This window comes from Streptomyces sp. NPDC015532 (assembly GCF_043078065.1).
Taxonomy (GTDB): domain Bacteria; phylum Actinomycetota; class Actinomycetes; order Streptomycetales; family Streptomycetaceae; genus Streptomyces.
In genome coordinates, this window is sequence record NZ_JBIBSY010000003.1 from 500,197 (window position 1) to 557,034 (window position 56,838).

Sequence of the window (56,838 nt, forward strand, 5' to 3'; positions counted from 1 at the left end):
GAGCGCGGTATCCGCTTCTGCCCCGGCACGTACACACACGTGCCGGTCGTGTCGTAGGTGAACCCGTGGTAGCCGCACACGATCCGGTCACCGTCGAGCCGGCTCTCCGAGAGCGGGAACCGCCGGTGCACACACCGGTCGGACAGCGCGACGGCCGCCCCGTCCTCCTCGGTGCGGTAGAGCACCAGCGGCTCACCGAGGACGGTCCGTCCGACGAGCTCGCGTCCGATCTCATAGGTGTAGGCGACGACGTACCACTGGTTCCTGGCGAAGGCCCTCGTGTGCGGCATGGGGGCTGGCTCCCGTCTCTGATGGTGGTGGCATCGTTCGGGCAGACATCACCGGGCCGCAATACGACTTCCGTCTCACGGAAGATGTCCGATGAAAGCCACGTCAGCGGGGTGAGGGGTTCTGTGGCGAATCTGATGCCGGATCCTGGGGGTACAGGAGCAAAAGTTGCATCGTCGGAGAGACGGTCGTCGACAGGCCGTTCGTCTCCCGGTGGCACGCATGGGACGCCTGCTCCGGCCCTATGGCTGGGACCGGGAAGTCGGCGGTGGCGCAGGGCGGCAGACTCGTGATCCGTTGGTTGTGGGTTCGAGCCGCGCACAGCCCACGGGGCCGGTACGACGCCGTTCAGCAGAATCGCCCCCTACCGAATCCCGCCTCCCTATGACGGATCTGTGGCCGCTTGGTCCAGCCGATATGCAAGGCTCGCAAGGGTTCCGCGAGTTGTGGGGTGAGCGGGCCCCAGGACACGAAGCCGATCGGCCAGAAGTTGATCGAACATGGCGGCTGCTCCTGCCGCGTCTCCCGCATCCCCTACCCAGCCGGCGAGATTGTCGCGGGTGGCGAGAGTTTCGGGTGGTCGGGTCCAAGAAACGCGGACTTGGTCGGCCGGCAGCTCTTCATAGGCGGCGGCCGCAGCGGCGGGATCCCCCCGTTGCCCAGGGGCGACCGCATGAAGGGGCCAGATGCTGGCCGGCGGCGGGCAGATAGACCGTCGACACGTCCTCGTCGGAGTCCTGGGCGTTGATCACCGCAGGGCGTGGAGGCGAGCGCCAGCGCGGCCACGGGGGCGAGGACCGAACCGAATGTCAGCACCGTCTGCGGTCCACGCCGGTCCAGGATGCGGCCGGATGGGTATCCCGGCAACCGCCGAGACCAGCAGGGCGGCGGAGAACGCGCCCGTGGTTGCGGTCGTCGACCAGTTGATGTCGGCGGTGATGTTTCGTCGATCGGACCGAGCTGGGCGGACGTGTCGCCTCAGGCACGGGCCCTCGACAGGTTGCGTACTGACCGCGTTCGGTAGGCACCGGGGGTCGCACCGGTCCACCGGCGGAACGCGCGGATGAATGCCGCCGCGTCGGCGTACCCGAGACGTGCGGCGATCTGGTCGACGCCGAGTCCGAGGTCGGACAGCATCTCGACAGCACGAGCGTGCCGCGCTGCGTCGACCAGACGCCGGTAGGACGTGTCCTCCACCGCCAGACGCCGGTGCAGAGTACGGGTGGAGAGGTGCAGCGCGGCTGCGGCGGCGCCCATGTCGGGGATGCCGTCCGGCCACTGCATGAGCAGTTCCCGTACCCGCACTGCGAATCCCGTGTCGGTGGTGCGCCGGGCCAGCAGGAGCCTGCACTCGCGTTCGCACACCTGCATCGTGTGCTGGTCGGCCTGCGGCAGCGACTGCTCCAGTACCGCCGCGAGGGTGACGATCGCGTTGCGCGGCGCCCCGAAGGCGATCGGCACGTCGTCAAACACCTCGTACGGCGCCGACTCCTCAGGCCGTGGAAAGCGCAGATCCAGCCGGAGAGGGGTGAAGGGCCGGCCCACGATGGTGTCCAGGATGGCCCGGATATTGGCTATTTCCCGCTCGACGAAGAAGTGCCGGACGGGCGGGGGCACCAGCCCGTCGTCCAGGACGAGACGCACCTCGTTCCCGTCCTCCTGAAGGTGGATCCCGACCATGGCGAAGGTGAGTTCCAGGTAGCGAAGTCCCACAGCCGCGGCCTCGCGCAGCGTCGGGCTGGCGAGCAGCGCGAAGCCCAACACGCTGTACGTACGCAGCGGAATCCGGCTGCCGACCTCGAGCCCCAGGCCGGGAGCGTCGCCCGTGGCGCGGACCAGGTTCTGCGCCACCGTGAGCTCCTGCCAGGCCCGGACATGTGCGGCATCGTCGGCAAGAGCGTTCTCGTCCACACCACTGCCGTCGAGGCATGCCGGTACGACCACTCCGCGCTCGACGCCCACGTCCACCATTGCGCGCACGCCTGCGATGCCTCGGTTGAACAGCCCTGGAGCTGTGGAGATTTCGTCGGTCGCCGCCCTGTGTCCGGAACGGCCAACAGTATGGCCGCCATTGCCTGGAACCAGCACTGCCAATCCCCCTAGCATCGGAAGGGATCGATGCGGCGTATCCCGCCGTAGGCTGCCATTCAGCCTAGTCGGGATGTGTGTGCGGACCAGAGGGCGTACGCGTTATCAGCCACCGCTGTCTGTAGCGCTCGGCGCGCCCCCACGGTCATCACGTGCGCAACCGCTCCACCGGAAAGCATTCTCGAGCACAGCCAGTGAAACGCACAGTGCCGGTTGCTGGTCACTGAAGGAAACGGACCAATTCCGAATCGCACGGGCGGAGCGAATGATGGACGAATTCAGCACCTTGGAAGTAATGCTGGTCGACAATGAGGATCTCGTGCGCCGCGGATTCCGGCATGCCCTCGGGGAGGCGCCGGATATCGCGGTGGTCGCCGATACGAGGGTCGGCGAGGAAGCATTGCGCGTGGCCGAGCTGCGGCGACCGCAGGTCGTCCTCGTGGATGCCGAATGCGAATTCATCCGGAAACTGGCCCAGCTTTCGGAGACGGCAGTACCTGGGGTCGCGCCGGGGATAGTTGTTCTGACCAGCAACGCCCTTGACAGCCATCTCCTCGGGTCGCTGAAGGCGGGCGCACGTGGGTTTCTGCTCAAGAGTGCCAGCCAGGACGAGCTGGTCTCAGCCGTCCGTGCGGTTGCCGACGGCGCGGCCTTCTTGTGCCCCACGATGACCCGACGACTGATCGATCGGTTCGAGATCCTGCCGCCGCCACATGAGCGGTCTCACGCCGTCGCCCTGGCGAGCCTGAGCAGTCGCGAGACCCAGGTTCTCTGCGGTATAGCCATGGGCAGCTCGAACCAGGAGATCGCCCACGAACTGCATGTCACGCTCGCCACCGTGAAGTCCCACGTCTCCCGCATCCTCGCCAAACTCGAGTTGCCGAACCGGATGCACGCGGCACTGATGGCCCAGCGGAGCGGCCTCGCGCACCTGCCCCAGCCTCCGCGGGCCAAACAGGCCGCGGCGGCCCCCTGTCCTCCGGCCGCCCGTCCCGAGCCCGCGGTCAGGCGGGCTTGGTGAACGCGAGGACCACGTTGTGACCGCCGAAACCGAAGGAGTTCGAGATGGCCGCGGTGACGCTGACGCGCCGCTCGGTTTCCGTGACGATCTCCACCTTCACCTCCGGGTCTTTGTCGTCGAGGTTCCTGGTCGCCGGAATCACGTCGGTGAAGACGCTGAGGACCGTGAAGATGGCCTCGATCGCGCCGGCCCCGCCTATGAGATGGCCGGTGATCGACTTGGTCGCCGTCACGAGAGCATGCGGGCCGAGCGATTCCAGCAATGCCGCCGCCTCGATACGGTCACCGACGGGCGTACCGGGAGCGTGGGCGTTGACGTGAACGATGTCCTGCGGGCCGAGGCCGCCGGAGCGCAAGGCCTCGCGGATCGCACTGATCTGACCGTCCGCTGACGGAGACGTCATGGTGTGCGCGTCGGAACTCATCCCCGCACCGGCGAGCGTGGCATACATCCGCGCGCCACGAGCTTGCGCGAACTGGGTTCGCTCCAGCACGACGGCGCCGCCGCCCTCGGACATGACGAACCCGTCACGGGCGCTGTCGAACGGCCGCGACGCGTTCTGAGGGTCATCATGACGGCCGGACAGGGCTCCCATGCGGGCGAAAGCCGCCATGGACAGCCGGCCGATGCATGCCTCGGTGCCGCCGGCGACAACGACATCGGCCCGCCCGGCACGCAGTATGGCAAGCCCCATGGCTATTGCCTCCGCTCCGGAGGCGCAGGCGCTGGTCGGCGCGTGGGCGCCGGCCCGGGCGTCGAGAGCCAGACTGACGGCGGCGGCCGAACCGTTGGGCATCAGCATGGTCACCGCGAAAGGCGAGACGCGGCCCGGCCCCTTGGCCAACGACAGGTCGTGCTGGTCGACCAGCGTCCCCCCACCGCCGAGGCCGGTACCGATCACCACGGCCAGTCGCTCCGGCGCCACCTCGGGCGCGCCGGCGTCGGCCCACGCCTGCCGGGCAGCCACCATCGCGATCTGCTGGCAGCGATCCATTCGCCGGGCCTCGACCCGGTCCAGTACCTCGGTCGGTTCCTGACTCAGCCGGCCTGCCAGTCGTACGGGCAGATCGCGAGCCCACGGTTCGTCGAGCACGGTGATCGGGGATGCGCCGGCGAGCAGCGCCTCCCAGGTGGAGTGGACGTCGCCGCCCAGCGGCGTGGTCATTCCCTGACCGGTGACCACAACGCCGGTCGTACCCAGGACCTCCCCGTCCGGGCGACCAGGGAGATCGGGGAGATCGGGGAGCTTCGGATAACCCAAGAAGTAATCGTCAGACGCGTCGTACGACATCAAGGTTCCCTTTCTGAATCCTTCTGGGGAATGATCTCGGATGCGGGCCATTCGTCGTCCACTGGCCTTTGTCATGAACTTAGCCAGTGCGAGGTGCTTTCCGTAACGGCCGGCAGACCGAACCGTGACGGCGACCTGAGGATGGCTTTCATCCGTCTTCCGGCTTAATCGAAGCTCGCCTCCGGTAGGAGGTCGGACACCATCCCGCGGCGGATACCCGATATCTCTCCGCCGAATTAGCATCTCTTCGAGTGGAACCACCACGACGCACACGCACAGCAATGGCTGGATACGTAGACAAGTCCCCTCGGGTCAGTGGGCAAAGGGCAGGGGCAATGCCCATGGCCGAGTCGCAAAGGAGGACCACGATGTCAGAGGATGCCGTCACAGAATCCCGACCGGAGCCGACGACCTTGGTCGAGCTCTGCAGGTATCGCGCGTCCAGGGATCCGGATCGACGGATGTTCGCCTTCCTGGAGAACGGCCTCGAAGAGTCCGACTCGCTCACCCTCGCCCAACTGGACGCCCGGGCAAGGGCAATCGGGGCGCGTTTGAGCAGGCAAGCTCCGCCGGGCGCCCGCGCCGTGCTGAGTTACCCGCCTGGCCTGGACTTCGTGTCCGCCTTCTTCGGCTGCCTGTACGCCGGCCTGATCGCGGTGCCGGCTCCTCCGGTGCTGCGCGTCGGCGTCGACGACCGGTATGCGCGCTTCCGGGCCATCGTCAACAGCTGCCAGCCGGATGTGCTGCTGTCGATCGGGTCACGGCTGAACCGTGTCGACGCGTTGCTGAAGGACATCTCCACACCACGCCGGCCGACCGCTGTGGCGACCGACGAGATCAGTGAGACGGACGCGTACGGCTGGAATGACCCCGGCATCGGCCCGGACACCATCGCGTACCTGCAGTACACCTCCGGCACAACCGGTCCGCCCCGGGGTGTGGAGCTCACCCATGGCAACGTTCTCCACAACCTCTCACTGATCTTGGCCAACGGTAGCCGTGCCACGGACGACCTCGACCGGCTGCCCCCGGTTGTGTCCTGGCTGCCCGTGTTCCACGACATGGGACTCATCACCGGGGTCCTCCAGCCGATCTACGTCGGGTACGACGCCGTACTGATGCCGCCCTCGGCGTTCACCCAGCACCCGGTCAACTGGCTCCGCGCGATATCGGACCGCGGGGCGGGCATCAGTTCAGCACCCGGTTTCGGATACGAGTTGTGCCTGCGGCGCGTCGCCGAGGAGCAGTTGCGTTCCCTGGATCTCAGTGCCTGGCGGATCGCGGTGGTCGGCGACGAACCGGTGCGTGCGGAGATGATTGACCAGTTCAGTGCCATGCTCGCCCCGTTCGGCTTCCGCCGCGAGGCGTTCTTCCCGAGTTACGGCATCGCCGAGTCCACCGTCATGCTCAGCGGCGGGCCGGTTGAGCCCGAACCGGTGATCCGCCGGTTCGACGCGGTGGCGCTGGCGAAAGGCAAGGTGCAGCGAGCCGGTCGCGAGGACGAGGTCCGCCGACTGGTCGGCCTGGGCCAGGTGCATCCGTCCATGACCATCGCGGTGGCCGACCCGGCCACCGGCGAACCGTGCGCCTCGGACGAGACAGGGGAGATCCTGGCTTCCGGACCGAGTATCGGTGCCGCGTACTGGAATGCCCCGAAGGAGACAGCGCGTACGTTCGGCGCCACCGTGGGCGGCCACGAGGGCCGTCGGTTCCTGCGCACCGGCAGTCTTGGCTTTCTGGACGGCGGTCAGCTCTTCGTCACCTGCCGGGTGGACGACCTCATCGTCGTGGAGGGCGTGCAGCACTACCCGTACGACATCGAGGCGACCGCGGCGGCAAGCCATCCCGCCATACGGGAGGGCTGCTGCTGCGCCTTCACCGTCGAGGACGGCGGACGCACACGCCTCGTCGTTCTGGCTGAGATCAACAGCCGGTTCCGCGTCATGGCCGCCCCCGTCCCGGACACCCCGTCAGGTGCCCGCGCGATCATCGCGGCGGACGAGGTCGAAGAGGCCGTCCAGGAGGCCGTCTTCGCCGGGCACGGCCTCCGGGCCGACGATCTCCTCCTGGTCAAGGCCGGTGCGCTGCCGTTCACCACCAGCGGCAAGTTGCAGCGCGCACAGTGCCGGTCCAAGTACCGGGCGCGGGCATTCGCGACAGTCTGAACCCCGCTCCGTGCGGGGGGCGCCCGAACTGTGCGCCGCCTTCCTCCTCTTCCTCCGTTTGGAGTGGTCACATGCGAACCCATCACGAGCACGGTGTCCGATTGCCCGAGACGGTGGCCGGCGAGCACAGCGCACTGCCGACGCTGATCGACCTGTGCCGCACTCGTGCGGCAGCAGAGCCCGACCGGAAGAGCTTTGTGTTCCTGGGCGACGGTGTCGAGGAAACCGAATCACTGACCCTGGCCGAACTCGACCGCCGGGCACGAGCGGTCGCCGTGAGGCTACGACAGCGGGTTCCTGCCGCGCGCGCACGCGCGCTGCTCAGTTACCCGCCGGGACTGGATTTCCACGTCGCCTTCCTGGGCTGCATCTATGCGGGTCTGATCCCGGTGCCGGTGGCCCCCCTCGACGGGACGCGGAGCAATGCCAAATGGACTCGGGTGGAGTCGATCGCCGCGAGTTCCGAGCCCTCGCTGTTCCTGTCCACCGGCCCGGTGCTTGCCGCCGCGGAGCACGTCCTCACCGAAACCGACGGGCTCGCCCGACTCATCCGGGTGGCGACCGACGAGGTACACCTGGACCTGGCGCAGGAGTGGAGCCCACCGGTGGCCGAGGCTGAGATGGTCGCCTATCTGCAGTACTCATCGGGATCGACCGGCGTGCCCAAGGGCGTCGCGATCACTCACGGCAATGTGCTGCACAACCTGTCGTTGATATACGACAACACGCGTCGGTCTGCCGACGACGCCGGGCTGCCCCGCCCGTCGTCGGTGTCGTGGCTGCCGCCCCACCACAACATGGGCCTCATCTGCAATGTCCTCGACCCCCTCTTCACCGGCCGGGACGTCACCTTGCTGCCGACGATGACCTTCGTACAGCGTCCGCTCACGTGGCTGCGGGCCATCGCCCGGCTCGGACGCGCCGACAGCTGCGCGCCGAACTTCGCCTACGACCTGTGCGTCCGCCGGGTGACGGACGCTCAGCGCCGGGAACTCGACCTCAGCCGCTGGGAGATGGCCATGGTCGGAGGTGAGCCCGTCCGCTCCGACACGCTCGACCGCTTCAGCGCGGCATTCGCGGAGGCCGGGTTCCGGCGCGAGGCGCTGTCCCCCGCGTACGGCCTCGCCGAGGCGACCGTGATGGTCACGGCCGTGCCGATCGGCCAGGCCCCGGAAGTCCTGCGGCTCGACTCCGAGTCGCTCGCCGCCGGAAAGGTGCGCCCAGCCGCGTCGGCACAGGACAGCCGAGCGTTGGTCGGCTGCGGTCCGATCCATCCGCTGAGCACGGCCATAGCCGTAGACCTGGAGACAGGCAAGCCCTGCGGAGAGGACGAGGTGGGTGAGATCTTCGTATGCGGCCCGAGCGTCGCGACGGGGTATCTGAACGCTCCCAAGGAGACCGCCGAGACCTTCATGGGGTCCCTTCCCGGCCAGCCGGGGGAGCGCTTCCTCCGTACTGGTGACCTCGGATTTGTGCAGAACGGGGAGCTGTTCATCACCGGCCGGGCCAAGGATGTCATCATCATCGCCGGCGCCAACCACTACCCGCAGGACATCGAGGCCACCGTCGAGGCCAGCCACCCGGCAGTCCGCGAGTTCGGTACCTGCGCCGTATCGGTCGATGACGGCGCACACGAACAGCTCATCGTCCTCGCCGAGACGACGGCGGCCGTGGGCGAGATTGGTGATCAGGTGACCGCCCAGGAGATCAAGCGGGAGATCAGGCGCGCTGTCCACGCGGGACACCGCATTCAGGTACACGACGTCGTCCTTCTCAAGCCGGGGACGCTGCCGCTCACGACGACCGGCAAGCTGCAACGGCGCGACAGCCGGGACCGATACCTCGGGGGTTCCTTCGAGGCAGCCCTCATCGAATGACAGGGCGCGCCCTCTGCGCATGAGGTGCCCTGGCGGTGCCTTGCCGGCCAAGGTGTCGGTCTGAGCCACCGCAGGCGACCGATCCGGTGATCGGCGTGTTGCTTCCCTTCGTGTGGCGTCGGTTCAGTGCCCACGGGGCGTGGCCGTTGTCGTCGGGGGACGGCGGACGGTGCTGGTCGACGTCGCCGGCCTGTTCGGTGACCAGCCTCTCGAAGAGGCTTCGGGCCTCGACCATGGCCTCCCGCATTTCCTCGGTGTCGCCCTGGCCGTGTGCCGCTGTGTGCACGCTGCGGTAGCCGTGGACATGGGTGGCGTGGTGGACGGAGAGGGCGGCGATCTGGTCGTCGAACTGTTCGCCGTCGGGGAAGCCGCGATCCCTCGCCAGGCCGGCAAGGAGCGCGTCGGCCGCGGTGACGGCCTTCCGGGGTGATTCGACGAACTGTTCCTGAACGTCGGCCCACTGGGCCCTGTACCGCGCGAGGTCCTCAGGCGACAGCGGCCGCTCTTCGAGGGAGCCGTGCTGCTTGACGCGCTCGCCGAGTTCCTGCTGGGCCGCTTTGGTGTCGCCGTTGTGGCCGGCGACGGCACGGTCGTACTCGGGTCCGAAGGGGTGCTTCAGCCCGCGCCCACCGTCGGCCCGGATACGTCCGCGTTCGACGATGAACAAGATGACCGCCGCGATGACGATCACGGCGATGATCACGATGGTGAGCATGGCTGCCTTCTCTGGCTCTCGGCTCGTAGGCTGCTTTGCTGCATTGCTGTTCCCGTCAATTCCTGTGGGCTGATTCCGCGTTGGCCTGCCGGGCGGCGTCCACGCGATCCGGGCGCCACCCGGGACTGTGCTGGTCAGTGCTTGAAGGCGTCCTTGGCCTTGTCGCCGGACTGCTTCAGGTTCCCGGAGATCTGGTCCGCCACCGCGCCCGCGCATGGCGAGGCCGGCGATCCAGAGGACCAGGAGGACGGCGGCGACCCACCAAAGGGCCTGCATGGTGAAGCCGAACCCGAACACCACCAGGATCAGCAGAAGGAGAAGAATCCAAAGGATCATGGCCGGCTTCCAGATCGCGGGAAGTTCCTGAGTCCGCGGGGACTGGGCGAAGCGGCAAGCTGGGATGCGTCGACCGAGTGATCCGGAGTGGCATGGCCCTACGCCGTGCTGTCAGTCAACGCCTGGCGACTTCCCGTGTCAACGCGGCGTCGACACGGGGGAGTTCTGCGAGCTGGGCAGAGGCTGCTGGGGCAGAAGGATTCGCGATGAGGGCTTCGGCCGGCTCGGTCGGCGGCGATGGCAGGATGCGGTCCTCCCACCACGACAGGCCCAGCACGATGGCGAGCAGGACGAAGGGGGTCGAAACTGGAACGATCAGTACGTACATGTGTATCGCCTGCAATGGGATGCGTGCGACGCGGCGGGCAGTGGATCGTCGCCCGCTTGGAGCGCATCGAGGCCGCGCCGGGATCGCGTGGCGACGGCGAGTGCGGGAGCGGCCCGTTGGTGGCGGGGCAGGTTCCGGCACTGATGCGCGAGGTGCGCCCCCGAAGGAGCGCGAGAGGTGATCGACGCTGCCGGGGGCCGGGGCCGTACTGCGCACGCTAGCTCTCGCAGCACTCCCTGAACAGACGGCAAGTGGCCATCTGCACCGGGCGGAAGACCGGTACATGGGGCGCTATCGGCAATCTCTGGGCAGGGCTACGCTGTTCGCCCAGGCCCCGGCCCCCGGCAGTGATGCCTTGTTCCGCTCCGGGGAGGCCCGCCGTGTTCGTTCTGCTTCTCATCCTGATCATGGTCCTGTTCGGCCTCGGCTTCCTCAACCCTCCCTGGTGGGTGCCCGCGGCCGTGCTGATCTTCGGTGTCACCGGCTACGGTCGCGATCGCCATGGCGGGGGCTGGATCCGTGGTGACGGTTCCGATCTCGGGGAGTACCGGGACTACGAGAGCCGCCGGGATCGTCAGGACCGCTGGGACGGCCGCTACAGCCGTCGGTACCGGGCGCGCCGGAGGCGCGAGGACCGCCGGGACCACGAACTCCGCAGGTGAGCAATGAAGTTGTCCGGCATCCAGAAGTTCCGGGGCGGCGTCGGCCGCACCGGACGCGCCGAAATCATCGAGAGAGGCACGTGCCATGCATCGCACAACCATGCTCCCGAAGGACTGGTGGGATCTGACGGTCGAGACCTTGGCGGAGAACCCGGCGGGTCAGGATGTCGTGGCGCTGCGCGCCGAGATCGATCAGCTGCGGCGGGCGCGGGCCGGCCGTGCGGTCATCGATCAGGCCTGCGGCATGGTGATGGGGTCCTGGCCCCCTGCCGCCAGGGACCGGCCAGGAACCTGCTGGGGGACATCGCACAGCAGTGCAACACCGAACTTCCGGACGTGTCAGCGGCCGTGGTCGCCGCCTGGGAGGGCGAGCCGCTCTCGTGGCAGATGCAGCGTGCGCTGCGGCGGCTCTACCAGACCGGCGCAGCCGGCGAGGGGCAACTGGCGCGCCGCTGAACGCGCATGGAAACGAGGAATGCGTTGCGAGGAATGCGTTGCGAGGAATGCGTTGTGAGGTATGCGCCATGCATCAGGTGACTACGCCCCGCAAGAACAGCCGATGTTGACGGTTGTGGCTTTGGCGGGGGACAACGTCAAACTCCGGAGTGTGGCCGAGGCCCTGGTCGCCACGACGCGGGACGAGCCGCTCCCGGAGCAGATACAGCGGGAACCGCCCGGGGCGCTGCGACGCCTGCATGCGACAGAACGCCGGTGACGGCTCGCGCGATCACGGGTCGGCACCGGGGACTGTGGCAGTCAGCGCCAGGACGGTCAGGTCATTAGGCCGGGGAGGGGTTCGGAGTTGTCGATGAAGGCGCGGGCCACGTCGGACAGTCGCCGGTTGTGAGCGCGGGCGTAGCCGCGCAGCGTGGTGAAGGCCCGCTCCATGTCGATGCTCTGGCGTTCGGCGAGTTTGCCCTTGGCCTGTTCGATCAGCACGCGGCTGTTCAGCGCCGTTTGCAGCTGCTCGTTGAGGACGGTGCTGCGCTGAGTGGAGCGTTGTTGCAGCAGGCTGATGGTGGCGACGTCGGCCAAGGCCTGGGCGACAAGTGTGCCGACCGGGTCGAAGGGGCCGGGGGCGGCGTGGAAGAGGTTCAGGGCGCCAACGGTCTCGTCCCGCAGGCGCATCGGCAGGGCCTGGACGGCTTCGAACCCACTGTGGTGGGCCGCGGTGACGAAGCGCGGCCAGCGGTCGACCTCCCGGGTCAGGTCGGGGACGATCACCTGTGTGCCGGCGCAGAAGGCCTCCAGGCAGGGGCCTTCGTCGTTCTGGAGCTGGAAGAGTTCCAGCAGGCGGACCTGTTCGTCGGAGGCTGCCATCACGCGGAGCTTGCCGTCGCGGTCGGCGAGCAGCACCCCGGCGGCGCTCGCATCGAGCATGCCGACGCAGCGGTCGGTGAGCAGGCGCAGGAAATCAATGAGGTCGAAGTCGGCGACCAGGTTGTCCGCCAGTTCGACGAAGGTCTTGGCCAGGAGCTGTTGATTCATCTTGCACACCCTCGATTGGGACCAGTCCCGCCAGGACGGGGGCGGGAAGTGCAACACGTTCGTCGGATGGCACCGGTGCGTCAGGTTTCCTCGTCGGTCGACTTCGGTTCCGCATCCGGAGAGAACCGGAGCCGATGGGCCACCACGTCGGCGGCGACCTCGGCGAGCCGACGTCCCCGTATATAGGCGTAAGCACGTAGCAGTACGAAGGCTTCGTCGATGCCGACGCCGAGCTGGACGGTGAGGATGCCGGTGGCCTGGTCGATCTCCGCCCGGTATCCGCCCAGGTCCTCGAAGCCGCGATCCAGCAGCGCGCCGTCGACCGGTGCGCCCGTCTCCTCGATCCGTGCGTCGAGCAGGAGCAGCGTGGCGAGATCGGCGAACGCCAGCGCGTCGGCCAGTTCCTCCGTGCTCAGCACGGTCGGCACGTCGGCATACAGGTCCAGGACTCCCGGGCTGATCGCCCCCATCTGCAGGGGGAGCGCGAAGACCGCGCGCGCCCCGGCCTCCAGGGCCGCATCCGCGAACACGGACCAGCGATCCTGCAGCGCACCGGTGAGCAGATCGGGTGTCAGGACGGCCGAGCCGTGGGTGAAGGCGTCCACGCAGGGTCCCTCGCCGAGGGTGAGCTGGAGTTCTTCCAGCTGTTCGCTGATGGTGTCGGTGCTGCAGAGGGGATGGCTTGCGGTGGTCGTGGACATAGCTGATATGCCGGCCCCGTCGACCGGGAGTGCTGCCACGGCGGCGGTGCACACGTCCAGCACGCCGACCCGGGCACCGCGTCGGGCGGCCTGCTCGGCGACCAGTACCTGGATGCGGGCCGAGCGGCTGTCGGACCTCACTTGGGCCACCGGGCCCAGGCGTCGTGTGCCAGTTCCTCCAGTCTCGCCGTGGTTCGTAGCCCGAGGGGGAGGACCAGGGCATGGAACATGGTCGGGCCCGGCCGCCATACTTCTCCGACGTCCAGCCATCCCCAGGAACGGAGCGAGGTGAGGGCCGGGTGATCGTCCTGATCCATGAGGGTGGCGCCGAGTGACGCCTGGTGGTCGCTCAGCAGCCGCTCCTGCAACCGGCAGGCCACGTCCTGGTCCCGCGGGTGCGGCTGGACCAGGACGCTGGTGATCGCGAAGACGCCGCCGGACGCGGCGAGTTGCTCAATGCTCTGCGGCAGTGCTCCGTCGAACCCGGTCCACCAGAGCCCGTCGCTGCGCACCGGGAATCCGAAGGCGCATCCGACCAGGTGGTCGGTCTCCGCGATCACCATGGCGAACCCCGGCCGCCGGATGTCGCCGGTGAGACGGTCCAGGAAGTTCTGACGGCTACGGCTGCGGTACGCCTCAGCGGCAGAGGTCTCGCGCGAGTCGGCGTACAGATCCGCCAGCCCCCCGCCCAGGTCCTGCGCCTGCCAGCGGTTCACGCGCCGCAACCGCACCGCGTCCAGGGTGGACGACTCGCCTGCACGGGGCTTGTGCGGCTGCCCCTGCTCCGGCTGGGCTGTCACCGCACATCGCCTGACAGGACAGTCACCAGCGGAACATTCCGGTGCGGCGCGGCCGGAGCGGCCGGGGCGTCCCCGAGAGACGGTGGCACCTGCCCGAGCGGAAGGCCGAGAAGCCAGAACCCGGAGCCGGTGAGGTCGAGGATCCGGCCCAATGTCGGTGGCGGGTTGTGGAGTCGTAGGATCCCGCCGGCCTCCGTGGTCTTCTGCGCGGCGTAGAGGAAGGAGTTGAGGCCGCTGCAGTCGCAGAAGGTCACGGGAGTGAGGTCGACATCGATGATGCGGATGCCGTCGCTCAGGCACCGTGCCAGTGCCGCGCGCACCAGCGGTGCCGATTCCAGGTCGATCTCGCCGGCCAGGGTGATCAGTGCCCGGTTCTTTCGGTCATGACGGTAGATGGTGGGCTGGGGGAGGGGCATGACGCCTCGGTTCGGAAGACCATCCGGCAGCACACGCGGTGACGCCGGGGCTCCCGGCCCTCTCGGCGCGTTGTCGGCAGGGGCGTACGTTCGGCGGAGGTGGAAGCGACGGCCGGGCCGACAGTCCGTGCAACAGGACAGAGGAGCCACCCGGTTCTCTCCAGGGATGCGTCGGGTGACGGTCCAAAGGTCCGTTCCCCGCAGCCATCTGTGTCGTGAAACGACAAGCCGCCGGGGTCCAGGACGCCTGTTCGGCAGCATAGACCTCGCGCGGGTGCTCCAGGTGGTCCGATGCCGTCCGGTCTCAGAATGCGGACGGTGTTAAAGGTCTATGGAGCTTGCATATCCGGTGCCCTGCGCGGGGGTTGGGGGAGTGGCGCGAAGGTGGCGGCCCGACAGCCGCTCAGGTATGGCAGTCCGTGGACTGCCCGAGGCAAGGCGGCTTCGCATGACGGAGTCGAACGGTTGAACCCTGCGGAAGCTCGATTCCGAGGACCCCAGCACCGGCGTGGGCATGATGCTTCGATCGCACGGACCGGGCTTCAGGAGCCGCCGGAGACCCGGGGCCGGACGGCCATCGCGGACGGGGTGGTGGAGAAGATCGCCGGGATCGCCGCACGCGAGGTCCACGGTCACCCGCACCATGGGCGCGGTACACGACCGGGTCCCAGGCGGCCGCGCGAGCGCGGGACGCGCCGTCAAAGTCGAGGTCGGCGAGAAACAGGCCGCCATCGACCTCCACGTCGTCGAATACGAGGTCAGCATCCGCGAGGTCGCCGCAGAGGTCCGCGAGAACGTGATCGCTGCGGTGGAACGGATGACGGGCCTGGAAGTCGGCGAGGTGAACATCGCCGTCAACGACGTGCACCTGCGGGGCGAGGGCACGCCGCAGACCAGCGAGGGCCACGTGCTCCAGTTGCGAGGCGGGCAGGGGCAAGGACTCCGCCCCATGGCTCCTCCGTGACATGGGGACAGCCCTCGACTGCACGTGGTGACCGCCTGATCCGGACGCAACTCGGCCCGGCTGGTGGACAACCCGCGGTGGCTCCGCGCTCGGATCCCTCGGCGAGAGGATGGAACACATCGCTTTGCTCAGCGTCGACTTCCGCTTCTCCGGGTGGAGCTTCGCCGGGTGGACCAGCCTGACCCCACGCCGGCCGAGTGCACAGCGAGGAACGCAAGCCCAACAAGCATGAGGCTCGTCGGGCTGAAGATCACCTCGGTCGACGTCTCGGTGACACGGATGATGAAGGCGATGCCGAAGAGCGCGGCGGCTACGAATGCGAGCATCTGTCTACCCCTACCGGTGGACGACGAACCACACGTGATCCCGGTGGCTGCGCCGCTACCTGCCGGATTCCCCGGACGGCGCCGATCAGTCGCGCACATCCCGCACCGGAGCCGACGACGACACCCCCCACCTGACCCGCTGACGCTGTGCACGAGACAACCGGGACTGCTGCTACCGCGAACCCCTCGGCCACCCAGCCCACAGGTCGACCGAACCGGCATGTCGTCTCTGGAACCTGGCACAGCAGGTCATGGCGCTTCTGGATTGGCCGAGGTGAGGTGGGGCGGGGGTGCGGGCGAAGTCCACGGCCGAAGGCCGACCGGCGGCCGTCGCCATGTCCAGCCCTCGGAAGAAGTCCGGGCACGACCGGGGGAGGAGGTCGCTGACTGTTCTGCCGGCGCCCGAGAGGGGTCACGGTGGTGGTGCGGGCGAGGTGGTTGGCCAAGGGGCGAAGCCGCGGGGCGGCCTGTCGCATGGTCGTCCTCGTCGGCTGAACGACGTGCCGGACTGCAGCAATCACTCATGGGCCACCCCGCGCCCCAGCTACTTGCTGAGGACGCCTCAGCGCTGTGGGACTGAGCCCGATTCAGCCAGTATCCGGGCTCACCGATCGCAGCAGTCCTGTCTGGCGAAGTGCCGCACCGCGAGCAGGGGGAGCGTCCGTGCCGACGCGCCGTGGCGTGTACCGGCGTTGTCCCCTTTCCGTCGCGTGGGGGAGGAGGACAACGCCGGTGTGTTGTGGGCTGCTGTGCTCAGTTGGTGGTGAGCATGCCTTCGCGGAGCTTGGCGAGGGTGCGGTTGAGGAGGCGGGAGACGTGCATCTGTGAGACGCCGAGGTGTTCGCCGATCTGGGCCTGGGTGAGTTCGTCGACGAACCGCATGTGGATGATGCGGCGTTCGCGGTCGTCGAGCTGGGAGATCAGGGGGGCGAGCGCGTTGAAGTCCTCGACGAGTTCGAGGGCGGTGTCGTCGATGCCGATGAAGTCGGCGAGGGCGGCTTCGCCGTCTTCGCTGGAGGTGATGGCGGCGTCGAGTGAGGCCGAGGTGTAGCCGTTGGCGGCCTTGCGGGCCTCGATGACCTCTTCCTCGGACAGGGACATCAGTTCGGACAGTTCCCGTGTGGTGGGCATGCGGCCGAGTCGGCCGCGGAGCTCCTCGGTGGCCTTGGCGAGCGCCACGCGTGCTTCCTGCAGCCGGCGCGGGACGTGGACGGCCCACGTGGTGTCACGGAAGAAGCGCTTGATCTCACCGACGATGTAGGGGACGGCGAAGGAGGTGAACTCGACCTCGCGGGACAGCTCGAAACGGTCGATGGCCTTGATCAGTCCGATCGTGCCGACCTGGACGATGTCCTCCATCTCGTCCTGTCCGCGGCTGCGGAAACGCGCGGCCGCGAACTGGACGAGGGTGATGTTCATTTCGATGAGGGTGTTGCGCGCGTACTGGTACTCGGGCGTGCCCTCTTCCAGAACGGCGAGCTGGTCGAAGAACAGCCTCGACAGCTCGCGGGCATCCTTCGGAGCGACCTGCGACGGGTCACTGATCTCCGGCAGCACAACGGTCCGCGCCCCTGCCGTCTCGGTCACTGTCATGCTCGTCCCCTCCTGCGTGATCCAGCCTCATAAGCCGCCTGCTCCTGAGCGGCCAGAGACGGCGTACCCGCAGTTGAGGCATGCATGCCAGGCAATTCCGCAGTGGATCTGCTGCTCGGCCATCCGGCCTCAGGAGTCAAAGCGGAAGCGAGGTTAACCCATTCGGCATGCGGGGTTTCGACGTAGGGCCGACCGCCCTCGCCGAGATGCCGTCCCGGCGAAGCCCCTGGTGCTGGCACGACGGGCAATGCGACGTCAGGACTTTGCCACTGCGGTCACCTTCCCCAGCGACGGCCAGGTGTGCCGCCCGACCCTTACGCCGGGTCGCTACCGCAGCAGGAGGACGCTCACGGTCTTGCTGTCCGGGGCGCGACCAGGTCCAGGGTGTAGGCGCCGCCGTCGCGCAGGGCGTTGTTCGAGGCCGACTAACTCTACGCAAGACTCGCGAAAATCTATGTTGGCTGGAGTAGACATTGGGAGATCGTCTGGCTATGGTTTCTCTCGTAGTCGAGATCAGCAGGGCCCGGCAGACACGAACTGCCAGGCAGCGGTACAGGTAGTTGGAATGTGCAGGACGGTGCGGTGGTGGAGCTCCGAAGCCAGGGTTGTCGCAGGACGGCGACGGGGCTGACGACCGGACCGGGCGGCCCGCAGTGATCAGGGGCCGCCGCGAGCAGGACCGCAGTTGAAGTTGCAGTACCCGTCAGTGCAGTTCGCGGTATCCAGCAGTGAAGGTATGTGAGTGGTTCCTCGGTGAAGGCGTCGGCTGCGGGCGCGCGCACCGGGAGGTTCGGCAGTGGGGTTCCAAGCCAGAGCAGACGCAGGACGGGTGACGGGGCTGGCTGCCGAAGAGTGGCGCTGTCACAGGTCACCGAGCAGGTCGCATCACCAGCAGTACGCGGTAGAGCAGTACCAGTAGTGAGTTGATCCCAGAGGGAAAGAACGGAGGAGCCGAGCGCCATCAGGATCGCCCGGGCGGAATGGCTGAGCCCGGGTACCGCAGGACATCGATAGTGAGGTGGTCTCCGGTCGAGCAACCGCGATCCCCGCATTCCCCGCCCTCTCCCGGGTGGGTGTGCGGAAACAGAAGGTCGGCGCAGTATCAGGGCCGGCAGATGGTGTAGCAGTTCCTTCGGGGCCCTGGCGCGAACAGCGCCGGGGCCCCTCCACGCGTTTCTCGGAGAGGTGCAAGTGACAGCAGACGACTCGTTCGGCCGGCTCGACGACGACGATTACCCCGCCTACACCATGGGCCGGGCCGCAGCGTTGCTCGGCACCACCCAGGGCTTCCTCCGCGCCCTCGGCGAAGCCCGCCTCATCACCCCGCTCCGCTCCGCCGGGGGGCACCGCCGCTACTCCCGCTACCAACTGCGCATCGCCGCCCGTGCCCGCGAGCTCGTCGACCAGGGCACCCCCATCGAGGCCGCCTGCCGCATCATCATCCTCGAAGACCAGCTGGAAGAAGCCCAGCGCATCAACGCCGAACACCGCCGGACGGCCGGACCGTCGAACCCGACGGGTCGGTAGCGGCTGTGAGGGGCTAGGTCGGGGGCGCAGTCTCCCTGCGCCGTTTGGGTGTGGTGGTTGAGGCTGCTTCCCGCAGTAGAGCGAGCCTGCGGCGTCCCATGAGCGCCGGGCCCGCCTCGACTCCCGTAGAGGCCACCAGGCCCGGTGCGTCCCTGGCGGGCAGCTTCGATACCGGGTTTCATGCTTCCGGGTTTTGCAGCCGGCACAGCGGGATTGCTGTCCCAGAGTTCAACCCGCACCACGGCACTGGTGACCCGCAGGTGCAGGAGGGCCGGTCCCGGCGCGTACTTTCGGGCGTTGGTCACCAGTTCGCTGACGATCAACTGGACGATCTCGGACTCTCCCCACAGGGCGTCATGGATGCGGCGCCCGTCGGGCGGACGGCGAACGAACACCCAAGTTTCAGCCCGCTGTCAGCTGCCATGTCCGGGTGAAGCCGAGCCTTTGGGCGCACGGCACTTCCGGAGGCCGCAGTCTGCTCGACACGATCCACGGTGACGTCCCCTCACCGGATCGAACGCTCGACCACTGCTCCGGACGCCGCGATCAACGCAGGTCCGCCTCATGGTGGTGGCCGCTCTTGGCCGCTGTTCAATGCGATCCTGCGGACAGCCGCGCACGCCACAGCGCCCCGACGACCTTGGTTGCGGCCGGCGACTCCGCTTTTCTGGAACGTTGCCCTGCGAGTGAGTCAATATCTGTGCTCGTGAGGTGAGAGTTTGCCGGACCGTGTAGTGAGAGTTTTTGCCGCAATGAGCGGAGTGGAATTACTTAACCGACGCGGGTCGTTGCGGCGTGCTACTGTCCATCTCAGTTGCAGTTGTGGTTCCCGAACTTCAAGTACTCCCACTCGGCTTCTGTCGGGGAGAGCGGTTTTGTATTTCCGGTCGTTTTCCGGCGGGGTAATCATCGCGGCGACACGGTGTTCGCACAGTGCGGATTCCGGTGTACTGCCCCAAAGGAGATATGACATGGCTGCTGGTACCGTGAAGTGGTTCAACGCGGACAAGGGTTTCGGCTTCATCGAGCAGGACGGTGGCGGCGCTGATGTGTTCGCCCACTTCTCGAACATTGCCGCCCAGGGCTTCCGTGAGCTGCTCGAAGGCCAGAAGGTGACCTTCGACATCGCGCAGGGCCAGAAGGGCCCGACGGCCGAGAACATCGTTCCGGCCTGACGCTGACGCGCACTGTGTAGCTGGGGCCCGCACCCCTCGGGGTGCGGGCCCCAGCTACACGCATTTTCCCGCAGTGGTTTCACCTGCGGGACGGCTCGGAGAAATCCGCAGTCTCACCACACGCGGCTCCTCCTTCAGGATGCAGGCGCATTCTGAAGGGCCACACCGCACCTCGACGCCCGGGACTTTACGTCGTCGCTGCGTCAGCTATTTCAGTATTTACGCCTGCCGCGGATTCCCGTCGGCCGGATTTGCTTTGACATCGGTCCATACTTGTAATTCCGTGCTGCTCACTGCTTGCGGGAATTCCTTGATATGTGCCGCATCGAGGAAGGTTCCGCATGAACCGCACACGTACGAACGACTACTCACCCCGCACCCGTAATGGCAGTGCCGACGCAGGAAGGGGCGGCAGCCGCTTCGGCTCGTCGGCACCGCGCCGTTCCGGCGGTCCTGCTCGTTCAGGCGGTTACGGCCGCCGGCCCGCCCCCGTGCAGGGTGAATTCGCGCTCCCCACGACGATCACCCCCGCGCTGCCTGCCGTGGAGAGCTTCGCCGATCTCTCCATGCCCGAGCAGCTGCTGGCCGAACTCGGCAGGCAGGGTGTGAGCGCGCCTTTCCCGATCCAAGGCGCGACGCTGCCGAATTCCCTGGCGGGCCGTGACGTCCTGGGCCGCGGGCGCACCGGCTCGGGCAAGACCCTTGCCTTCGGTCTCGCCCTGCTGGCCCGTACCGCCGGGCAGCGCGCTGAGCCCCGCCAGCCGCTGGGGCTGATCCTCGTACCGACGCGTGAGCTGGCGCAGCAGGTGACCGACGCGCTCACTCCGTACGCCCGGTCCGTCAGGCTGCGGCTGGCCACGGTGGTGGGCGGGATGTCGATCGGCAGGCAGGCCGGCGCGCTGCGAGGCGGGGCCGAGGTCGTCGTCGCGACTCCGGGCCGGCTCAAGGACCTCATCGACCGGGGCGACTGCCGGCTGAACCAGGTGGGCATCACGGTGCTGGACGAGGCCGACCAGATGGCCGACATGGGATTCATGCCGCAGGTCACCGCGCTGCTCGACCAGGTGCGTCCGCAGGGGCAGCGGATGCTGTTCTCCGCCACCTTGGACCGTAACGTCGACCTGCTGGTGCGCCGCTATCTGACGGACCCCGTCGTGCATTCGGTCGACCCGTCGGCCGGTGCGGTCACGACGATGGAGCACCACGTCCTGCACGTCCACGGCGCCGACAAGCACGCCGCCACGACGGAGATCGCCGCCCGCGACGGCCGCGTGATCATGTTCCTGGACACCAAGCACGCCGTCGACCGGCTGACCCAGGACCTTCTCAACAGCGGGGTTCGGGCTGCCGCGCTGCACGGCGGCAAGTCGCAGCCGCAGCGCACCCGCACGCTGGCGCAGTTCAAGACGGGGCACGTCAGCGTGCTGGTGGCGACCAACGTCGCGGCGCGCGGCATCCACGTCGACAACCTCGACCTCGTCGTGAACGTCGATCCGCCGACCGACCACAAGGACTACCTCCACCGCGGCGGACGCACCGCCCGAGCCGGCGAGTCCGGCAGCGTCGTCACCCTGGTCACACCGAGCCAGCGCCGCGGCATGGTCCGCCTCATGGTGGACGCCGGGATCCGGCCGCAGACCACCCAGATCCGCTCGGGCGACGAGGCCCTGCACCGGATCACCGGCGCCCAGGCCCCGTCCGGCATCCCGGTCGTCATCACCGCACCGGTGGCCGAACGCTCCAAGCGCAGCACCTCGCGAGGCCGGCGCCGCCCCTCTTCGACGACCCGGCGCGCGCCCGTACGCCAGACCGTCTTCGGCACGGCGGCCTAGAACCTTCGTGATCAGGAAGCTGACCCATCTCTGCAGGAGGCACCTTGTGACGCTGGTTCAGATGCAGCCCCGCCCGGCGAGCGCCGACCCCCGACACAACACGGTGGCTGAGGTCATGGACGCGGCCGGACCGCAGGTCTGTGACGACATGAGTGTCGAGGTGGCGCTGTCGGTCATGGCCGCCGCACGCACGGGTCGGCTGGTCGTCTGTGACCAGGACGGCCAGTGCACCGGCCTGGTCACCCGGACCGAACTCGCCGCCGTCCGCGACAGCTCCGCCTACACGGACCGCGTCCGCCTGCGCGACCTCCTCGGCGACCACGGGTCGTTCACTACATCCGTGGCCACGACGGCCGAAGCCGGGCACGCGATGCGCTCCCGCCGGCTCGGTGCCCTGCGGGTGGTCGACGGGCAAGGCAGCGCTCTGGGCGTCCTCGCCCTCTCCCGCTGAACCGTCTCACCCTGGCCGGACCGTTCTCCCGCTTCTCTCTGTGAGGTCACATGCGCTGTGTCATCGCCCGCTTCCCCTTCGAGCTCACCAAGAGCGGCGTGCTGGAATCGATGAAGGGCATCAAGCCCGAACTGGGTACCGGCGAATCCGTGATCATCGGCCGCCGCCACTACCCCGTCAAACAGGTCGGCCAGGTCATCACCCGCCAGGACCGGCGTGATTTCAGCGCCGGCGAAGTCCTCCGGGCCATGACGCAGCTCGGCTTCACCTGCCGTACCCTCCCCGAGGCAGCACCCGTACGCATCCTCAGCCCGCTCCAGCACGCTTCCGCGATGCTCGGCACTCCCGTGTCCGTCTGACCGGGGAAACAGGCACGAGCCGACACCTGAACAGCGGTGTGGGCCTGGCCTGCATGCGCCGGCCGGGCCCACACCGCTTGCGACGGGTTGCCGTCGCGGTGGTCGCTCAGTGGTCGGAATAGCTGAAGTCGCCCACGGTCCAGGCGCCGACGTCGGCGATCGCCACGCGGTACATCCCGCCCGTCTCCGGGATCCCCACCGTGCCTTGCAGGATCCGGGCGACATGGAAGTGCAGATGCGTGGGCGGCCCGTTCTTCGCGGGGGTGTCGAAGACGGCTGAGAATTCTCCCAGGCGGGCGGAATCCGTCAGCACGTCCGACACCCTCTGCCGCCACACCGCTTCGGGAGCAAGCCGGCCGGTGATGACAGCACCACCGATGACCACGGTCAGGGACATCTGGTTGCTCTGCCCGGACTCCACCAGGGCGGCGACGTCAACGAGCAGCTCGTCAAGCTTCGACATGCGCCGATTATATTGACTGGCCACCCTGAGGTTCCCCCGGTGTGCGGGAGGCGCTGACTGGATGGCACCGTCCGCCATCCTGCAGACGCACACGTGCCCGTCCGGGCACTGCTGGAACTGTTCACCCATCACGACAAGCAAGCGCTGAGGCTCAGACCCTGCTCCAGGCATCGAGGAATGCTTTGCGTCCTGTCGGATCGTCGGACCTGCGGTCCGCGTGCAGGACGCGCCAGGCGGTGAGTTCGAGGTCACGGAGCCATAGTTCTCCGATGACCTGTGTCTTGAGGTCGGGAAAATGGTCGGACTCGGCGAGGGCCTGACCGATCACCTCCCCGGCTGCGACGCGCTGGGGCGGAGTCATCTCATCGACAGCCGACAGGATCTGTCGGGCCAGCACGATTCCTTCTCCCGCCAGGGAACGCAGCACCGCAGTCTTGATGTTGGCAGGCAGCAGGTACGCGGTGCCAGAAGTCCTCCACAGCTCCGACCAGAAGCGTTCTCCTGCCTTGGTGGGGGCAGGCAGCGCGGCCAGCAGTCCCAGGAGGTGACCGGTGGCCGCATACTCATCGGAGTGGGCGGCTGCGACGACGGCGATGCCGGCGACGCGCTGCACATCGAGATCGCCGGCTTCCCGTTGCGGAGCCAGACCCAGTTGGTGTTCCAACTGGTCGGCGAGGGGGCCGGACAGGTGGGGGCTGACCTCAGGAAGCATCGGCGATCCTTGCGCGCAGGGAGCGGAGATACCCGCTCGGGAGCTCTGATCGTTCCCATGAGCAGCTGATCTATTCCGCTTCGAGCCCGATGGGCGGCAGCAGCAACGGGCCGGAGTTCACACGGCGGCGAAGTGACCCATTTCCGGCGACGGCCGCCTGGCTGCATGATCACCGGTGATGCCCAGGAGTCCGAGGGAGGACGAGAAGCCGTGTCGCCCGACGCCGTTGAAGCCGAATACACGTACGCGCCGCAGCGCGTGGAGAACACCATGATGTCCCATGGCGTCGGTGACGGAGAGCTGGACCGCTTTCCAAGGTAGACACGCCATGCCAAGATCATCCGGATGCGTCCGGTCCTCGCCGGGCGCAAGGGACGCCGTTCATGGGGGGTGCCCCTATGCCTTTGGTCAAGGTGGTCGGGTGGCAGTGTGGCTGTCATGAGTGATGACGTGCCTGTTCGAGAGTCGCCAGGAGGCGCGGCGCTCCCCGTGGCCGACTTCGTCACCCACCCCGCTGCGCGGTGCCTGATCCGTCACCTTCCGCTGTCAGGGCAGCCCGCACCCGCTGCTCCTCGCGAGCAGAGCTGACGTCCCGTTCCAGGGGTGTGCGACTCACGGCCGTCGCGAGGTCTTCCAAGGCCCGTTTTTGCATTTCCGCCTCGCGCCGCACGACCGGGCTCCGGTTGCCGGCGGCAGCGTCCTCCCACGCGTGGAGCGCCTCCTCCACATGCCCCCAGTCTGGATTCCTGTGCTCGCGCACGTCGACTGCCGCCTTCGCGGTGTCCGTCTCCAGGGCCTCGGCGAACCGCTCCGCCTCGGGGACGAAACGGCTGTCGGCCCGCGGGACGTGGCTCTCCATGAGCATCACCGCCCGGCCGAACCCCTTCAGTGCCTCTTGCGCCTCCTCCGCCTCACGCGATGTCAGACCCCTGGGGCGGACCGGTTCCTGCCTTGCCCGGTCGTATGTCTCCTGCCAGGCGGCACGTGCATCCCTGCTCGCCAGCAGTGCCCTGCGCATGTCGACGTGATGCTCCTGGGTCGGTTCGGCGTAGCTGCGGAGCACCGCGGCCGCGTAGCGGCCGTTGGCGGCGAGCCAGTCCGCAAGCCGGCCCGGCAGCCGGGGCGTCTCCCACGCGGGGAACACCACGTAGGCCAGCATTGCCAGGGCCCCGCCGAGCAGGGTGAGCACCACCCGCTCCGGGACCGTCTGCTCCCACGCCTGGCCGCCCATGCCGAGCAGGAAGACGACGTACGCGGCAGTGAAGCACTGGGAGTAGGCGTAGCCGGTACGGATCAGCGTGTACGACAGGCCTGCCGAGATCACCGCCAGCGCGCCGAACACATGGGCGTCCGGGCCCAGGGCCCGCACCATCCCGGTGGCGAGCGCGACCCCTGCCAGGGTCCCGGCGAAACGGGCCACCGCGCGCGCGTACGTCCGGTGGAAGTCCGGGCGCATCACCATCACCGAGGCGATGGGCGCCCAGTAGCTGTGGCCCAGGGGCAGCCGGGTGGCGATCAGGTAGCCGAGCGTGGCCACTGCCGCCAGGCGGACGGCGTGCCGGAACACGGGCGAGTCCCGCCGGAGCTCACGGCGGACCGCCCGGACGACGACCGGGACCAGTCGGAGCATTGTCGGGCGCACCAGGAACTGGGCGCCGGCAGGGCCGGGCGGCGTAGGCGTCCTCCCGCGTGCGCCGCCGCTCCCGGCGATCTCCAACGCCTCGCCGAGCAGTTCCACGAGCCGCTCGGCGGCCTGCCGCGCGGGGCCCTCCAGCACCTCGTGCTCCTCCTCGACACGCAGGACGTCCGTGCTCTCGGGCCGTACCTCGGCGGGACTGCCGCGGCGGATCGAACGGGCGGCCGCATCCAGGACGTCGGCGGCCGCGTCGAGCAACTCCCGCGCGCGGTCCCTCCCGGGTCCCTCCGCCGGGGCGCCGACGTCCGGGTCGGCGAGCGCGGCGACGACCGGCCGAATACGCTCGGCGAGTCCCCGGGGGCCGTGCAGGGCGGGGGGACGGGTGCGGGCCTGTGATGGCGTCACGGCGGCCGCGTCCCGGGCCGTCATCAACGGCTCCGGGTCGAACGGGGCCGTCGGGTCGTGCCGCAACCGGCGGGCGTAGTCCGCCACTGCGGCCAGGGCGTCGGCGAGCGCGTCGCGATGCGCCCCCCAACGGCGGATCGGGAACAGTAAGATCAGCACGGCTTGCACCACGCCCCCGAGCGCGATGACCCCGGCGTGTTCCAGGGCTCGCCCGACGCTCGTGGGCAGGGTGATGGTCACCAGCATGCTGCCCACGGTCGTCGCTGCGACGATCCCAGCGGTCGATCCGACGGCCCACGCCATCCCCGCGGCGAAGGCCCATACGGCCAGCAGCGGGAGGAACGTCACGAGTCGCCCCGCGGCCAGGTAGCCCACGAAGGTGCTGAGCGCCAGACCAGCGCCCGCGCCGAGCGCGATCACCTTGCGTGGACGCCAGGTGCGCTGGAAGGTGGCCCCACCCGCGGAGTAGGCACCGAGGGCGGCGGACGCGGCATACGCAGGGGAGACCAGCCACAGCGCCGGCCCGACGACGATCGCCACCCCAGCGGCCGTGCGCAGCGCGAGCAGGGGCTCCAGCCGCGTCTCCTCGATCGTGAGCCCGGATCGCACAACCTCTCCGAAGGCCCGCAGCCACGTCACGGGTGTGAGCCTAGCCGGAACACCCTGCCGGGTCGCATCGGCCTGATTGGGGTGCGGCAACCGTCGGGCAGCGAAGCTTCCCACCCGCCCCGCGAACAGGCCGGCGGCCGCAGCCGCTGGACCCGCAGCCGCTGGACGGGGTGCAGCCACCGCGGACACTGCTGAGCGTCCGCCGTCCGTCCTACCGGGCCGGAGCGCGGGCAATCGCCGTTGGTTCAGGTCCGACCGGAGCGCGGGCCATTGTCCCCAGCCGCGGCCGGAGGACGGGCGGGACGGCGGCCCGGGGTCACCTACCGCTTGTGGCCGTTCCCGTGTCCGTTCGGGTGCAGGACCACCTTGATCCAGCCCTCGTCACGGGCGTCGAAGTGCTCGTAGGCGGCGGGGGCCTCGTCCAGACTGAGTTCGTGGGAGACGACGAAGCTCGGCGTTGCCTTCCCACCGGCGATCAGATCCCGCAGCGCCCGGTTGTACCTCTTCACCGGCGCCTGCCCGGTGCCCATGCGCTGGCCCTTGAACCACATCATGCCGAAGTCGATCGGGACCTTGCCCCGCGCCTCCAGCTCCCCCTGGGCCTCCGCGCCGCCGGGGTCCTCGGGCAGGAACACGCCCACCACACCGATGTCGCCCGTGAACCTGACCGAGTCGATCAGTCCGTTGAGCGTGAGGCTGGCGTCCTCATGTCCCTCGGGGCCGTGTGCCTGGTAGCCGACGCACTCACAGCCGTTGTCGGCGCCCAGTCCGAGGGTGGCCTCCTTGACGACCTCCGCCGGATTCTGCTCGGCGGTGTTGATCGGGATGGCCCCGATCTCCTCCGCCTTGCGTAGCCGGTCGGGCTGGTGGTCGGCCACCCAGACGCGGCCGGCGCCCTTGAGGAGGGCGGAGTAGGCCGCCATCAGCCCGACGGGACCGGCCCCGAAGACGATCGTCTGGTCGCCCGGTTTGACGTGAGCCATCTCAGTGGCGTGATAGCCGGTGGGGAAGATGTCGGCGAGCATCACGTAGTCGGTCTGCCGTTCGGCGGCGTCCTCACCCAGACGCAGCGCGTTGAAGTCGCCGTAGGGCACGCGCAGCAGTTCCGCCTGGCCGCCCTGGTAGGGGCCCATTTCGGCGAATCCGTAGGCGGCTCCGGCGAGGGCCGGTTCCGGCTGCATGGTCAGGCAGTAGCTGGTCAGACCCTGCTCGCACTGCTTGCAGAAGCCGCAGGCGATGTTGAAGGGCAGGACCACGTACTCGCCGACCCGGACCTTGCGGACGGCCGGGCCGACCTCCACGACCTGACCCATGTTCTCGTGTCCCAGGGTGCGGCCGGACTCGAACGAGGTGCGGCCCTCGTACATGTGCAGGTCCGAACCGCAGATGTTGGTAGTGGTGATCTTGACGATGATGTCGCAGGGGTGCTCGATCTTCGCGTCCGGTACGTCCTTCACCGTGACGGTTCGAGGGCCTTCATATACCGCTGCTTTCATGATCGCTTCCTTAGGCGCCGCGGCATGACCGCAGCGCGGGTGCGATGGGGACGGCCTACCGAGCCTGACTCCCGGGAGTTGGTGCGACGGGGCCCGTGGCTCCGGCATGCCTCTGTGGGCCGTTCACCCGGTCCAGGTGAACGGTGGTGCCGCCGTGGGCCTGTCCGGCGGAGCTTCGGTGCCCCGGCGGCGTGCCTTCCGAGTCCCCGCCGGCCCTTGACGCGAAACGACCACGCACCGATCGATCAGCGGAATCTTCGTAGACGGACGACCACCAACCACCGACGACCACCAACCATCGGCCACCAGCGAATCTCCGACTCGGGTTACCAGTTAGAGGAAGTGCCCGGCCGATCATGTGACTGTTCCAACGCCTCGCGCGGCGCGGTGCAGCTCGGGCTCGCGCAGGCACTCGCCTCCGCGCGGCAGACGGTGGCCATGCGGCTGGCCGACCAGGTCGACGGCGACACCGAGGTCGGCGCCGAGCTCGTGGCCGAGCAGGCCGAGGTCGACATCGAGGTGGCACGCCGGATCGCGGCCGGCGGCCGTGTCGCCCGCGATCGAGAACGTCGACGTATTCGCATCGAAGCTCCCGGCATGACCCCGGACGGATCGGCAGGACACGAGGGAAGAGGCTGTCGTACCGGCGCGGGAAACCGCACGCAAGCTCTTCGCCGGCCTCATGCCCGGAGCCAAGCGCCCCAGGCCCTCACCTTCAGCACCATCTGCGCACGCGAGGTTCCGGGCACGTAGTCATCAGCCCGTCGTCGGAGCTCGTGCGCCCGCTCCGGCATCAGTCGCTCGTGTTCTGTTCGGGGACCAGCTGCAAGAGGAGGCACCCGGTCCTCCGACTCCGTGGCCTCTGCCGGCAGACGTTCCTGTTCCTGGCTGGTCACAGCGTCACCTCGACTTCTGCCAGACCGCGGCAGCGACTCCGATCGCCAACGTTGATGGGCGGGTAGTCATGCTCGGGATATGAGAAGTCGCTCCTGAAGGGGCATGACGGCGGGGCGGCTGAGCGCTTCGTTGCACACCCCCCAGCATCCCGACGCGGGGCCCCGGCGGCGGCATGGGCTGATCCATCCGAGCAGCACCCGCGCCCCGGACGGCGTATCTGCCGCCCGGGGTGCGGCGCGTTGGCGTACCCGGCTGCCACGGTGGCGACATGACCACCGACACGCCCTCGCTGTTCTCGGGGTCAGTCCGGCGGCCGGCCCGGAGGTGCTGCGCCTGCCCGTGTGGAACGCGCTCGCCGAACGGGCCGACCCGCTGCGCAACCCTGTCCCGACGGCCGGAGACTCACTCATGAAGAGTGTGCCCCGATCGGCGTGTCCCGAAGATCGAACTGCCACGCACGCTGCGATATTCGCAGAGGATTTGACATGAAGGCACCAATCGAAGGAGGAGCCATGGTGCGGGTCGGGCTGTTGGTCCGGGTACAGGCGAAACCGGGCAAGGAAGCGGAAGTGGCACAGTTCCTGACAGACGCGCAGGCGATCGTCGACCAGGAGCCCGACACCCGCGCCTGGTTCGCCATCCAGTTCGACGCGTCCACGTTCGGCATCTTCGACGTGTTCCCTGACGACGCGGGTCGACAGGCACACCTGGCCGGAGGCGTGGGCACGGCGCTCGGGGAGCGGGCAGCGGAGCTGTTCACCGTGTCGCCCGCGATCGAGAACGTCGACGTACTCGCATCGAAGCTCCCGACATAACCCCGGACGGATCAGCAGGACACGAGAGATGACGCGGCGAGCAGACGGCCGGACTCGTCGCCGCGTACCGCGCGGGGCGCCGTGCCCGACGCTCCACGCGTGCGATGCGTTGTGGTGCGGCGAGTCGCCAAGGCCGTCGGGGAGCCAGTCACCATGGACGCCGATTCCTGGGCCGACACGCGCTTCGCCGACAAGCGCTATACGCCCTGGGAAACCCCCGACGGCACTCCCTTCTCCATCGCGGGCATGAGCCGGATGATCGGCGCCACGTTCGGGTGGATATCGTCTCCCTAGTCGCCGTCGCCGTCGCCGTCGCCGTCGTCTTGGAGCGCTCGACGTCGCTCCTGTTCGCGCTTGGAGTAGGCGGCCGCCCGGATCGCCTCGTCGCTCTCCAAGCCCGATCCCAGAGCGCCGCCCACCGTGGCGACCGAAGCGACGAACCAGGACAACGTCCAGTATTCCGCGGCGTGAAGCGGGGTTCGTGTCGTGGAGGCGAACACTTGGCCGTTGAGGATGAACAGGGCCCACACCAAGTTGATGACGATCAAACCCGCGTAGCAGACGAGCACCCCGATACCCACGGTCATGACCGTCGAGGCGTTGTAGAGCCTCGCCCTCTGCCTCGCCTCCCGCGAGACCTCCGCTGATCGATGCCACAGCTGCGCGTCCACGATCAGCCAGCCGATCATGAGCGCGACGGACCCGACCGTGGCGATCGCGAGGCGTGGCGCGCTCAGGGACTCGGCCAGGTTCCAGATGGTGGAGTTCACAGTGGCGGCTGCTCCCGTGGCGAGTGCGGCCGCCAGGGCTTTCGACAAGCCCGGCACCAAGCGCCACGGCCGGTTGGCGCGGACCATACCGACGAGCACCCTCAGGTAACCGCGCGGTCCGCTGACGACGTACCGAAGATCAGCGGTCTCCTCCGCACCGATCTGGCCCGGGTGAATAGGCGCGAGGCGACTGACGAAGGGCCCCAGAAGCGGCTGACTCCGAGGAGGTCCCTCAGCCCCGGTGGCCCGCGGGCCCGCCAAGCTGAGCACGGCTTCTTCCACGGCCCGCCGGGCTCTCGTCTGCAGACGCAAGCCCCCCAGCGGAGGAAGAGACAGCAGGGCCAAGCCGTGTTCGTGACTCAGATCCAGAACGAGCTTGCGCCCGTGTGAGTGCAGCGGAAGGTCGGTGAGGGCCACGACGATGTCCCAACGCTCCGCTCTTCCGCGGTCCATGATCCGGCGCATCAAGGTGGGCTGGTCCTCGGTCCCTGCGGTGAAGGGCTCACTGACCACCTGGACGTCGAACCGTCGCCCCTGGCCTGACCTGTCGGCGAGCCGAGCGGGAAGTATCCGGGCCATGCGCTGCGCGATCTCCGTGGGCGCGTCAGGATCCGCCAGGAGAGCCACGACCGTAGCGCCCTGAGACGACACCCGCATGACTCCTTCTCGTCGGCTGCCCCCGCGATCGCCCGTGCCCACAGGATGCCCCCGAGGCATCGCCGACGCCGCGTGACACGCTGGCCCCTGCCGGCAGGGGCAGGCGGCATGGTCAGGTCTCCTCGTCCTCCCCGCACAGGGCCTGCCCCACCACCGGGCCACGGTTGCGTGCGCCACCGCGAACACCGGTTCCGCACCACCCCGGGCACCGCGACGAGATCGATCGGCAACAGGCCCGCCTCCTGTTCAACCTCGTCACCGTGATCACCTTCATGGCCGGCGACGAAAACCCCGGGGAGGGTGGTCTCCAGCAGCAACGCCCCCTTGTCGGCATCCGCCAACCGCGGAGTGTGCGCCGCCCAAGGCCGTGTATCGAAAATGGATCCGGGATACTCCGGAGGCTCGTGTGAGCGGGCCCCGTGACGGCGCCTGTCGCGCGGTTCCCGGCGCGATCAGGTAATCAGGAACGGTGGACAAGGACGCGACCGACCCCTTCGTGCATGTCCGGGGCGCCTGTGAGAACAACCTGAAGAACATCGATGTCGACGTTCCGCGGGACGCGATGGTCGCCTTCACCGGCGTCTCCGGTTCGGGCAAGTCCTCGCTCGCGTTCGGCACGCTCTACGCGGAGGCCCAGCGACGCTACTTCGAGTCCGTAGCACCGTACGCCCGAAGGCTGTTGCAACAGGTCGGCGCACCGCACGTGCAGGAAATCACCGGACTGCCACCCGCCGTGGCCCTGCAACAGCGACGCGGGTCGCCCAGCTCGCGCTCGACGGTCGGCACCATCACCACGCTGTCCAATCTGCTCCGCATGCTGTACTCCCGCGCCGGCACCTATCCGCCCCGGGCCGCACGGCTGGAGGCCGAGTCGTTCTCACCCAACACCGCGGCCGGGGCCTGCCCGGAGTGCCACGGACTGGGGGTCGTGCACGACGTCGCCGAGGACCTGCTCGTCCCGGATCCCTCGCTGAGCATCCGAGAGGGGGCGATCGCCGCCTGGCCGGGCGCCTGGCAGGGCGCGAACCTGCGCAGTGTCGTGAGCGGCCTGGGTATCGACATCGACCGACCGTGGCGCAGGCTCAGGAAGAAGGACCGGGACTGGCTGCTGTACACGGACGAGCAGCCCTCCGTGTACATCGAGCCGGAGGAGGACCGCGTCGACTACGGCTACCAGGGCAAGTTCTGGAGCGCCCGCAAGCACGTCATGCACGTCCTCGCCGACTCCAAGAGCGAGAAGATGCGCGAACGGGCGCTCCGGTTCGTCAGGAGTGTGCCCTGCCCCGAGTGTCACGGCAGCGGACTGCGGCCCGAGGCACTCGCCGTGACCTTCGCCGGACGTTCCATCGCCGAGATCAACGCGATGCCGCTCACCGAGGTCGCGGCGCTGCTGCGGCCCGTCGCGAAGCGGTCCGAGGCCGACGCCACCACGTCGACCGCCCGATCCGGTGAGACGACCGAGGTCGCGGTCCGGATCTGCGGCGATCTGGTCGCGCGGGTCGAGGTACTGCTCGACCTGGGCCTCGGATATCTCAGCCTCGGGCGCCGCTCGACGACCCTGTCGCCGGGCGAGGCGCAGCGCCTGCGGATCGCCACCCAGCTGCGCTCGGGGCTGTTCGGCGTCGTCTACGTCCTCGACGAACCCTCCGCGGGCCTGCACCCGGCTGACGCGGAACCGCTGCTGGACGTGCTGGACCGCCTCAAGGCGGCGGGCAACTCGCTGTTCGTCGTGGAGCACGACATGGACGTCGTACGGCGGGCGGACTGGGTGGTCGACATCGGCCCCGGCGCGGGTGAGGGCGGCGGACGCGTGCTGTACAGCGGCCCGGTCGCCGGTCTTGAGCAGGTCCGGGAGTCGGCCACGAGCCAGTACCTGTTCGGGCGCGCCCAGCCGCTCGATCACCGCCCGCGCACACCGCACGGCTGGCTGCGCCTGAGCGGCGTCTCCCGCCACAATCTGCACGCCGTGTCCGTCGACGTACCGCTCTGCGTACTGACGGCGGTGACGGGCGTGTCCGGTTCCGGGAAGTCGACGCTGGTGACGCAGGTACTCGCCGAGGTCGTCCGCGGCCACCTCGGACCCGTACCCGAGGAGCCCGACGAGGCGCGGCTGGAGGTCGACGTCCAGGACACGTCGGGGGTCGAGTCGTTCGACCGGCTGGTCCTGGTCGACCAACGGCCCATCGGCCGAACTCCCCGCTCCAACCTGGCCACGTACACGGGGATGTTCGACGCGGTGCGCAAGCTGTACGCGGCGACGGACGAGGCCAGGGGGCGCGGCTACTCGGCCGGACGGTTCTCCTTCAACGTGCCCGAGGGGCGGTGCGAGACCTGCCAGGGCGAGGGATTCGTCGCGGTGGAACTGCTGTTCCTGCCCGGCACCTACGCGCCGTGCCCGACCTGCCAGGGCGCCCGGTACAACGCCGAAACGCTGGAGGTCACCTACCGCGGAAAGAACATCGCGGAGGTGCTGGCGTTGTCCGTCGACGCCGCCGCCGATTTCCTGTCCGGCGTCCCGGCCGCTTCCCGCAGTCTGGAGACGTTGCGCGAGGTGGGTCTGGGGTACCTGCGGCTGGGCCAGCCCGCGACGGAACTCAGCGGTGGTGAGGCGCAACGCATCAAACTGGCCACCGAACTCCAGCGAGCCCGCCGCGGACACGCGCTCTACCTGCTCGACGAGCCGACGGCGGGGCTGCACCCCTCGGACATCGCGCTGCTGCTGCGACAACTGCACCGGCTCGTCGACGCCGGCAACACGGTCGTCCTCGTCGAGCACGACCTGGACACGATCGCCACCGCCGACTGGGTCATCGACCTCGGGCCGGGCGGCGGCGACGCGGGCGGCCGGGTGGTCGCGGCGGGCCCGCCGGCCAAGGTGGCGAGGGCCCGCCGCAGCGCCACCGCGCCCTATCTCGCGGCCCGGCTCGCGCGCTCATGACGACGGGGCGAGGGGCTGAGCACCGGTCAGCCGGGTCCGGGGCGCAGGGTCGCGCGCGTCGATGCTGCGTTCCAGCTTCAGAGCATCTCCAGGGGCGTGGGCCCGCTGGGCGGCGGGAACGCCTCGTCGAGGGCCTCGACCGCCTCGGTGGGAAGGTGGAGGTCCACCGCGCCGCGGTTCTCCCGAACGTGGTCGGGTGATGCGGAACGCGGGATCGCGGCCATCCCCTGTTCCAGCACCCAGGCGAGTGCCACCTGGGCCGGCGTGGCCCCGAGGGCCCGGGCCACGGCATCCAGTGCCTCGACCTCCAGCAGCCGCCCCTGCTCGACCGGGGAGTAGGCCATGACCGTCACCCCGGCCTCGCGGCACCAGGGGAGCAGATCCCACTCGACGCCGCGCCGGGAGAGGTTGTACAGCACCTGGTCGACGGCCACGGCGTCGCCACCGGGGAGGGTGGTCAGCTCGACCACGTCGGCGATGTCCAGATTGCTCACGCCCCAGTAGCGGATCTTCTCCGCCTCCATCAGGTCGGTGAATCCCGCAAGAGTCTCCTCAAGTGGCCACCGTCCCCGCCAGTGCAGCAGGTAGAGGTCCAGCCGTTCCGCACGGAGCCGCCGCAGGCTGCCCTCGCAGGCGGCGACGGTGCCCTTCCGGTCGGCGTGGCCGGGCAGCACCTTGCTGACGAGGAAGACCTCCTCCAGGCGTCCCCGGAGGGCCTCCCCGACGAGCTCCTCGGCTGCGCCGTCGCCGTACATCTCCGCCGTGTCGACGACGGTCATGCCCAGGTCCACGCCCAGCCGCAGCGCGGCGATCTCCTGTTCACGCCGGGCCGGTTCCTCGCCCAGGTACCAGGTGCCCTGCCCAAGTGCAGCGATCTCCTCACCGGAGGGGAGCGCGATCGTTCTGGCCGATTCCACAGACATCCCGGGCCTCCCGTCTGCCGCGGATCAGTGTCACGCGCGCCCGCACCGAGTGCCCAGGTCCGCGCCTCCCAGACAACCGGTGACACGCCGCAGGGAGGTCAGGAGGGGCGGGCGGAGCGCGCCGAGAGCGTGCCGGGACCGGGTGCGCGGTCGCGCAACGCGACGGCGACCGACACAACGGCGCCGCAGGCGAGGACCGCCGCGAAGCCGATCATCGCGGTCTGCACGGCGAAATGCCTCAGGGCGAGGCTGAACAGGATGGAGGGCAGGCCCATTCCCAGGTACGCGACGACGAAGAACACGGCGAGGACCCCCGCGCGTGAGGCGGGCTCGGCCACTGTAACGGCACGTTCGACGCCTCCCTTGAACAGCAGCCCGGAGCCGGCTCCCGACAGGGACACGGCGACCAGGTAGAGCCAGAGCGCCGGGTGGTAGAGGGCGACGACGCACAGGACCAGTCCGACCGGGAAGACCACTGCCCCCACGGTCAGGACCCGGGGCAGTGGGAGACGGCCCAGCACCAGCTGGGCGGCCGCCGCGGAACCGAACATGAGGAAGGCGGCCAGGCCGACCACGAGGTGCGAGTCGGTGTGCAGGGTGCCGTGGAGCACGCTCGCCCCGAGGGAGGAGATCAGGCCGAGGATCGCGAAGGCGAAGGCGCCCAGCGCGCCGGCCGCGCCGAACGTCCGCCGGCCGCCGGCGCGCAGGACGAACCTGCTGGGCGGTTCGGCCGCGGGCAGCTCCAGGTCCACGGTCTCCGGGGTGGACAGCACCAGCGCCAGGCACACGGCCATGGCGAGCGTGAAGATCGCCTGGGTGGTGATCAGGGGCGTGGGAAGCCACTCGGCGGCGGCTCCGGCGACCAGGGGCCCCGCGGCCAGGCCGCCGAGGTTGGCGGCGGTGGCCACGATGCCGGGCAGCACCGAACCCGTCCGTTCCGGACGGGCCTCGTGGTGGAGGTCGTGCAGGTACGTCGTCGCGGTCGAGGCCATCAGCCCCAGTCCGACGCCGTTCAGGATCCTGCCCGCGATCAGCCCCGGCAGGTCCCGCCACGCGATCAGTACGACCGACGCGACGATGCCGACCAGCAGCGCCGGCACGATGATGCGCCGCCGGCCGAGCCGGTCCGACAGGTGTCCCAGTCCGAGGAAGGCGGCCGCTGCGCCCACGACCATCGAGGCGTACGCCACCGTGACCGTGGTCGCGCCGAAGTGGTCCCGGGCCTCGTACAGCGGCCACAGCGGGGTCGGCGCGGTGCCGAAGGCCATCAGCACGGTGAAGGCCACCGCCACGAACCAGAAGCCGGTCGTGTGCGAGGCACGGCGCCGGGCGGGGGCGCGGGGCGGCAGGCCGGCGGGAGCGGGTGCTGGGACCTGGTGGGTCGGGTCGCCGGGAGCGTCGGCTGTGGGACGGCTGAGCGGCGTCGGTACGGCAGGCAGGGGTACCCCTCCTCGGGCGGAAGTGGATGGCGCTTTCCATCCTCCTCACCAGGCAGGATCAGTGCCAACGAATGTTTTTGCTGAGCTCGAGCAATACGAGTGATACTTCTCGTGTGGAGCTACGTCAGCTGGAGCACTTCATCGCGGTCGCCGAGGAGCTGAGTTTCACGCGTGCCGCACGTCGGCTGCACGTGGTGCAGTCGGGGGTGTCCGCCGCGATCCGCTCCCTGGAGCGCGAGCTCGGCTGCGCGCTGTTCGAGCGCACGTCGCAGCAGGTCCGGCTCACCGGGGCGGGCGCGGCGCTGCTGCCGGAGGCTCGGGCCACCCTGCACGCCGCCCAGGCGGCCCAGGACGCCGTGCGCGAGGCACAGGACACGCTGCGCGGCACGGTGAACGTGGGCGCCATGGCCTCGGTCGAGGTGGTGGACCTGCCTGCGCTCCTCGGACAGCTGCACGCGCGGCATCCGGCGATCGACGTCCGGCTGCGGCTGGCGACGACCGGATCGGCGGGACTGGCGCACGCGCTGCTCAGCGGGGACCTGGACGTGGCCTTCCTGTCGCTGCCCGAGGAGCACAAACCCGCCGGGATCGACGCGCGGGAGCTGGCCACCGTGCCGCTCGTCCTGGTGGTGAGCGCCGCCCATCCGCTCGCGCAGCGGGGAAAGGTGGCACTTGCGGACCTCGCGGGGGAACCCTTCGTGGACTTCCCGCCGGGCTACGGCAACCGCGAGGTGGTCGACCGGGCGTTCGCTGTGGCGGGCGTCGTACGCCGGGTGGCTCTGGAGGTGCCCGACATCGACATGGGGGCGGCACTGGTCCGGCACGGTCTGGGCATCGCCTTCCTGCCCCCGTTCGCCGTTGCCCGCACCCCCGGCCTGCACGTCCTGGACGTCCACGGCACCGTGCTCCGCTGGAGCATGCATCTCGGCACGTCGTCGACCCGGCGGCCCAGCTCGGCCCTGCGGGCGCTGCTCGACCTGGTCGGCCACCACGTCATCGCCCTGTGACGCCCGGGCCGCGGCCCGGGCGTCACAGGGCGGTGGTGTCTGTCCGGGCCCCCGCGCCCGCCTCGCTCCGGCCGCGACATCTCGGGCAGCTCGCCCGACTGCTGCTGACGCCGATCGCGCCAGAGTCCTGGCGAGGCATCAGCCGGGGCCGCCCAGCACGATCTTCCACACCCGGGTCGCCACCTGGAGGTTCAGCCTGTCCTCGACGTTCGCGAGGTCGTTGCCGCTGATGTCGCGGATGCGCTGGAGCCGATAGCGCAGCGTGCTGCGGTGGATCGCGAGGGAGTCCGCGGTCTCGTCGTAGTTGCCGCCGCAGTCGAAGTACCGGGACAGGGTCTCCACCATGGCCGTGTGGTGCCGGGAGTCGTAGTCGATGAGCTGCCCGAGCCACTCCTGGACGAACGTCTCCAGTTCCCGGTAATCGTTGCCAGGTCCCAGGATGCGGTAGAGGCCGAGCTCGTCGAAGAACGTCGTGCCGTAGCGCTCGCGGGAGTGGCGGCGCACCTCCATGGCGCGCTGCGCCTCCTCGTAGTGGCGGGGTATGTCGTCCAGGGAGTCGCAAGGGGCGCTCACACCGATCGTCCCGGACCTTGTCCCGGTCTCCCGGGCGAGCGCCTCGTACAACGCGCGGGCGTGCGGCCTGTCGTCGGCGACCAGGACCACGTGGTCGGAACGTCGGGTCAGCAGCGAGCGCATGCCGACGCCAGAGGCCGCCCGTCCCACGGTCTGCGCGAAGGAATCATCCGCAGTCCGGTTCGGCCACTGCACCACGACGATGTAGTGGCTGCGGTGCAGGTCGTGTCCGACTGCCTCGGACCGGGCGTAGGCGCTCGCCTCGTCCGTCCCCGCCAGGAGGTCGTCGACCAGCGCGCGGTGCAGCCTCAGCTCCACTTCGGCCAGATTGCGCAGGTGCGCCAGCTCCGGGGCGAGCGACGCGGCGGCGTGTTCCAGCGCGAGTACGGTGTGCTCGTCGGCCTCGTTCCGGGCATCGACCAGCGCCAGCACGCCCAGAATCTCGCCGTGCGGGCGGACCAGGGTGATCAGCCGGTCCTTCACCCGCACCGGCCCGGCCTGACGGGCGACGGCGTGCAGTGTTTCGTCCTGGCGTACGGGGTCCGGCTCGGGATAGGGGTCGGGGCGGCCGGGGCCGGTCCAGAACCTCAGCCGACCGAAGCGGTCCTCGACCAGCGCGGGGAGTCCAGTGAGCCTGTGCAGTGCACGGGTGATGGCTTCCTCGCCGCCGTCCGAAGCAGCGACGTCGGCCATGAGCGTGTGAACGGCCCGCTGGTACCCCAGCTCCGCCACGACGGAGATCAGCTGTCGTTGGAGGGCTGTGCGTTCGTCCCTCAGTCGGTGCAGCTCCCACGCGTCCTCGCGTTGGCGGCGGTCTGCGAAGGCGACGGACAGTGCAGCAGCGGTGTGCCGGACGAGCGTGGCGAGCAGGGACCGCTCGGCCTCGGATGGCCGGGAGCGGGACGTCACCACGAGGTAGCCGTGGAGTCCCTCAAGTCCGCGTAGCCCCAGGGCCCGCCCCCAGGGCCTGCCGGGTACGGTCACGGGGCCGTCCCGCCCGGCCAGCTCCCGCACCCTCCGGCCCACGGCCGAGACATGCGTCTGCCCGTTCCTCGGGCTGGGGACCAGGTCGCCGTCCACCTTGAGGTATCCGGCCTCGGCGCTGTATGGCCCCGCGGCGGCTATGTGGTCCATGGCCAGGCGCAGGATCTCGTCCTCGTCCGGGGTGTCGAGCCGGGCGCGGGAGAGCACCGTCAGGTCGCGGAGGGCATGGTCGTCCGGGTTGCGCACGGGTGGGCGGCGCCATGTGCGCACGACCGTGGGGTGCCACCGGGCGCTGCCTCGCGGAAGGCTGCTCGCCCGGTTGGAGCGGTGGCGGTACAGGCTGTGCGTCCGACTGCCGGTCATGGCATCACTCCGTTCTCCCTGAGTCTTCAGGGAGGCGAGTCGTATCTCGCGTACCCGCTCCCGGCCGGTTTACCCGAGATGTTCGGATTCCTCCTCTTGTACTCGTAGGGCAACCGGACCCGTGCATTCCTGACTCGCCAGGCGCAGGCGTGGAGCCTCCCGGTTCGTCACCCTGGGGAGTGCTCGAGACCCTCCGTGCGCGCCGGTGGGAAACCGGCGGAGGTCCCACCTCTACCTGACGAACGTGATCCGGAGAGTCGACGCAGGCGTCGTACCGGGAGGAGTTCCTCATGGCCAAGGCAGTGGGCATCGACCTGGGCACCACCAACTCGGTGATCGCCGTGTGGGAGGGCGGCGAGCCGTCCGTCGTGCCCAACAGCGAGGGCAACCGCACGACACCGTCCGTGGTGGCCTTCACCGACACCGGGGAACGTCTGGTGGGCCAGCTGGCCCGGCGGCAGGCGATCCTCAACCCGAAGGGCACCATCTACTCGGCCAAGCGGTTCATCGGCCGGCACTTCGACGAGATCTCCGACGAGGCCAGGGCGGTGACGTACGACGTCGTCGAAGGCGACGGCGGGGCGGCCCGCTTCAAGGTGCGCGACAAGCTCTATGCGCCTGAGGAGATCAGCGCACAGGTGCTGCGCAAACTCGCCGACGACGCCTCCAAGCAGCTCGGGGAGAGGGTCACGGAGGCGGTCATCACGGTGCCCGCCTACTTCAACGACGCTCAGCGCACCGCCACCAAGGACGCCGGACGGATCGCGGGACTGGAGGTGCTGCGGATCATCAACGAGCCGACCGCGGCGGCCCTCGCGTACGGCATGGACAAGAAGGAGCACGAGACCGTCCTCGTCTTCGACCTGGGCGGCGGCACCTTCGACGTGAGCATCCTCGACGTCGGCGACGGTGTGGTGGAGGTGCGCTCCACCGCCGGCGACAGCCACCTGGGCGGCGACGACTTCGACCGGCGTCTGGTGGATTACCTCGCGGACGACTTCCAGAAGGAGAACGGCATCGACCTGCGCAAGGACCCGCAGGCGCTGCAACGATTGTTCGAGGCGGCGGAGAAGGCGAAGACCGAGCTCAGTTCGGTGACGCAGACGCAGGTCAGCCTGCCGTTCATCACCGCCGACGCCTCCGGGCCCAAGCACCTCACCGACTCGATCATGCGGTCCACGTTCGAGCAGATCACCGGCGACCTGGTGGAGCGCTGCCTGGGACCGGTCCAGCAGGCCATGGCCGACGCCAAGGTCGGCGAGAGCGACATAGACGAGGTCATCCTCGTAGGCGGCTCCACCCGTATCCCGGCGGTCCAGGCCCTGGTCCGCCGGCTGACCGGCGGCAAGGCACCCAACATGAGCGTCAACCCCGACGAGGTCGTGGCCCTGGGTGCCGCCATCCAGGCCGGGGTGCTCAAGGGCGAGGTCAAGGACGTCCTGCTGCTCGACGTCACACCCTTGTCGCTGGGCGTGGAGACGCGCGGCGGAGTGATGACGAAGATCATCGAGCGGAACACCACCATCCCGGTGCGCCGCAGCGAGACCTTCTCCACCGCCGAGGACAACCAGCCGGCCGTCGATGTGGTGGTCCTCCAGGGCGAGCGCGAGCGGGCCGCCGACAACCGGGTGCTGGGCCGGTTCCAGCTCACCGACATCCGACCGGCGCCGCGGGGCGAAGCGCAGGTCGAGGTCACCTTCGACATCGACGCCAACGGCATCCTCAACGTCAAGGCCCGCGACCGGGACACCGGCAAGGAACAGGGCATCACCATCAGCGAGAGCTCCAACCTGGACCGCGGTGAGGTCGAACGCATGGTCCAGGAGGCCGAGCGCAACCAGGACCAGGACCATGCACTCCGCGAGGCCGTCGACGCCCGCAACGAACTCGACGCCGTCGCGTACCAGGTCGAGAAGCGTCTCACCGAACTGGGCGACGCAGCGCCCGCGCACGAAAAGGCACGCGCCGAGATGCTCGTGTCCGACGCCCGGGCGGTGGTCAAGGAAGAGGCGGGCGTGGAGCGCGTGCGGCCCCTGACCTCCGAACTCCAGCAGGTGCTCGCCGGGCTGGCGGCCCATCAGGGCGCCGCCACCGCGGACGGCGGTCCCGGCCAGGATGCCGCCACCGGTGGTCCCACGAGTGGCGACGCCGGTGGCGACGATGTCATCGACGCCGAATTCGACAAGGGCTGAGGCGCGCCATGCCCACCCACCCCCAGGAACCCGACCGGGCCGGTCCGGATCCGGTCGGACCGGCCCCAGACGGCGCCGTACGCCCTCCTCGCGCGGATTTGCCGCAACCGGGCCCGCCGACCCGGCCGGAAGCGGCGAACGGCGAACCGGGGCCCGACGCCGCCGGCCCCGCGCCTGCCGAGGACGAGTACACGACCGCGATCCGGGAACTGGAGGACCGCTGGCGGCGCGCACTCGCCGACCTCGACAACCTTCGCAAGCGTCACGCCAGGGAACTGGAGCGCGAGCGGGCCGTCGAGCGGTCCCGCACGGCGGCCGCCTTCCTGCCCGTCCTCGACAACCTCGAACTCGCCCTGACCCATGCCGGCGCCGATCCGGGCGCGATCGTGGAGGGCATCCGGGCCGTACGCGACCAGGCGGTGAACGTCCTCGACCTGCTCGGCTACCCGCGGCACGCGGAGACCGGCGTCGCCTTCGACCCGGCCCGGCACGAGGTGGTCGGCGTCGTCCAGGACCCGGACGCCCCACCGGGCACGGTCGTCGAGGTGCTGCGCCCCGGCTACGGGGACGGCGAGAGGCAGCTCAGGCCGGCCGCGGTGACCGTCGCGAAGCGGGAGTGACCGGCGATGGCACGGGACTACTACGAGGTGCTCGGCGTGTCGCGGAGCGCGAGCCAGGACGAGATCCAGCAGGCGTATCGCAAACTCGCCCGCAGGTACCACCCCGACGTCAACAAGGACCCCGCGGCGGAGGAGCGTTTCAAGGACCTCAACGAGGCACACAGCGTCCTGTCCGATCCCAAGACCCGGGCCCGCTACGACCGCTTCGGCGAGGACTTCCGCAAGATCCCCGAGGACTTCGACGAACGGGTCGCGGCCGGAGCGGGCGGCGGCTTCCGCGGTCGGGGGACCGCGGGCGCGGGCGGCCCCCGTGTCCGATACGCCACCGGCTTCGGCGACGACTTCGGCGCGGAGGGCATTGACATCGAGGACCTGCTCGGCTCCATGTTCGGAGCCGGCGCCGCCCCGGGCGGCGTCCCCGGCGCGGACCAGGAGGCCGAGCTGCCGCTCACCGTCGAGGAGGCGTACCGAGGCGGCCGGCGCACCGTCACGCTCGCCGGTCCCACCGGGCAGCCGCGGCGGTACGAGGTCGACGTGCCGCCGGGCGTCACCGACGGGCAGCGCATCCGGCTGGCGGGTGAGGGCGGCCGGGGCAGTCGTGACGCCGCCGCGGGCGACCTGTACCTGCGGGTGCGTATCCAGCCCCACCCCCGGTTCCGGCTGGACGGCCGCGACGTGCACATCCAGGTCCCGGTCGCCCCCTGGGAGGCGGCCCTGGGTGCGACCGTGCCGGTGCCCACGCCCGGCGGCAGCACGGCCAAGGTCACGGTGCCCGCGGGCTCCTCCAGCGGCCGGCGGCTGCGGCTGCGTGGCGAGGGCATGCCGAACCCGCGCGGCGCGAACGGCGACCTGTACGCCGAACTCCGCATCATGGTGCCGCCCACGCTCAGCGACCGGGAGCGCGAACTGTTCGAGGAGCTCGCCGCCACTTCCTCGTTCGACCCCAGGAGGACGCGATGAACGACCGACCCGCGGGAGCGGCAGGCACCGGCTGGGCCGGCGGGGGCGCCCGTCCGGTACGAACGGGCGCAGACATCACCGCCACGACGGCTGTCCGGTACGCGCTCGTGCCCGCCCCCCGGCTCTCCCTCGACGCCGTGGCCCGTCTCTCGGGCCTCCACCCCGATCTGATCCGCCGGTTCGTCGCCCTCGGCCTCATCGACGCCGAACGCGACGCCGCGGGGCACCTGGTGTTCGACCCCACGGCCCCGGCGGCCCTTGCCCGCATCCAGCGGCTGCGCACCGGACTCTGCCTCAACTACGCATCCATCGGCCTGGTGCTCGACCTGCTCGACCGCATCAGCCTGCTCGAAGCCGCCCTGCGCGGCCGCGGCACGAGGAGTGAAACACCCCCATGGACATGAACCGTCTCACCCAGAAGTCCCAGGAAGCCCTCCAGGAGGCCCAGACCGCGGCCGTCGGCATGGGGCACACCGAGGTCGACGGGGAACACCTGCTGCTCGCACTCCTCGATCAGGAGGACGGTCTGATCCCGCGGTTGCTGCAACAGGCCGGCACCGAGCCGATGAAACTGCGCGCTGCCGTGCGCGAGGAACTCTCCCGCCGCCCGAAGGTCACAGGCCCCGGCGCGGCACCCGGCCAGGTCTTCGTCACCCAGCGCCTCTCCCGGCTGCTCGACGCCGCCGAACGGGAGGCCAAACGCCTCAAGGACGAGTACGTGTCCGTGGAGCACCTGCTGCTAGCCCTGGCCGAGGAGAGCTCTTCGACCGCCGCCGGGCGACTTCTCAAACAGGCCGGCATCACCAGGGACTCGTTCCTGAGCGCGCTCACCCAGGTCCGCGGAAACCAGCGCGTCACCTCCGCCAACCCCGAAGTGGCCTACGAGGCTCTGGAGAAGTACGGCCGCGACCTGGTCCTCGAGGCTCGGTCCGGGCGGCTGGACCCGGTCATCGGCCGTGACGCGGAGATCCGCCGCGTCACCCAGATCCTCAGCCGCAAGACGAAGAACAACCCCGTCCTCATCGGCGACCCCGGCGTCGGCAAGACCGCCATCGTCGAGGGCCTGGCCCAGCGCATCGTTCGCGGCGACGTCCCCGAGGGCCTGCGCGACAAGACGGTGTTCGCCCTCGACATGGGCTCCCTGGTCGCCGGTGCCAAGTACCGCGGCGAGTTCGAGGAACGCCTCAAGGCCGTGCTGTCCGAGGTGAAAGCCGCCCAGGGGCGCATCCTGCTCTTCGTCGACGAACTCCACACCGTCGTAGGAGCGGGCGCCGCCGAAGGGGCCATGGACGCGGGCAACATGCTCAAGCCGATGCTCGCCCGCGGCGAACTCCACATGATCGGCGCCACCACCCTCGACGAGTACCGCAAGCACATCGAGAAGGACGCCGCCCTCGAACGCCGCTTCCAACAGGTCCTGGTCGGCGAGCCGAGCGTGGAAGACACCATCTCCATCCTGCGCGGACTGCGCGAACGCCTGGAGGTGTTCCACGGCGTGAAGATCCAGGACACCGCGCTGGTCTCCGCGGCCATCCTCAGCCACCGCTACATCACCGATCGATTCCTGCCCGACAAGGCCATCGACCTCGTCGACGAGGCGTGCGCCCGGCTGCGTACCGAGATCGACTCGATGCCCGCCGAACTCGACGAGATCACCCGCCGCGTCACCCGCCTGGAGATCGAGGAAGCGGCCCTGTCCAAGGAGACCGACCCCGCCAGCAAAACCCGCCTGGAGGAGCTGCGCAGGGAGTTGGCCGACCTGCGCGGCGAGGCCGACGCCAAACACGCCCAGTGGGAGGCCGAACGGCAGGCGATCCGCCGCGTGCAGGAACTGCGCCAGGAACTGGAGCAGGTCCGTCACGATGCGGAGGAAGCCGAACGCGCCTACGACCTCAACCGCGCCGCCGAACTCCGCTACGGCCGACTCCAGGACCTGGAGCGCCGACTCGCCGCAGAGGAGGAGCAACTGGCCGCCAAGCAAGGGCAGAACCGGCTGCTGCGCGAGGTCGTCACCGAGGAGGAGATCGCAGAGATCGTCGCTGCCTGGACCGGCATCCCCGTCTCTCGCCTCCAGGAGGGCGAACGCGAGAAGCTGCTGCGCCTCGACGACATCCTGCGCGAGCGTGTCATCGGCCAGGACGAGGCCGTCAAGCTCGTCGCCGACGCCATCATCCGCGCCCGCTCCGGCATCCGCGACCCTCGCCGCCCCATCGGCTCGTTCATCTTCCTCGGCCCCACCGGCGTCGGGAAGACCGAGCTGGCCAAGACCCTCGCCCGGACTCTGTTCGACTCCGAGGAGAACATGGTCCGCCTCGACATGAGTGAGTACCAGGAGCGGCACACCGTCAGCCGGCTCATGGGCGCACCGCCCGGATACGTCGGCTACGAGGAAGGCGGCCAGCTCACCGAGGCCGTACGCCGCAAGCCGTACTCGGTCGTGCTGTTCGACGAGATCGAGAAGGCGCACACCGATGTCTTCAACACCCTGCTGCAGATCCTCGACGACGGCCGCATCACCGATGCGCAGGGCCGCACCGTCGACTTCCGCAACACCGTGATCATCATGACGTCCAACATCGGCTCCGAGCACCTCCTCGACGGCGCCACCGCCGAAGGTGAGATCAAGCCCGACGCCCGCGCCCTGGTGATGGGCGAACTGCGCGGGCACTTCCGCCCGGAGTTCCTCAACCGCGTCGACGACATCGTGCTGTTCAAACCGCTCGGCGAGCAGCAGATCGAGCGGATCGTGGAGTTGCAGTTCGACGAACTGCGACAGCGGCTCGCCGAACGCCGCATCACCGTCGAACTCACCGACGCCGCCCGGGAAGTGATCGCCCACCAGGGCTACGACCCGGTGTACGGGGCCCGGCCACTGCGCCGCTACATCTCCCACGAGGTCGAGACACTGGTCGGACGCGCCCTGCTGCGCGGCGACGTCCAGGACGGCGCGACGGTCCGCGTCGACGCCGAACACGGAGAGCTGGTGGTCACCTACGACCAGCCCGAGGACGTGAAGGGAGCTCGGGCGGCATGAGCACGATGCAGGCGACGACCGTCAGTTGTCCCAACTGCGGGCGCACCAACCGGGTGCCCGTGGCCGCGGAGGGCCGCCCCAGGTGCGGCCACTGCAAGCAGCCCCTGCCGTGGATGGTGGACGCGGGCGACGACGACTTCACCGAAGTCGCCGAGCGGGCCGACGTCCCCGTCGTGGTCGACCTGTGGGCCACCTGGTGCGGCCCCTGCCGCATGGTCAGTCCCGCGCTGGAGAAGGTCGCCACCGATCTCGCCGGCCGCATCAAACTCGTCAAGGTCGACATCGACAAGAACCCGCGGCTCGCGCAGCGTTTCGAGGTCCAGGCGGTACCGACACTGCTCGTCCTCGACCAGGGCGAGACGGTCGCCCGGCAGGCGGGGGCGGCGCCCGCCCCCGCTCTGCGCCAGTGGGTGGAACAGTCGATCACGGCCCGGGAAGGGAGATCCGGATGACTCTGCACGCAGACCCCCACCTCGCGCTTGTCCGGCCGGTCCAGCCGCTGACCCCAGAAGGGTGTCAGGAGTGTCTGCTCCTCGGCTCCCCGTGGGTCCACCTGAGGCTCTGCCTGACCTGCGGGCACGTCGGCTGCTGTGACTCCTCGCCGAACAAGCACGCGCGTAGGCACGCAGCTGCCGACGCCCATCCGATCGTGCAGTCGTTCCAGCCCGGCGAGGATTGGCGCTGGTGCTACGTCCACGAGGCGTTCGTCTGATGTCCGGCGACCAGTCGCTGCCGGGCGGAGAACCGGTGCCGGAGGAAGCGGACGAGGCCGTCTTCCGGGAGACCCCGGACACCTGCGGCGCGTATCCGCGCCTGACGGAGGAGCAGACAGCACGTCTGGCGGAGCACGGGCAACGCCGGAGCATGGCTCCGAACGACGTGCTGATCCAGGAGGGGGAGCGCTGCGAGACGTTCTTCGTCGTCCTCAGCGGTACCGTCGCCGTCGTCGAGGGCTACGGCACTCCCGAGGAGCACGTGCTGCGCGTGCACGGCCCCGGTCGCTTCATCGGCGAACTCGGGCTGCTGAACGGGCAGGTGGCCTTCTACACCGCTGTCGCCAGGGAGCCGGGCGAGGTCCTCGTCGTCCCCTTGGACCAGTTGCGCCACCTGGTGTCCCAGGACTCCACCATCGGGGACGTCGTGCTGCGCGCCTGTCTGGGACGTCGCGCGCTGCTCGTCGGACAGGGTGTCGGCTTCCGCATCATCGGCTCGCGTTACTCGCCCGACACCAGGCGGCTGCGCGAGTTCGCCGTCCGCAACCGGCTGCCGCACCGCTGGATCGACCTGGAGACCGACGAGGAGGCCGAGGACCTGCTGCGCCGCTTCGGCGTCGGCCCGGGGGAGACACCGCTGGTCATCTGGCGGGACACCACCCTGTTGCGCAACCCCAGCAACGCGGAACTGGCCCGGCTCATCGGCCTGCCGTCACTGCCGGCCGGAAACCGTCACGGCGACGTCCTCATCGTCGGCTCCGGACCCGCCGGCCTCGCTGCCGCGGTGTACGCCGCCTCCGAGGGCCTGAGCACCACCGTGGTGGAGGCGATGGCCGCCGGTGGCCAGGCCGGCACGTCGTCTCGCATCGAGAATCTGCTCGGCTTCCCCGCCGGCATCTCCGGCGCCGAACTCACCGAACGCGCCGTGCTCCAGGCCGACAAGTTCGGCGCCAGGATCAGCATTCCGGTGGAGGCGACCGGTCTCCATCCCAAGGACGAGGACCACTACGTGGTGGCGTTCGCCGACGGCAGCGAGATCGCCGCCCGCGCCGTCGTCCTGGCCACGGGTGCCCGCTACCGCCGGCTCCAGGTGCCCGGCATCGAACGCCTGGAGGGAACGAGCGTCCACTACTCGGCGACCGTCTACGAGGCCCAGCAGTGCCGCACCGACCCGGTGGCCGTCGTCGGCGGAGGCAACTCGGCGGGCCAGGCGGTGCTGTTCCTCGCCGGGTACGCGCCGAAGGTGCACTTGCTGATCCGAGGGCCCAGCCTTGAGGCCAACATGTCCCGCTACCTGGTCGAGCAGGTCGAACGCCACCCGCGGGTGGAGGTCATGCTGCACACCGAGGTCACCGAGGTCATCGGCCAGGAGGCGCTGGAGGAGCTCGACGTGGTCGACAACCGCACGGGCGGGCACCGCCGACTCGCGGTACGGGGCCTGTTCGTCTTCACCGGTGCCGACCCCCACACCGAGTGGCTCACCGGCATCGTCGCCCTCGACTCCCGCGGCTTCGTTCTCACCGGCCCGGAGGCCCAGGAAGCCTGCGCCTACCCCGAGGTGTGGCACGGCCGCGGGCGCTCGTGCATGACCCTGGAGACCAGCCTGCCCGGGGTCTTCGCGGTGGGGGACGTCCGTAGCGGCTCGGTGAAGCGGGCGGCCTCGGCGGCCGGTGAGGGCGCGATGGCCATCCACTTCGTGCACCGGCACCTGGGGCACTCGGCCGCACCCGGCACCACGGGCACGTCCGTTGCCGCGGGCGGCTCGGACGCCTCCCCACGCACACGTCACAAGGAGTCCGCATGGCTCGCATGACGGCTGGCGGGCGATGAGATCACGAGAAGGAAGATGGATGCGATGGCGGTGGCCGTGCCCGTCCGGCGGCACCGCGGTGGCGGTCTGCAGGAAAGGCCCCCGTTGGGCACCCACCCCTCTCAGTCCCCTGGTCGAGGTCGACGAACTGCTCAACCAGGTGAGCGGCCTACTTGAGCCGCCTACGGCCGTGGGGCGAGCTGCTCGCCCGAGCCTCGAATGATCAGTCTGGTGGGGACGGTGACGGTGCGGGCGCGGGAGCGGTCGCCGTCGAGTCGGTTCAGGGCGGTGGTCGCTGCCGTTCTGCCGATCTCTTCGGGGTCCTGGGCAACGACAGTCAGGGCCGGTTCAAGGGCTTCGGCTAGTACCAGGTCGTCGAAGGCGACGACGGCTACGTGCTTGCGTTCGGTGCGGGCCAGTTCGGCGACGATGCCGAGCGCCATGATGTTGTTGCCGGCGAACAGGGCGGTGGGGGGGTCGGCCTGGTCGAGGAGCTGGGAGGTCGCGGTCGCGGCGCCCTGCTGGTCGTGGGCGTTGGTGACCAGTGAGCGGTCGTAGGGGAGTCCGGCTTTCTGCAAGGCCGAGCGGTACCCGGCCAGACGCTCACGGCGGGTGTACAGCTTCTCGGGAAGGTCTCCGACGAAGCCGATCCGCCGGTGTCCGTGGGTGATGAGGTGGGCGACACCCTCATGGGCTCCGGCCCGGTTGGAGCTGACGATGCTGTCCGTGGCGAGGTCCACTCCCGGGCGGTCGAGAAAGATCACGGGAAGGCCCGCCGCGCGGTGGGTCTTGAGGTGGGAGTGGCCGGCGCCGACGGACGGCACGACCATCAGGATGCTGACGCGGCGGCCGAGGAACTTGTCCGTCAGGACGCGTTCGCGGTGAGGGTCGTCCGCTGAGGAGCCCATGAGGAGAGTCAGTCCGCGCTCGCGGACAGTGTCCTCGATGCTTCTGGCCACGGTCCCGAAGAAGGGGTTGGCGAGGTCGGGAATGACCAGGCCGATGGTGGTGTCCGGGCCGCCGACGCGGATGTTGCGCGCCATGAGGTTCGGCTGGAAGCCGAGTCTGGCCACGGCGGCGAGCACCTGTTCTCTGGTCTGCGCTGAAACGGGGCCGTCCTCGTTGAGGACACGGGACACCGTCTTGGCGCTGACGCCTACCTCTTGGGCGACGTCGGCCAGAGTGGGTCGGCGGCTTGCTGCCATCAAATGACCGTTCCTCGTGGGCTCGTTGGTTCCGGCCGCGGTGGCGGCCGGAACCCTGGAATGCTGAAGTCAGTGCGCTTGGACTCCGGCGGCCTTCGCGGCCTCCGAATCCGCTACGACAGTATCTCCGGCCTCGTCGACGGTAAGCGCGCCGGTCATGATGGAGACGACCTCGGCCATGGAGTAGTCGGAGGGCTTGATCAGGGCGGCTCGCCGTCCCAGCCGGTGCACGTGGATCCGGTCGGCGATCTCGAAGACGTGGGGCATGTTGTGGCTGATCAGGACGACCGGCATGCCCTTGTCGCGGACGCGACGGATGAGGTCCAGGACCTGGCTGGATTCCTTGACACCGAGGGCGGCGGTGGGCTCGTCCATGACGACGACGGAGCGGGCCCAGGCGACGGAACGGGCGACCGCGACGGCCTGCCGCTGCCCGCCGGACAGCGTCTCGACCGACTGCGTCAGCGACCGCAGACCGATCTTCAGGTCGGCCATGTGCTCAGCGGCCTCCTGGCGCATCCGTTTCTTGTCGAGCATGCGGAACACATTGCCGAGGACGCCGGGGCGGCGCAGCTCGCGGCCGAGGAACATGTTCGAGGCAATGTCCATCGAGGCGGCCACGGCCAGGTCCTGGTAGACCGTCTCGATGCCTTGGGCGCGCGCGCTCTGCGGGCCGGAGAAGGCGATGGGCTCGCCGTTGAGGCGGATCTCGCCGGCGTCCGGGGCCACCGCACCGGTGAGGGCCTTGATCAGGCTGGTCTTGCCGGCGCCGTTGTCGCCGATGACGGCGAGGACCTCGCCGGGCAGCAGGTCGAAGTCGGCGCCGTCGATGGCGGTGACCTGGCCGTACCGCTTGACCAGACCGCGGGCCTGCAGAACGGGCGTGGGGGAGGAGGAGGTGGCGGTCATCGGACCTTCTTCCGGGAGATCTGGTCGACGGTCACCGCGAGGATCACCAGAACGCCGGTGATCAGGGTCTGATAGATGGAGGCGACGCCCATCAGCTGAAGGCCGTTGCGGAACACGCCGACGATGAGGACGCCGACGAAGGTGCCAAGGACCGAGCCGCGGCCGCCGAAGAGGCTGGTGCCGCCGAGGACCACGGCGGTGATGCTGTCGAGGTTGTCGGTCTGCCCGGCCTGGGGGTCGCCGACTCCGGTGCGGGATATGAGCAGCAGGGCGGCGATGCCGTACAGCAGGCCGGCCACGGTGTAGATGCCGATGGTCAGGCGGGAGGTGCGGATGCCGTTGAGCCGGGCGGCCTCGGCACTGTTGCCCAGGGCGTAGACGTGCCGCCCCCAGCCGGTGCTGCTCAGCGCGTAGGCGAGGAGCAGGAACAGGGCGATGGTGACCAGGGAGCCGTAGGTGATGTCGGTGTGGCCGAGCGGGAAGGTCTCGCCGAGGGCCGTCAGCGGGCCGGGCAGGTTGGTGACCGTCTGCTCCGCGGAGTAGATGTGGGTCAGTGCGAACGCCACGTTGAGCATGCCGAGGGTCACGATGAACGGGGGCAGCGGGATCTTCTGCACCAGCAGCCCGTTGAGCAGGCCGAAGCCACCGCAGACGGCCAGGCCCAGCGCGATCGCGACGAGCGGGGGGACGGAGCCCTCGGCCGCCATCTTGGCGATCACGATGCTGCCGAACGCCATCACCGCTCCGTTCGACAGGTCGATCCCCGCCGTGAGGATGATCAGGGTCTGGCCGATGGCGAGGGTGCCCACGACCATGACCTGCTGCACGATCAGCGAGAAGTTCCCGCCGGTCAGGAACTGGTCGGTCGAGAGGGAGAAGAAGGCACAGGCCAGGAGGAGGGCGACCAGGGGTCCGGTGGTCGGTGCGGCGAGCAGTCTGCGCGCCGTGGTCGGTGCTTTGAGCTCCGAGTAGGGCGTTGTCGTGGCTGTCATGCGAAGTCCTTGGTGGAAGACAGATGTCCTTGTGGCCGGCAGCGAGGGCGAAACCCTCGCTGCCGGGACAGGGGGCGGTCGGCCTGGGCGGGGAGTGGGGCCGACCGCCCCGCTGAGGGGAGTGGCGTGGGTGGGGCGGCTCAGCCCCAGCAGTTCTCCAGGCCGTAGCCGGTGTCCTTCGACGTGGCCCCGTCCTGTGCCTTGTCGCTGATCAGGGTGACGCCCGTGTCGGTGTAACCGGATGCCTTCTTGCCGTCCTTGGCGTACGTCACGACGGCCTTGACGCCCTCGGCGGCCATCTTCAGGGGGTACTGCTGGGACGTGGCGGCGATCTTGCCGTCCTTGACGGCCTGGGTCCCGGTGCAGCCGCCGTCGACGGACACGATCAGGACGTCCTTCTCCCGGCCCTTCGCCTTGAGCGCGGTGTAGGCGCCCAGGGCAGCCGGTTCGTTGATGGTGTAGACGACGTTGATGCCGGGTGCCTTCTGCAGGCAGTTCTCCATCGCGGTCTGTCCCTTGGCCTGGTCGCCACCGGTGTCCTGGGAACAGACAACGGCCGGGTCCTTCTCGCCGATGCCGAAGCCCTTCAGGAAGCCGTTGTGCCGCTGGACTCCGACGGAGACACCCGGCGCCAGGTCGAGGGTGGCTATCTTCGCCGTCTTGCCCTTCATGGCGGCCTTGGCGTACTCGCCGATCAGTTCGCCGGCCTTGAGGTTGTCGGTGGCGAAGAGCGCGTCGACCGCGTTTTGCGGGTCGGTCGGGGTGTCGAGGGCGATCACCAGGACACCCTTGGCGCGGGCCTTCTGGATGGCGGGCACGATCGCCTTGGAGTCGCTCGGGGTGATCAGGATGCCCTTCACGCCGGAGGCGACCATGTTCTCGATGGCTGTGACCTGACCGGCGTTGTCCCCGTCGAACTTGCCTGCCGCGGTGGACAACTGGGCGCCGTTCTCCTTGGCGGCCTTCTCCGCACCCTCCTTCATCTTCACGAAGAACGGGTTGGTGTCGGTCTTGGTGATCAGGCCGACCTTAACGCTGCCCGAGCCGGAGCTCGTGGAGCCGGAGCCGGAGCCGGAGCCGGACCCGCAGGCCGTCAGGGTGAGGGCCGCAACGCCGGTGACCGCGGCGGCTCTGAGGAGGGAGGAAGACAGACGAGTGGTGCGAGACACGATCGACTCCAGTGGGATAGCGAGAGGCGCGGGGATGGGATCAGAGCAGGCCGCCTGGGTGTCATCGTTGACTTATGTCATCGTTGACACTGCCTGGCGAGGATGATGGACTGCGGATCCCGGCAACGTCAATGCCTTCCGCTCGTCATAATTCGGCAACGTCCGCGCCTGTCGCCTCCGCGCAGTCGGTCGGCCGCCGTGCCGCCGCACGGCCCCCTTCCCGGTCTTGAACCGTTCCGAGAGAGAGCAGCAGCCCATGAGCCCGCGTCAGATCACCGTTCTGGGAGAGTGCGTCGCGGACGCCTTCACCGAGCCGGCAAACACCGCGAACGAACTCGCCCTGCGAGTGCTGCCCGGCGGCGGGCCTGCGAATACGGCCGTGGCCCTGGCCCGGCTGGGCGTGCCGACCCGATTCCTCGCGCGCCTGTCCGGAGACGTGTTCGGCCGCATGTTCCGGGCTCACCTGGAGGCATCCGGCGTGGACCTGTCGGACGCCGTCGCCGCAGCCGAGCCCAGCACGCTGGCCGTGGCTGAACTGGATGCCGCTGGGCAGGCCGCGTTCTCCTTCCACGCGCAGAACACGGCGGACTGGCAGTGGGCCCCCGGGGAACTGGCCGGAGTGGACCTGACCGAAACGGCCTGCGTGCACACCGGCTCACTGGCCCTGGTCAGCGAACCTGGCGCGGCTGCGGTCGAGGAGTTCCTGGCAGCGGCCTCCCCCCGGGTCACCATCAGCATCGATCCCAACGTCCGGCCACTGCTGGTCGATCCCGAGGTCTACCGCGCAAAGCTCGCACACTGGTGCGGCCTTGCCGACATCCTGCGTCTGAGCGAGGACGACCTGGGCATCCTCCTGCCAGGCACCCTGCCCGAGCGGGCATGCGACCTCTGGCACGCCGCGGGAGCGCGGCTCGTCGTGATCACCCTCGGCGCCGACGGCGCCCTGGCCTCACTCGACGGCCAGCGACTGCTGGTGTCCGGGGCGGCCACGCGGGTGGTCGACACGGTGGGCGCCGGAGACTCCTTCACGGCCGGGCTGCTGCGCCATCTCGCTGCCCGCGGACTCCTCGGCGGCCGACTGGACGCTCTCGGTCTCGACGATGTCGCGGAAGCCTGCCGGTTCGGTGCCCAGGTCGCGGCCCTGACCTGCTCGGTCGCCGGCCCCAACCCTCCCTGGCGCAACCAACTGGAACAGCTCGCGACCGCCGGAGGCGCCTGACGGCCGGGGGAGCGGCGCCGGGCAATCCCGCCCGACCCGTTGACGCATCGGCCGGATCGCGCTCATCATCGGGCCACTCGATGTCATCGATGACACAAGTCAACGATGACATTCCTGGGCCGACGGCATGGACGAGGACGCCGACCCGGGCATCACCTTTCAGCCGGTCCCAGCCAGAGCCCCCAGGCTCTGCCGGCGGACGGCCACACCACAGGAGACACCATGAGCTCTGGACGTGTATCCCGGCATGCCCGCACACGGATGATCGCGGCGGTAGCGACCGTCTGCGCACTGTCCGCTGCCCCGCTCGCCCCCCGTGCCGTAGCCGCAGACACCTCGCCCAACACGGAGACCTACCGGCCCCAGTTCCACTTCACGCCCGAGAAGAACTGGATGAACGACCCCAACGGCCTCGTGTACTACCAGGGCGAATACCACCTCTTCTACCAGTACAACCCCAACGGAAACTCCTGGGGCGACATGTCCTGGGGCCACGCGGTGAGCAAGGACCTCGCGCACTGGAAGCAGCTTCCGCTCGCCTTGGCGCACGACGACAAGGAGATGGTGTTCTCCGGCAGCGCGGTCGTCGACTGGGACAACACCACCGGATTCGGCACCAAGAAGAACCCGGCCATGGTTGCGATCTACACCAGCTACTCCAAGTCCACCGGCATCCAGGCCCAGTCGCTCGCCTACAGCACCGACCGCGGCCGCACCTGGACGAAGTACCAGGGCAATCCCGTCCTGGACATCGGCTCCAAGGAATTCCGCGACCCCAAGGTCCAGTGGTACGCGCCCACCAAGAGCTGGCTGATGACGGTGTCGCTGTCCACCGAGCACAAGGTGAGGTTCTACTCGTCCAAGAACCTCAAGGACTGGAGCCTGCTGAGCGACTTCGGACCGTCCGGCGCCACGGGCGGCGTATGGGAATGCCCCGACCTGTTCCCCCTCGCGGTCGACGGCGACAAGAAGAAGATCAAGTGGGTCCTGGTCGTCAACATCAACCCCGGCGGTATCGCCGGAGGTTCGGCCGCCCAGTACTTCATCGGCGACTTCGACGGCAAGAAGTTCGCCGCAGATGACAAGGGCACCTACACCCCGCCACCCGGCAACGTGATGCAGGACTTCGAAGGCACGGACTTCGGTTCGTGGACGAGTACGGGCACCGCGTTCGGCCAGGCGCCGACAGCCGGGGCAGTGGAGGGGCAGGGCACGGTCGCCGGGTTCGACGGCAAGGGTCTCGCCAACAGCTTCCACTCGGGTGATGCCACCACCGGCACGCTGACCTCGCCCCCTTTCACCGTCGACAGCAAGTACCTCAACTTCAAGGTCGGCGGCGGCCGGCACCCGCACATGCCGGGAACCGCCATGGAGCAGGGCCCGCCGCCCGCCGGCACGGTCATCGCCGACTTCGAGGGCGGCACGTACGGTGACTGGACGACCACCGGGGACGCCTTCGGCACCACACCGGCCACCAGCACGCTCCCCAACCAGATGGAAGTCTCCGGTTTCCTGGGGAGCGGTCTGGCCGACAGCTTCCTGAACGGCGACTCCACCACCGGCACCCTCACCTCGCCCGCATTCACCATCGACAAGGACTACGTCAACTTCCTCATCGGCGGCGGCAACCACCCTGCCGACTCCGACAACCCCACCGCGGTCGAGCTCCTCGTCGACGGCAAGGTGGTCCGCAGCACCACCGGACAGGACGGCGAGGCACTCAACTGGGCCTCATGGGACGTCCGTGACCTGGCGGGCAAGAAGGCACAGATCAAGATCGTCGACGACAACACCAGCGGCTGGGGCCACCTCAACGTCGACCACATCATGCTCTCCGACACACAGGCCCAGCCCGTCTCCCAGGAGGCGTCCGTCAACCTGATCGTCGACGGCAAGGTCGTCCGCAGTGCCACCGGCTCGAAGAGCGAGACCCTGGACTGGGCCTCCTTCGACATGCGCCCCTACGCCGGCAAGGAAGCGCAGATCCAGATCGTCGACATGAACACCGCCGGCTGGGGTCACATCCTGGCCGACCAGTTCACCGCCGCCGACACGGCCGCGCAGTCCGTCGTGCAGCGCGCCGACTGGGCCGACTACGGCAAGGACTACTACGCGGCCGTGTCCTGGGAGAACGCGCCGGGCGGCAAGCGCTACATGATCGGCTGGATGAACAACTGGGACTACAGCGGAGCCATCCCCACGTCCCCCTGGCGCGGCGCGCAGAGCATCCCCCGGGAGATGGCCCTACGCACCATCGACGGCCGCATCCAGCTGACCAGCAAGCCCGTGAACAGCGTGACGTCCCTGCGGCAGAAGCATCCAGCGTCCGCGGCCGACGTCACCGTCAAGAACACCTCCAAGAACCTGATCGGTCCCGCGGCCAAGGGCAAGGCCCTCGACATCGAGGCGACGTTCTCCCTCAAGGACGCCGAACGCTTCGGCCTGAAGGTACGCACCGGCGCAGGCGGCGAGGAGACCGTCATCGGCTACGACGCCACGACACAAGAGCTGTACGTCGACCGCACCCACTCCGGCGCCGTCGACTTCAACACCAGCTTCCCCGGCGTCCAGACCGCACCGCTGAAGGCCAAGAACGGCAAGGTGAAACTGCGTATCCTCCTCGACTGGTCGTCCGTCGAGGTCTTCGGCGGCAGAGGCGAGGCCGCGATCACCGACCAGATCTTCCCGGACCCTGCCAGCCAGGGCGTGCAGGTCTTCGCCGAGAACGGCTCGGTGAAGCTGGACAGGGCCGTCGTCTGGCACCTCGACTCCATCCACAACTGATCCAGCCCACGACCGACAAGGACACGACACCGTGAGGAAAACCCTGCTCGCCGAGTTCACCGCCCGCGAGGGAGCCCAGGACGAGATCGTCAGCCTGATCGGCGACTACGCCCTGAAGGTGCGGGAGGAAGAAGGCAACAT

The 56,838-nt window shown here is 69.2% G+C and carries 48 protein-coding genes and 2 pseudogenes (2 of these 50 cut by a window edge); 26 read left to right on the forward strand and 24 right to left on the reverse strand.

Annotated elements, in window-relative coordinates; translation table 11 throughout:
• The 3 genes from ACF07B_RS13455 to ACF07B_RS13465 form a co-directional block, all read right to left on the reverse strand.
• A protein-coding gene (locus tag ACF07B_RS13455) for a Rieske 2Fe-2S domain-containing protein (protein WP_392179052.1) crosses the window boundary here: on the reverse strand, positions 1-290 show its start. The gene continues 775 nt to the left of window position 1, outside the view; the window shows 290 of its 1,065 coding nt (coding positions 1-290); the start codon lies at positions 288-290; the stop codon falls past the left edge of the window.
• A gap of 380 nt (positions 291-670) precedes the next feature.
• Positions 671-997 (reverse strand): tetratricopeptide repeat protein, encoded by a 327-nt coding sequence (locus ACF07B_RS13460; protein ID WP_392179206.1) that lies wholly within the window; start codon positions 995-997, stop codon positions 671-673.
• A gap of 269 nt (positions 998-1,266) precedes the next feature.
• Entirely contained in the window at positions 1,267-2,259 is a 993-nt protein-coding gene (locus tag ACF07B_RS13465; protein ID WP_392179207.1) for an AraC family transcriptional regulator, read from the reverse strand.
• 385 nt (positions 2,260-2,644) lie between these two features.
• Here ACF07B_RS13465 and ACF07B_RS13470 point away from each other — a divergent pair, with 385 nt between their 5' ends.
• Positions 2,645-3,397 carry a LuxR C-terminal-related transcriptional regulator gene (locus ACF07B_RS13470; RefSeq protein ID WP_392179053.1) on the forward strand — a complete coding sequence of 251 codons (753 nt, stop codon included), beginning with the start codon at positions 2,645-2,647 and terminating at the stop codon, positions 3,395-3,397.
• On the opposite strand, the gene ACF07B_RS13475 is transcribed toward ACF07B_RS13470, so the two are convergent.
• Positions 3,381-4,688 (reverse strand): beta-ketoacyl-[acyl-carrier-protein] synthase family protein, encoded by a 1,308-nt coding sequence (locus tag ACF07B_RS13475; protein WP_392179054.1) that lies wholly within the window; start codon positions 4,686-4,688, stop codon positions 3,381-3,383. The two genes, ACF07B_RS13470 and ACF07B_RS13475, sit on opposite strands and share 17 nt — an antisense overlap.
• A 368-nt stretch (positions 4,689-5,056) precedes the next feature.
• Between ACF07B_RS13475 and ACF07B_RS13480 the strand changes: the two genes are divergently transcribed.
• Positions 5,057-6,853 (forward strand): fatty acyl-AMP ligase, encoded by a 1,797-nt coding sequence (locus ACF07B_RS13480; protein ID WP_392179055.1) that lies wholly within the window; start codon positions 5,057-5,059, stop codon positions 6,851-6,853.
• Positions 6,854-6,924: 71 nt separating this feature from the next.
• A complete protein-coding gene (locus ACF07B_RS13485) occupies positions 6,925-8,730 on the forward strand; it encodes a fatty acyl-AMP ligase (RefSeq protein WP_392179056.1) in 1,806 nt (601 codons plus the stop codon).
• A 196-nt stretch (positions 8,731-8,926) separates the two neighbouring features.
• On the opposite strand, the pseudogene ACF07B_RS13490 reads toward ACF07B_RS13485, so the two are convergent.
• Positions 8,927-9,445, reverse strand: a pseudogene (locus ACF07B_RS13490) (hypothetical protein); the annotation flags it as partial.
• Positions 9,446-9,598: 153 nt separating this feature from the next.
• On the opposite strand from ACF07B_RS13490, the gene ACF07B_RS13495 reads away from it, so the two are divergent.
• Complete coding sequence (locus tag ACF07B_RS13495; protein WP_392179057.1) at positions 9,599-9,862, forward strand: hypothetical protein; 264 nt, start codon at positions 9,599-9,601, stop codon at positions 9,860-9,862.
• Positions 9,863-9,896: 34 nt separating this feature from the next.
• On the opposite strand, the gene ACF07B_RS13500 is transcribed toward ACF07B_RS13495, so the two are convergent.
• Complete coding sequence (locus tag ACF07B_RS13500; RefSeq protein ID WP_392179058.1) at positions 9,897-10,109, reverse strand: hypothetical protein; 213 nt, start codon at positions 10,107-10,109, stop codon at positions 9,897-9,899.
• A gap of 380 nt (positions 10,110-10,489) precedes the next feature.
• On the opposite strand from ACF07B_RS13500, the gene ACF07B_RS13505 reads away from it, so the two are divergent.
• Positions 10,490-10,771 carry a hypothetical protein gene (locus ACF07B_RS13505; protein ID WP_392179059.1) on the forward strand — a complete coding sequence of 94 codons (282 nt, stop codon included), beginning with the start codon at positions 10,490-10,492 and terminating at the stop codon, positions 10,769-10,771.
• A gap of 771 nt (positions 10,772-11,542) precedes the next feature.
• On the opposite strand, the gene ACF07B_RS13510 is transcribed toward ACF07B_RS13505, so the two are convergent.
• From ACF07B_RS13510 to ACF07B_RS13525, 4 genes are all read right to left on the reverse strand, one after another.
• Positions 11,543-12,259 (reverse strand): GAF and ANTAR domain-containing protein, encoded by a 717-nt coding sequence (locus tag ACF07B_RS13510; RefSeq protein WP_392179060.1) that lies wholly within the window; start codon positions 12,257-12,259, stop codon positions 11,543-11,545.
• An 80-nt stretch (positions 12,260-12,339) separates the two neighbouring features.
• Positions 12,340-13,101: an ANTAR domain-containing protein gene (locus ACF07B_RS13515; protein ID WP_392179061.1), complete on the reverse strand. Its 762-nt coding sequence runs from the start codon at positions 13,099-13,101 to the stop codon at positions 12,340-12,342.
• On the reverse strand, positions 13,098-13,760 hold the full coding sequence (locus ACF07B_RS13520; RefSeq protein ID WP_392179062.1) for a hypothetical protein: 663 nt from the start codon (positions 13,758-13,760) through the stop codon (positions 13,098-13,100). Before ACF07B_RS13520 ends, ACF07B_RS13515 begins: the two co-directional genes overlap by 4 nt.
• Positions 13,757-14,176: an STAS domain-containing protein gene (locus ACF07B_RS13525; RefSeq protein ID WP_392179063.1), complete on the reverse strand. Its 420-nt coding sequence runs from the start codon at positions 14,174-14,176 to the stop codon at positions 13,757-13,759. The genes ACF07B_RS13520 and ACF07B_RS13525 overlap by 4 nt, the downstream gene beginning before the upstream one ends.
• 525 nt (positions 14,177-14,701) lie before the next feature.
• On the opposite strand from ACF07B_RS13525, the pseudogene ACF07B_RS13530 reads away from it, so the two are divergent.
• Positions 14,702-15,140, forward strand: a pseudogene (locus ACF07B_RS13530) (Asp23/Gls24 family envelope stress response protein).
• A gap of 1,079 nt (positions 15,141-16,219) precedes the next feature.
• Here ACF07B_RS13530 and ACF07B_RS13535 read toward each other — a convergent pair.
• Complete coding sequence (locus tag ACF07B_RS13535; protein ID WP_392179064.1) at positions 16,220-17,059, reverse strand: RNA polymerase sigma factor SigF; 840 nt, start codon at positions 17,057-17,059, stop codon at positions 16,220-16,222.
• A gap of 1,191 nt (positions 17,060-18,250) precedes the next feature.
• Between ACF07B_RS13535 and ACF07B_RS13540 the strand changes: the two genes are divergently transcribed.
• From ACF07B_RS13540 to ACF07B_RS13560, 5 genes are all read left to right on the forward strand, one after another.
• Positions 18,251-18,586, forward strand: coding sequence for a MerR family transcriptional regulator (locus ACF07B_RS13540; protein WP_392179065.1), 336 nt, complete (start codon positions 18,251-18,253; stop codon positions 18,584-18,586).
• A 971-nt stretch (positions 18,587-19,557) separates the two neighbouring features.
• Positions 19,558-19,761 carry a cold-shock protein gene (locus tag ACF07B_RS13545; RefSeq protein ID WP_151471173.1) on the forward strand — a complete coding sequence of 68 codons (204 nt, stop codon included), beginning with the start codon at positions 19,558-19,560 and terminating at the stop codon, positions 19,759-19,761.
• 341 nt (positions 19,762-20,102) lie between these two features.
• Positions 20,103-21,593 carry a DEAD/DEAH box helicase gene (locus tag ACF07B_RS13550; RefSeq protein WP_392179066.1) on the forward strand — a complete coding sequence of 497 codons (1,491 nt, stop codon included), beginning with the start codon at positions 20,103-20,105 and terminating at the stop codon, positions 21,591-21,593.
• A gap of 46 nt (positions 21,594-21,639) precedes the next feature.
• On the forward strand, positions 21,640-22,044 hold the full coding sequence (locus ACF07B_RS13555) for a CBS domain-containing protein (RefSeq protein ID WP_392179067.1): 405 nt from the start codon (positions 21,640-21,642) through the stop codon (positions 22,042-22,044).
• A gap of 50 nt (positions 22,045-22,094) precedes the next feature.
• Positions 22,095-22,403 (forward strand): SCO5918 family protein, encoded by a 309-nt coding sequence (locus ACF07B_RS13560; protein WP_326784465.1) that lies wholly within the window; start codon positions 22,095-22,097, stop codon positions 22,401-22,403.
• Between the two features lie 106 nt (positions 22,404-22,509).
• On the opposite strand, the gene ACF07B_RS13565 is transcribed toward ACF07B_RS13560, so the two are convergent.
• The 5 genes from ACF07B_RS13565 to ACF07B_RS13585 all read right to left on the reverse strand — a co-directional run bounded on the left by ACF07B_RS13565 (position 22,510) and on the right by ACF07B_RS13585 (position 28,348).
• Positions 22,510-22,866 carry a hypothetical protein gene (locus tag ACF07B_RS13565; protein ID WP_392179068.1) on the reverse strand — a complete coding sequence of 119 codons (357 nt, stop codon included), beginning with the start codon at positions 22,864-22,866 and terminating at the stop codon, positions 22,510-22,512.
• A gap of 151 nt (positions 22,867-23,017) precedes the next feature.
• On the reverse strand, positions 23,018-23,578 hold the full coding sequence (locus ACF07B_RS13570; RefSeq protein WP_392179069.1) for a hypothetical protein: 561 nt from the start codon (positions 23,576-23,578) through the stop codon (positions 23,018-23,020).
• Between the two features lie 502 nt (positions 23,579-24,080).
• Positions 24,081-26,258: an FUSC family protein gene (locus tag ACF07B_RS13575; protein ID WP_392179070.1), complete on the reverse strand. Its 2,178-nt coding sequence runs from the start codon at positions 26,256-26,258 to the stop codon at positions 24,081-24,083.
• 290 nt (positions 26,259-26,548) lie between these two features.
• The gene (locus ACF07B_RS13580) at positions 26,549-27,724 is read right to left on the reverse strand and encodes a glutathione-independent formaldehyde dehydrogenase (protein WP_392179071.1); all 1,176 of its coding nucleotides are present in this window, start codon (positions 27,722-27,724) and stop codon (positions 26,549-26,551) included.
• Between the two features lie 354 nt (positions 27,725-28,078).
• Positions 28,079-28,348 carry a hypothetical protein gene (locus ACF07B_RS13585; RefSeq protein WP_392179072.1) on the reverse strand — a complete coding sequence of 90 codons (270 nt, stop codon included), beginning with the start codon at positions 28,346-28,348 and terminating at the stop codon, positions 28,079-28,081.
• Positions 28,349-29,133: 785 nt separating this feature from the next.
• Between ACF07B_RS13585 and ACF07B_RS13590 the strand changes: the two genes are divergently transcribed.
• Positions 29,134-29,436: a putative quinol monooxygenase gene (locus ACF07B_RS13590; protein WP_392179208.1), complete on the forward strand. Its 303-nt coding sequence runs from the start codon at positions 29,134-29,136 to the stop codon at positions 29,434-29,436.
• 153 nt (positions 29,437-29,589) lie between these two features.
• Complete coding sequence (locus ACF07B_RS13595) at positions 29,590-29,730, forward strand: hypothetical protein (protein ID WP_392179073.1); 141 nt, start codon at positions 29,590-29,592, stop codon at positions 29,728-29,730.
• On the opposite strand, the gene ACF07B_RS13600 is transcribed toward ACF07B_RS13595, so the two are convergent.
• Positions 29,727-30,206, reverse strand: a complete 480-nt coding sequence (locus ACF07B_RS13600) for a hypothetical protein (protein WP_392179074.1) — start codon at positions 30,204-30,206, stop codon at positions 29,727-29,729. The genes ACF07B_RS13595 and ACF07B_RS13600 overlap by 4 nt on opposite strands.
• Positions 30,207-31,332: 1,126 nt before the next feature.
• Here ACF07B_RS13600 and uvrA point away from each other — a divergent pair.
• A complete protein-coding gene (gene uvrA / locus ACF07B_RS13605; protein WP_392179075.1) occupies positions 31,333-33,801 on the forward strand; it encodes an excinuclease ABC subunit UvrA in 2,469 nt (822 codons plus the stop codon).
• Positions 33,802-33,878: 77 nt separating this feature from the next.
• On the opposite strand, the gene ACF07B_RS13610 is transcribed toward uvrA, so the two are convergent.
• Entirely contained in the window at positions 33,879-34,724 is an 846-nt protein-coding gene (locus tag ACF07B_RS13610) for an aldo/keto reductase (RefSeq protein ID WP_392179076.1), read from the reverse strand.
• A 98-nt stretch (positions 34,725-34,822) separates the two neighbouring features.
• Entirely contained in the window at positions 34,823-36,010 is a 1,188-nt protein-coding gene (locus ACF07B_RS13615) for an MFS transporter (RefSeq protein ID WP_392179077.1), read from the reverse strand.
• Between the two features lie 266 nt (positions 36,011-36,276).
• On the opposite strand from ACF07B_RS13615, the gene ACF07B_RS13620 reads away from it, so the two are divergent.
• The gene (locus tag ACF07B_RS13620) at positions 36,277-37,170 is read left to right on the forward strand and encodes a LysR family transcriptional regulator (RefSeq protein ID WP_392179078.1); all 894 of its coding nucleotides are present in this window, start codon (positions 36,277-36,279) and stop codon (positions 37,168-37,170) included.
• A gap of 138 nt (positions 37,171-37,308) precedes the next feature.
• Here ACF07B_RS13620 and ACF07B_RS13625 read toward each other — a convergent pair whose 3' ends face one another.
• Positions 37,309-39,090, reverse strand: a complete 1,782-nt coding sequence (locus tag ACF07B_RS13625) for a PucR family transcriptional regulator (RefSeq protein WP_392179079.1) — start codon at positions 39,088-39,090, stop codon at positions 37,309-37,311.
• A gap of 290 nt (positions 39,091-39,380) precedes the next feature.
• Between ACF07B_RS13625 and dnaK the strand changes: the two genes are divergently transcribed.
• From dnaK to ACF07B_RS13665, 8 genes are read left to right on the forward strand one after another with little or no spacing between them, the layout of a single operon-like run.
• Entirely contained in the window at positions 39,381-41,282 is a 1,902-nt protein-coding gene (gene dnaK / locus ACF07B_RS13630) for a molecular chaperone DnaK (RefSeq protein ID WP_392179080.1), read from the forward strand.
• An 8-nt stretch (positions 41,283-41,290) separates the two neighbouring features.
• Entirely contained in the window at positions 41,291-41,902 is a 612-nt protein-coding gene (gene grpE, locus ACF07B_RS13635) for a nucleotide exchange factor GrpE (RefSeq protein WP_392179081.1), read from the forward strand.
• A gap of 6 nt (positions 41,903-41,908) precedes the next feature.
• The gene (locus ACF07B_RS13640) at positions 41,909-42,862 is read left to right on the forward strand and encodes a DnaJ C-terminal domain-containing protein (RefSeq protein WP_392179082.1); all 954 of its coding nucleotides are present in this window, start codon (positions 41,909-41,911) and stop codon (positions 42,860-42,862) included.
• A complete protein-coding gene (locus tag ACF07B_RS13645) occupies positions 42,859-43,266 on the forward strand; it encodes a chaperone modulator CbpM (protein ID WP_392179083.1) in 408 nt (135 codons plus the stop codon). Before ACF07B_RS13640 ends, ACF07B_RS13645 begins: the two co-directional genes overlap by 4 nt.
• Positions 43,257-45,896: an ATP-dependent chaperone ClpB gene (gene clpB, locus ACF07B_RS13650; RefSeq protein WP_392179084.1), complete on the forward strand. Its 2,640-nt coding sequence runs from the start codon at positions 43,257-43,259 to the stop codon at positions 45,894-45,896. Before ACF07B_RS13645 ends, clpB begins: the two co-directional genes overlap by 10 nt.
• Positions 45,893-46,348 carry a thioredoxin gene (gene trxA / locus ACF07B_RS13655; protein WP_392179085.1) on the forward strand — a complete coding sequence of 152 codons (456 nt, stop codon included), beginning with the start codon at positions 45,893-45,895 and terminating at the stop codon, positions 46,346-46,348. Before clpB ends, trxA begins: the two co-directional genes overlap by 4 nt.
• Entirely contained in the window at positions 46,345-46,608 is a 264-nt protein-coding gene (locus ACF07B_RS13660) for a UBP-type zinc finger domain-containing protein (RefSeq protein WP_097227389.1), read from the forward strand. Before trxA ends, ACF07B_RS13660 begins: the two co-directional genes overlap by 4 nt.
• The gene (locus tag ACF07B_RS13665) at positions 46,608-48,422 is read left to right on the forward strand and encodes an FAD-dependent oxidoreductase (RefSeq protein ID WP_392179086.1); all 1,815 of its coding nucleotides are present in this window, start codon (positions 46,608-46,610) and stop codon (positions 48,420-48,422) included. Before ACF07B_RS13660 ends, ACF07B_RS13665 begins: the two co-directional genes overlap by 1 nt.
• A gap of 179 nt (positions 48,423-48,601) precedes the next feature.
• On the opposite strand, the gene ACF07B_RS13670 is transcribed toward ACF07B_RS13665, so the two are convergent.
• The 4 genes from ACF07B_RS13670 to ACF07B_RS13685 all read right to left on the reverse strand — a co-directional run bounded on the left by ACF07B_RS13670 (position 48,602) and on the right by ACF07B_RS13685 (position 52,694).
• Positions 48,602-49,624 (reverse strand): LacI family DNA-binding transcriptional regulator, encoded by a 1,023-nt coding sequence (locus tag ACF07B_RS13670; RefSeq protein ID WP_392179087.1) that lies wholly within the window; start codon positions 49,622-49,624, stop codon positions 48,602-48,604.
• Between the two features lie 69 nt (positions 49,625-49,693).
• Positions 49,694-50,533, reverse strand: coding sequence for an ATP-binding cassette domain-containing protein (locus ACF07B_RS13675; protein WP_392179088.1), 840 nt, complete (start codon positions 50,531-50,533; stop codon positions 49,694-49,696).
• A complete protein-coding gene (locus tag ACF07B_RS13680; protein WP_392179089.1) occupies positions 50,530-51,525 on the reverse strand; it encodes an ABC transporter permease in 996 nt (331 codons plus the stop codon). The genes ACF07B_RS13675 and ACF07B_RS13680 overlap by 4 nt, the downstream gene beginning before the upstream one ends.
• A 140-nt stretch (positions 51,526-51,665) precedes the next feature.
• Positions 51,666-52,694, reverse strand: coding sequence for a sugar ABC transporter substrate-binding protein (locus ACF07B_RS13685; protein WP_392179090.1), 1,029 nt, complete (start codon positions 52,692-52,694; stop codon positions 51,666-51,668).
• Positions 52,695-52,950: 256 nt separating this feature from the next.
• Here ACF07B_RS13685 and ACF07B_RS13690 point away from each other — a divergent pair, with 256 nt between their 5' ends.
• The 3 genes from ACF07B_RS13690 to ACF07B_RS13700 all read left to right on the forward strand — a co-directional run.
• The gene (locus ACF07B_RS13690; protein ID WP_392179091.1) at positions 52,951-53,913 is read left to right on the forward strand and encodes a carbohydrate kinase; all 963 of its coding nucleotides are present in this window, start codon (positions 52,951-52,953) and stop codon (positions 53,911-53,913) included.
• 222 nt (positions 53,914-54,135) lie between these two features.
• On the forward strand, positions 54,136-56,697 hold the full coding sequence (locus tag ACF07B_RS13695) for a GH32 C-terminal domain-containing protein (RefSeq protein WP_392179092.1): 2,562 nt from the start codon (positions 54,136-54,138) through the stop codon (positions 56,695-56,697).
• A 31-nt stretch (positions 56,698-56,728) separates the two neighbouring features.
• Positions 56,729-56,838 carry the beginning of a putative quinol monooxygenase gene (locus ACF07B_RS13700; RefSeq protein ID WP_392179093.1) on the forward strand. Its footprint extends 184 nt past the window's final position, so only the first 110 of its 294 coding nucleotides appear in the window; the start codon lies at positions 56,729-56,731; its stop codon lies beyond the right edge, outside the window.

What these genes read in the sequence shown, in the direction of transcription:
- ACF07B_RS13510 (WP_392179060.1), bottom strand. Translation starts at nt 12,259, where the DNA reads ATGAATCAACAGCTCCTGGCCAAGACCTTCGTCGAACTGGCGGACAAC.
- ACF07B_RS13580 (WP_392179071.1), bottom strand. Translation starts at nt 27,724, where the DNA reads ATGAAAGCAGCGGTATATGAAGGCCCTCGAACCGTCACGGTGAAGGAC.
- ACF07B_RS13565 (WP_392179068.1), bottom strand. Translation starts at nt 22,866, where the DNA reads ATGTCGAAGCTTGACGAGCTGCTCGTTGACGTCGCCGCCCTGGTGGAG.
- ACF07B_RS13485 (WP_392179056.1), top strand. Translation starts at nt 6,925, where the DNA reads ATGCGAACCCATCACGAGCACGGTGTCCGATTGCCCGAGACGGTGGCC.
- ACF07B_RS13640 (WP_392179082.1), top strand. Translation starts at nt 41,909, where the DNA reads ATGGCACGGGACTACTACGAGGTGCTCGGCGTGTCGCGGAGCGCGAGC.
- ACF07B_RS13560 (WP_326784465.1), top strand. Translation starts at nt 22,095, where the DNA reads ATGCGCTGTGTCATCGCCCGCTTCCCCTTCGAGCTCACCAAGAGCGGC.
- ACF07B_RS13535 (WP_392179064.1), bottom strand. Translation starts at nt 17,059, where the DNA reads ATGACAGTGACCGAGACGGCAGGGGCGCGGACCGTTGTGCTGCCGGAG.
- ACF07B_RS13570 (WP_392179069.1), bottom strand. Translation starts at nt 23,578, where the DNA reads ATGCTTCCTGAGGTCAGCCCCCACCTGTCCGGCCCCCTCGCCGACCAG.
- ACF07B_RS13645 (WP_392179083.1), top strand. Translation starts at nt 42,859, where the DNA reads ATGAACGACCGACCCGCGGGAGCGGCAGGCACCGGCTGGGCCGGCGGG.
- ACF07B_RS13625 (WP_392179079.1), bottom strand. Translation starts at nt 39,090, where the DNA reads ATGACCGGCAGTCGGACGCACAGCCTGTACCGCCACCGCTCCAACCGG.
- ACF07B_RS13595 (WP_392179073.1), top strand. Translation starts at nt 29,590, where the DNA reads ATGGACGCCGATTCCTGGGCCGACACGCGCTTCGCCGACAAGCGCTAT.
- ACF07B_RS13680 (WP_392179089.1), bottom strand. Translation starts at nt 51,525, where the DNA reads ATGACAGCCACGACAACGCCCTACTCGGAGCTCAAAGCACCGACCACG.
- ACF07B_RS13590 (WP_392179208.1), top strand. Translation starts at nt 29,134, where the DNA reads ATGGTGCGGGTCGGGCTGTTGGTCCGGGTACAGGCGAAACCGGGCAAG.
- ACF07B_RS13665 (WP_392179086.1), top strand. Translation starts at nt 46,608, where the DNA reads ATGTCCGGCGACCAGTCGCTGCCGGGCGGAGAACCGGTGCCGGAGGAA.
- ACF07B_RS13470 (WP_392179053.1), top strand. Translation starts at nt 2,645, where the DNA reads ATGGACGAATTCAGCACCTTGGAAGTAATGCTGGTCGACAATGAGGAT.
- dnaK (WP_392179080.1), top strand. Translation starts at nt 39,381, where the DNA reads ATGGCCAAGGCAGTGGGCATCGACCTGGGCACCACCAACTCGGTGATC.
- trxA (WP_392179085.1), top strand. Translation starts at nt 45,893, where the DNA reads ATGAGCACGATGCAGGCGACGACCGTCAGTTGTCCCAACTGCGGGCGC.
- grpE (WP_392179081.1), top strand. Translation starts at nt 41,291, where the DNA reads ATGCCCACCCACCCCCAGGAACCCGACCGGGCCGGTCCGGATCCGGTC.
- ACF07B_RS13550 (WP_392179066.1), top strand. Translation starts at nt 20,103, where the DNA reads ATGAACCGCACACGTACGAACGACTACTCACCCCGCACCCGTAATGGC.
- ACF07B_RS13500 (WP_392179058.1), bottom strand. Translation starts at nt 10,109, where the DNA reads ATGTACGTACTGATCGTTCCAGTTTCGACCCCCTTCGTCCTGCTCGCC.
- ACF07B_RS13475 (WP_392179054.1), bottom strand. Translation starts at nt 4,688, where the DNA reads ATGTCGTACGACGCGTCTGACGATTACTTCTTGGGTTATCCGAAGCTC.
- ACF07B_RS13525 (WP_392179063.1), bottom strand. Translation starts at nt 14,176, where the DNA reads ATGCCCCTCCCCCAGCCCACCATCTACCGTCATGACCGAAAGAACCGG.
- ACF07B_RS13465 (WP_392179207.1), bottom strand. Translation starts at nt 2,259, where the DNA reads ATGGTGGACGTGGGCGTCGAGCGCGGAGTGGTCGTACCGGCATGCCTC.
- ACF07B_RS13660 (WP_097227389.1), top strand. Translation starts at nt 46,345, where the DNA reads ATGACTCTGCACGCAGACCCCCACCTCGCGCTTGTCCGGCCGGTCCAG.
- ACF07B_RS13610 (WP_392179076.1), bottom strand. Translation starts at nt 34,724, where the DNA reads ATGTCTGTGGAATCGGCCAGAACGATCGCGCTCCCCTCCGGTGAGGAG.
- ACF07B_RS13675 (WP_392179088.1), bottom strand. Translation starts at nt 50,533, where the DNA reads ATGACCGCCACCTCCTCCTCCCCCACGCCCGTTCTGCAGGCCCGCGGT.
- ACF07B_RS13480 (WP_392179055.1), top strand. Translation starts at nt 5,057, where the DNA reads ATGTCAGAGGATGCCGTCACAGAATCCCGACCGGAGCCGACGACCTTG.
- ACF07B_RS13545 (WP_151471173.1), top strand. Translation starts at nt 19,558, where the DNA reads ATGGCTGCTGGTACCGTGAAGTGGTTCAACGCGGACAAGGGTTTCGGC.
- clpB (WP_392179084.1), top strand. Translation starts at nt 43,257, where the DNA reads ATGGACATGAACCGTCTCACCCAGAAGTCCCAGGAAGCCCTCCAGGAG.
- ACF07B_RS13695 (WP_392179092.1), top strand. Translation starts at nt 54,136, where the DNA reads ATGAGCTCTGGACGTGTATCCCGGCATGCCCGCACACGGATGATCGCG.
- ACF07B_RS13690 (WP_392179091.1), top strand. Translation starts at nt 52,951, where the DNA reads ATGAGCCCGCGTCAGATCACCGTTCTGGGAGAGTGCGTCGCGGACGCC.
- ACF07B_RS13670 (WP_392179087.1), bottom strand. Translation starts at nt 49,624, where the DNA reads ATGGCAGCAAGCCGCCGACCCACTCTGGCCGACGTCGCCCAAGAGGTA.